Origin of the sequence: Sphingomonas sp., assembly GCF_045810705.1 — a bacterium.
Lineage (GTDB): Bacteria > Pseudomonadota > Alphaproteobacteria > Sphingomonadales > Sphingomonadaceae > Sphingomicrobium.
Genome location: NZ_JBJMVI010000007.1, coordinates 1 through 50492, shown reverse-complemented (window position 1 = coordinate 50492; position 50492 = coordinate 1). Strand labels below are relative to the sequence as shown.

Genomic DNA, 50492 nt, shown 5'->3' with positions numbered 1-50492 from the left:
GCGGCTGGCGCAAAAAGCGCGCGCGGCGGGAATCCACCTGATCATGGCGACGCAGCGCCCCTCGGTCGATGTGATCACCGGCGTCATCAAGGCGAACCTGCCGACGCGCATCAGCTTCCAGGTGACGAGCAAGATCGACAGCCGCACCATCCTCGGCGAGCAGGGCGCCGAGCAGCTGCTGGGCAAGGGCGACATGCTCTACATGCCCGGCGGCAAGCAGATCATCCGTGTCCACGGGCCGTTCGTTAGCGACGAGGAGGTGCGCGCCGTCGCCGAGCATTGGCGCAAACAGGGGTCGCCGGAATATAACCATGCGGTCACCGAGGAGCCGGAGGACGGCGGCTATCTGTTCGACGGACAGCCGACCGGCGAGGACGACGCCGAGACCCAGCTCTACCGGAAAGCAATCCAGATCGTCGCCGAGAGCCAGAAGGCCTCGACCTCCTACCTCCAGCGCCAGCTTCGCGTCGGCTACAACAGCGCCGCCCGGCTGATCGAGCGGATGGAGAAGGACGGACTTGTCGGGCAGCCGGATCATGTCGGCAGACGCGAGGTCCTGATCGACCCCGACGGTCACCCCCTCTGAGCCTGAACGGACCGGAACCGGAAGGTTCAGAGCGCATTCAACGGGCAAGCGCCAGTTGCGTGCGGTGAACCTCAGGAGTTTTCGAATGACCCCGATGACGACCTTTGCGCGCGCCATCTTGCCCGCCGCGATCTTGGCCTCGGCACCGGCGGCGGCGGCGGACTCGTCAGATCTCGCGCGCCTTAAGGGCCATCTCGCCGCGGTCCAGACGATGACCGCGAACTTCGCGCAGACTGATGCCAAAGGGCGCACGGACAGCGGCACGCTCCAGCTCAAGCGGCCGGGGCGCGTCCGCTTCGAATATTCGGGCGGCGATCTGCTCCTCGTCGCCGACGGCAAGAGGCTCAGCTTCCTCGACTATCAGGTCGGGCAGAAATCGAGCTGGCCGCTCGGCAAGACGCCGCTCGGGCCGCTGCTGTCGGGTTCGCCCGACTTCAACGGCAAGGCCGAGATCCTTCCGAGCACGGACAGCCGCGTGGTCGTCGCCCGCGCCAGGAATGCCGGCCAATATGGCCAGCTGACGCTCGCCTTCCTGCGCAACGCTTCCGCGCCCGGCGGCTTGCAGCTTTATGGGTGGACGGCGATCGACCCGCAGAACCACCGCACCACGGTCAAGCTGTCGGATGTCCGCTACAATGTCGCCGTGCCGGACGGCGCTTTCACTTATGCCGAACCGAAGAAAAAACATTAGGTGACAAAAGTTTCACTTCGATACCCGTTCATCGCAATGTCAGGCGCGCGCTCCTAAATAGACCACCGGTGTCGCATGCCCGGGGTTTCCCCCTGTTACCCAGGTCCGCGGCACCCCTTGCGTGACAACGCTCGGCGGCCCTCGCTCCATGCCCCCGGAGCGGGGGCCTTTTGCTTGACGGGGTGACGGGGCTAAGCGCCAGGCGTGACTCAGCGGCTCAAGATCGCTTCATGGAACATCAACTCGGTGCGCGCGCGCATCGGGCTGGTCGAGCGGCTGATCGCCGAGCAGCAGCCGGACATCCTGTGCCTGCAGGAGACCAAGGTGCTCGACAGCATCTTTCCCGCCGATTTGTTCCACCGCCACGGCTACGTCCACGCCGAACTGAACGGCCAGCAGATGCATCATGGAGTCGCGATCCTCAGCCGCGTACCGCTCAAGGACCCGGGCAAGCACGACTGGCAGGACAATGGCGAAGCGCGGCATGTCGGCGTTCGGCTGCCGTGCGGCATCCGGCTCGAGAACGTCTATGTTCCCGCCGGCGGCGATACCCCGGACCGGACCGTCAATCCCAAGTTCGGCCAGAAGCTCGACTTCATCGGACGCATGACCCGCTGGTCGGAGGGCCTTAACGAACCGACCGTCATCGTCGGCGACTTCAACGTCGCGCCGCTCGAATGCGACGTCTGGAGCCACAAGGCGCTGCTGAACGTCGTCAGTCACACCCCCGTGGAAGTCGAGGCGCTGACCCGCCTCCAGCAGGCGCACGGCTGGATCGACATCGGCCGCCGCTTCGTGCCCGCGCCCGGACGCTGCTTCACCTGGTGGAGCTATCGCTCGCCGGACTGGACGAAGAACGACCGCGGGCGCAGGCTCGATCACATGTGGGCATCCCCCGAGCTCGCCGGACACATCAAGGCGCATGCCGTGCTCGAGCCGTGCCGCAACTGGGAGCGTCCGTCGGACCATGTTCCGCTAATCTGCGAGATCGAGGTTTGAGCGGCAGCGGCGTCCGCACCGCAATCGCGCTGCTGCGCGGCGGAAGGCCGATCCGAATCGCCGGTCCGGTGACGATCGCAGTGTGCGCGGTCGAAACCGCCACTCAGGACCTGCTCGACCTGCTCGACCCGGCGCACCAGGCCCGGCTTCTGATCAGCGGGCAGCGCGCCGCCGCGCTGCACCTCTCGAATGAGCGCGATGCGGCCGATCCGGCGGCGCCGGTCCTCATCGGCCATGCGCCGTGGCTCGATGTGGCAACTGCGCGGGCGATTGCCGATCCGGGCCAGGACCTCGACCGGGCCCCCATCGGCCCGCTCCACCCGCTCAGTCCCGATTGCGTGGAAGCGAGCCGCGCTGCGCTCGACCTTGCGCGCTCCGCCGGCCTGCTTCCGGCTTTGTGGGTGCTGGAGCCGAGCGCCGCCGAGTTTTCCGTGTCGGTCGGCGATGTCGCACGCGAGCGCCAGCAGCCGTCGGTCGAGATCGTCGCCCGTGCGCGCCTGCCGCTCGAGGACATGCCACCGACCCAGATCGTCGCCTTCCGCGCGTCCGATGACGGACAGGAGCATGTGGCGCTGCTGATCGGCGCCTTCGGCGGCAAGCCACCGCTGGTGCGCCTGCACAGCGAGTGCCTGACCGGCGACGTGTTCGGCTCGCTGAAATGCGATTGCGGGCCGCAGCTCAACGAGGCGCTGCACATCATCGGCGCGGCGGGCGGCGGCGTGCTGCTCTATTTACGCCAGGAGGGGCGCGGCATCGGCCTCGTCAACAAGGTCCGCGCTTATTCGCTGCAGGATCGCGGGCTCGACACGGTCGACGCCAACCGCCGGCTGGGCTTCGCCGACGACGAGCGCGACTACGGCCATGCCGCGGCGATGCTGCGCGCGCTCGGCATCGATCGTGTGCGGCTGCTGACCAACAATCCCAACAAGGTCGGGGGGCTCGAAGCCGCCGGGATCAAGGTGATCGAGCGGGTCGCCCACCAGATGCCCGCCAATCCCCACAACGCCGATTATCTCGCGACCAAGCGCAAGCGCAGCGGTCACCTGCTCGGCTGAACCGCCTGGGGCTCGGCGGCCGGCGCATATTGCATGTCGTGCTGCGCGATGACCGCCCGGACGACGTCGTTCATCATCGCCATGCGCACGGGCAGCGGCACCGACGTCAGCTTGATCATCACCGCGACGGCATAACTTCTACCGTCAGGCCCGGTCAGGATCCCGATGTCGTTGTAGCCCGCCTGCTGAGGACCGAGGACCTGGCCCGTCCCGGTCTTGTGATTGAGCACCCAGCCGGGCTGGAGTCCGCCTTTCAGTCGGTTGGCCCCGGTCTTGGTGTGGCTCATGATGTCGAGCAGTAGCTGCGTCGACGTGGGCGAGAGGAGCTCGCCGCGCTTGAGGCGCGCGAGCGCATTGACGACTGCGCTCGGCGCCGCCCCATCGTAGGGATCGGCGACGTAGTGGTTGAACGCGGCCTCGCGCCGCGCCGGCGGAAGCGAATCGCGGGCGTCGAAGAAGGCATTGCCGATCGAATAGCTCGGGTTCCAGCTGAGCCCGGCGATCCGGCTCTGGAGCGCGCGCTCGCCACTGTAGAAACGGATCGCGCCGAGGTGCTTCGCCTTGATCATCGCGCGAACGGCGTCGGGGCCGCCAACCGAGCGCATCAGCTTGTCGTTGGCGGTGTTGTCGCTCTGCGTGATCTCGCGCACCATCAGATCGCCGAGGGTTGTTGTGTAACTGCCCGTCTTCAGCACCTCATCTGCGATCGGCTGGTGGAAGAGAGTCAGGTCGTCCGTGGTGAGCGTCACCGGGTCGTCGAGCGTAACCTTGCCTTTGTCGACAGCATCGAGCGCGGTGATCGAGACCCACAATTTGCTGACGCTTTGCTGAGGATAGAGCTGATCGGCGTTCCAGCCGGTCAACCAACCCTCGCCGATCGATTTGACGGCAATGCCGACGCGGCCGTCGAAGCTGCGGCCGAGGTCGTTGATGCGGTCGCGGAGATATTGGGGCGCTGGCGACACAGGGCGCACCGCCGGTGACGCCTTTTGTGGCGGTGATGGAGCGGTCTGCTGGTTGGTCGCGGACGCGCTGACCGAAGCTGCGGCGGCCATTGCGAAGCCCGTCCCGATCCGCTTCCCCAGTGACGTCATGGCCTCGCCGCTTCCCACGATCTTTTCTATCTTCGCAACGGCTTAGCCCGGGGCGCCTGAACCTGTGATGTGCGCTCAGCGGCCGCCGTTCGGCCCGGCCAGGAGCGCCGCCGATTCGATTTCGTCCAGCGCGCGATGGGCAGCAACGTATCGGCGGGCCTTGGCAACCCAGTCGCTCGCTCGGGCAGCGCCGGGCATTCGCATCGTCTCGGCCAGCGCCTGGTCAACGTCGCCCGACGACAGGCGGCGGAGCGCGCGGTTGTAGCGGGCTTCGGCATTGACCGCCGGGCGTTCGGCGCGGTGCACCTCGACCAGCGAGCCGAGCTCGCGCTGGAGGTTCGTCCACCAATTGTCCTGCGGGCCGCCGCGGCGAAGCTCGGGCCCGAGCGCCTCATATTCGCTGGTCAAATCCTCGAGCCGGACCGGCTGGTGCGAGGCGGTGATGACCGTCGCCACCGCGGCCTGGTGCTGCGCGCCAAAACGGTCAGTCAGGAGATTTTCGAGATAGCCGAGCGCCACTCCGCGATCGATCGCGCGGCGGGCGGCGAACGCCACGACCAGCGCGTCGGCCCGGCCGGCGAAGCCTTCGGCACGCTCGGTCGCGTTCTGCACTTGTGAGAGGCGCTGCTCGAGCGCAGCAATCCGCGCATTCTCCGTGTTGGCGGTTGGCGTTGGCGCCGGTTCGGGAGGCAGCGGTTCAGAAACTCTCGCGAGGTTCGGCGTTGCCAATGGCGGTTGCGCGGCAACGCCCAGAACGCGCGCTGCCCGGGGGTAATGTCCAAGGCTCCACACGGCCGCGCCCGCGCCGGCAATGATGAACACCAGCGCGACGAGCAGCCGCGCGCCCCAGCCCATGCCATTGCGGGTCCCGTTCATTCCGGGTCCGGCTTGTTGCACAGCCTCGCGGCAAGGGCCAGCAGCGCCGCGTCGGTCGGCTGGTCCGCCGTTTCGACGACGCGCCAGCCGCTACCCACGGCATCAGCCGCCGCGACGCTGATCGCCGCGACCGCGATCGCGCCGCGATCGCGCACCAGCTCCGCGAAACGTGCGCCTGCGCGCGGCGAGTGGACCAGCACGACGCAGCCGTCAGCGCTCGTCAGGTCGGGCGCTGGCAGCGGTATCGACCGGTACACGGTCACGGGCGTGATCGCGTGCCGCGCGTCGCTCGGCGCTGCGCGATCGGCCCCGCACAGATGGAGCAGCCTGAGCTCGGGCCCGATCGAGCCGAGCAGGCGATCCACGCCCGCATCGCCGGTCGCAGCGACGTCGAACCCGGCCTCGCGCGCCGCCTCACCGGTCGTCTCGCCCACGGCATAGACCTTGAGCGCGCGCAGTCGCTGCAGTCCATCGCCGCCGGCGCGCAAGGCATTGGCGCTGGTCAGCAGCAGGCCGTCGAATTCGTCCGCCTCGGGCGCCTGCCACTCGACCGGCTCGACTTCGAACAAGGGCACGGCGGCGGCCTCCAGCCCCATGGCGCGGGCCTTGCCGACCGTCGCGTCGGCGCCCGCCTGGGGGCGCAGGACCAGCACGCGCTTCATTCAGGCGCCGAACAGCCTCCGGATCGATTGCGGCGCGTCGGCGAGCAGCGAGCGGGCGAGCGCTTCCGCCGGGCCATTGTCGCCGCAATCGAGTAGCGCGCGGCCCTCGACCATGTCGGCGCCGTCCTCGCTGAACATTTGCGCGCGGAGGCGCAGGTCGCCGTCTTCGAACGCGCAGAAGGCGGCGACCGGCGAGTGACAGGTCCCGCCCAATGCCCGGGTGAAGGCGCGTTCGGCGGCGACGCAAGAGAAAGTGATGCCGTTGTTCACGGTGCTCAGCACGCTTTGCGTGCGCGTGTCGTTGGTGCGGCATTCCATCCCGATCACCGCCTGACCCGCCGCGGGGAGCATCACTTCGGTCGGGATCGCGGTTCCGGCGTCGATCTCGAGGCGCTTCAAGCCCGCCGAGGCGAGCAGGATCGCATCGACCTCGCCGCTTTCCACTTTCTGGAGCCGCGTTTCGACATTGCCGCGGATCGGCACGATCTGAAGATCCGGGCGCAGGCGGCGAAGCTGCGCGGTGCGCCGCGGCGAGGAGGTGCCGACGCGCGCGCCTTGCTTGAGCAGCTCGATCGACTCGGCGCCGACGATGCGGTCGCGCACGTCCCCGCGGGGACGGACGGCAGCAAGGTGGATTTCGGGCGGCCGCTCGCTCTCCACGTCCTTCACCGAGTGGACGCAAAAATCGACCTCGCCATCGAGCAGGGCGCGATCGAGCTCCTTGGTCCACAACCCCTTCCCGCCGATCTCGGCCAGCGGGCGGTCCTGGACCTTGTCGCCGGTGGTCTTGATCTCGACGATCTGGACCCAGCCGTCGGGCCAGCGCTGCGCGGTTTCGATCGCCGCGGCGACCTTGCGCGCCTGCGCCAGCGCCAGCGGCGATCCGCGAGTCCCGAGGCGTAGTCCCTGCATGTCCCTCCCCCTAGTGCATTGCCGCGCCTTCAGGCAAAGGGCCGGACGCGAAATGACCGTGATCCTTGGCCTTGAAAGCAGTTGCGATGATAGCGCGGTGGCGCTGGTCACCAGCGACCGGCGAGTCCTGGCGCAGGCGGTGGTCGGCCAGAACAGCGCGCACCAGCCCTATGGCGGCGTGGTGCCGGAGATCGCCGCGCGGGCCCATGTCGAAATCCTGCCCGGCCTCATTGCGAAAGTGCTGGATGACGCCAAAATGTCGATCCGTGAGGTCGATGCGGTGGCGGCCACGGCCGGGCCCGGCCTGATCGGCGGGGTGATGGTGGCGCTGCTTGCCGGCAAGGGACTGGCGCTGGCCGCCGGCAAGCCGTTGATTGCGGTCAATCATCTCGAAGGGCATGCGCTGTCGCCGCGTCTTGTCGATCCCGACCTCCATTTCCCTTACTTGCTGCTGCTCGTCTCGGGCGGGCATTGCCAGTTGCTCGAAGTGCGCGGGGTCGGCGACTACCGGCGGCTCGCGACGACCATCGACGATGCCGCCGGCGAAGCGTTCGACAAGGCCGCCAAGCTGCTCGGCCTCCCCTATCCGGGCGGGCCGGCGATCGAACAGCTCGCCCGGCACGGTGACGGCACGGCGGTCCCGCTGCCGCGCCCGCTGGTCGGCTCGGCCGAGCCGCACTTCTCCTTCGCCGGCCTCAAGAGCTCGGTGCAGCGCGCGGTCGCCTCGGGCAGTTACCGCGCGGAGGACATCGCCGCGAGTTTGCAGCAGGCGATCGTCGACTGCCTCGTCGACCGTACTCGTCTGGCGCTGGACAAGACGGACGCACCGACGCTGGTCGTCGCCGGCGGAGTCGCGGCCAACCAGGCGATCCGCGGCGCGCTTGCCGAACTGGCATCAGCCAACGGCCGCGCCTTCAGCGTCCCGCCGGCCTGGCTGTGCACCGACAATGGGGCGATGATCGCCTGGGCCGGCATGGAACGATTTACGGCCGGGACGAGCGACGCGCTCGATGTCCCGGCGCGCGCGCGCTGGCCGCTCGACGAGAGCGCCGAAAAGGTGCGCGGGGCAGGCGTCAAGGCATGAAGCTCGGGGTGATCGGGGGCGGTGCATGGGGCACAGCCCTGGCACAAGTCGCCTCGGCGGGGGAGCACGAGACCCTGCTCTGGGCGATCGAGCCGGACGTCGTCGAATCAATCAATGAGCGGCATGAGAACCCGCTGTTCCTCGCCGGCGTCCCCCTCAATCCCGCAATCCGCGCGACCTCCGATCTCGCCGATCTCGCGGGGTGCGACGCCTGGCTGGTCGTCACTCCGGCCCAGCACATGCGCGCGGTACTCGGTCAGGTGGCTGATTGCGACAAGCCGTTGATCCTCTGCTCCAAGGGGATCGAGGAGAAGAGCGGCGAGCTGCTCCACAAGGTTGCCAGGCAGACCTGTCCGCGCGCCGGGATCGCGGTGCTGTCGGGGCCGACTTTCGCCCACGAGGTCGCGAAGGGGTTTCCGACCGCCGTCACCCTCGCCGCCGAGGATGAAGCGCTCGCCGAGCGGCTGCGCGACCGGATCAAGCAGCCGACGTTCCGAATCTATATCTCGGATGACGTCGCCGGGGCGGAGATCGGCGGCGCGGTCAAGAACGTGCTCGCGGTCGCATGCGGGGTGGTCGAGGGCAAAGGGCTGGGCCAGAACGCGCGCGCGGCGCTGATCGGGCGAGGCTTTGCCGAGATGACCCGCTTCGGCCTCGCCTTCGGAGCGCGGCGCGAGACCCTCGCCGGCCTGTCGGGGCTCGGCGACCTCGTGCTGACCTGTTCGTCGGTCAGCTCGCGCAATTATTCGCTCGGCAAGGGCATCGGCGAAGGCCGCGCGGCCGCCGAGCTGTTGGCGGATCGGAAAACGGTGGCCGAGGGCGCATTCACCGCGCCCGTGCTCGCCCGGCTGGCGCGGGAAAAGGGCATCGACATGCCGATCGTCGATGCGGTCGATGCGTTGATCGCGGGCCGGGCCAATGTCGACGAGGTGCTCGACGCGTTGCTCACCCGTCCGTCGCGCGCCGAAGGCGTCTAAAAATCGATCGCGATGCCCTTCTTCTCCCAGTCGCCGTAGCGCGTGGGATCGAGCCGCTGCTCCTCACCGGCCGGCGGCTCGGGCCGCGCCGGCGGTTCGGGCTCGGGAATTGGCGGCGAAGGGCTCAAGTGGGCCGGCGCATCAAGGTGTTTCGGGCGTTTCACAAGCCCAAGATGATCGTTCGAGCCTCGCATGCCAAGCGTTGAAGGAGTCGAGGCGCGCCGGGCAGCGCTGCAGATGCTCGACGCAGTGCTGCGCCGCGGGCAGACGATCGAGGCTGTCGGAGCGTCGGCTCGAAACCTCTCCCCGTCCGATCACGCGCTGGCGGTCGCGATCGTCGGCGAAGCGGTGCGGCGGCTACCCGACCTCGACGAACTGATCGACAGCGCGACCCGCCAGCGTCTGCCGGATGACAGCAAGGCGCGGATGGTGTTGCGCCTCGCGCTCGCCCAGAAGGTCGGTCTCGGCACGCCCGATCATGCTTTGGTCGCCACCGCTCTGCCGCTGGTTGACGGCGGGCCCCGGCGGCTCGTCCACGGCGTCCTCGGCACGCTGTTGAGGCGTGGGGTCGCGGTGCCAGATGCGCCGCGGCTGCCGGCGGAGGTCGAGGGCCGTTGGGGCAAGGCTTGGGGCGATGAGGCCGTGCAGGCGGCGCGGCGCCAGATCGCGAAGCGGCCCGCGCTCGATCTTAGCTTTATCGATGATGTGGAGGCACAAGCCTATGCGGCTGCACATGGCGGGACCTCCCTGGCGCCGAACCACGTGCGGGTCGAAAGTTCGTCGGTTACCCAATTGCCCGGTTTCGGTGAAGGCCGCTGGTGGGTCCAGGACCTCGCCGCCTCTTTGCCGGCACGGCTGATCCCGCACGATGCTTCGGCGGTGCTCGACCTGTGCGCCGCGCCGGGCGGCAAGACGATGCAGCTCGCCGCCGCGGGTCACGTGGTGACGTCGGTCGATTCTTCGCAAAACCGTCTCGCCCGGCTGCGCGAGAACCTGGTGCGCACGCATTTGAAGGCCCAACTCGTGCCGGCCGACGCGACGACCTGGGTGCCGGGGCGCGACTTCGACGCGATCCTTCTCGATGCGCCCTGCTCCGCGACCGGCACCTTCCGCCGTCATCCGGAGGTGCTCTATCGGGCTCGCCCGCGGCTCATCGCCGAGAGCGCGGAGGCTCAGGCGAGGCTGCTCGACCGCGCCGCCCAATGGCTCAAGCCGGGCGGCACGCTTGTCTATTCGGTCTGCTCGCTCGAGCCGGAGGAGGGCGAGGAGGTGATCGGCGCGGTCGTCGAGCGCCATCCGAAGTTCGAGATCGGGCCGCTGAGCGCTCTCCCCGGCTTTGTTCCGGCAACCGGGGGAGGCTGGGCCCGAATCCTGCCCGGCCTGCTCGAAGCCGAAGGCGGGCTCGACGGCTTCTTCATGGCGCGCCTTGTCCGCGCCGCCTAAACCCGCTTTATCGAACCCATGCCGATCATCGCTCCATCCATTCTCTCCGCCGACTTCGCCAGGCTCGGGGAAGAAGTGCGCGCGATCGACGAAGCGGGCGCCGACTGGATCCACATCGACGTCATGGACGGCCATTTCGTGCCCAACCTCACCATCGGCCCGGTCGTGGTGAAGGCGCTTCGGCCGCACACGGCAAAGCCGTTCGACGTGCATCTGATGATCGCGCCGGTCGATCCCTTCCTCGACGGCTTCGCGGAGGCCGGCGCCGACATCATCACCGTGCACCCGGAGGCCGGGCCGCACCTCCATCGCACCGTCCAGCGCATCAAGGCGCTGGGCAAGAAGGCGGGCGTGTCGCTCAACCCGGCGACGCCGGCCAAGATGCTCGATTATGTGCTCGACGAACTCGACCTCGTGCTGGTGATGAGCGTCAATCCCGGCTTTGGCGGGCAGAAGTTCCTCACCGGCCAGCTCAAGAAGATCGAGGCGGTTGCAAACCGCGTCGCCAAGCAGAACCTCGACATCCAGATCGAGGTCGACGGCGGAATCGATGCCGACAGCGCTCGCCAGGCGACGGCTGCCGGCGCCACGGCGCTGGTCGCGGGCACCGCGGTGTTCCGCGGCGGCCCCGCTGCATACGCCGACAACATCAAGGCGCTCAGGGGATCGGCGTGACCGACGACGCCGCGGAGCGCGCGGTCGTCGGCAAGCTTGCTCGCGGTTCCTTCCTGTCGCGTCTGACCCGTTCCCGGCAACCGCTAAAGCTCGCCGCGGTCCCGCGCGATCATGTCCATGGCGAACGGACGCGGGGCGACGCCCTGCTCGCCGGACGCTTCACGGTGGGAGCCGAGACGCTTTCGCTCAAGGACCTCGACTTCGCGCGGCTCGGCGCGGCCGGCCAGCTGGCCAGGCACCTGCAGGGCTTTTCCTGGCTCCGCGACCTCGCGGCCGCGGCCTCGCGGGAGAAAGGCGCACGGCTCGCCGAAGCGCTCGTCGGCCGCTGGCTGCTCGCGCATGGGACCCGGATCGACGAGGCTTGGGCGCCGCATCTATGGGGCGAGCGGGTCCTCTTCTGGGCGGCTTACGCGCCTTACATCCTGTCCAGCACCGACAGCGGTTACCGCTCGGCGCTGCTCAACACCCTCGCCCGGGGCGCGCGCAATCTCGATTCGAACGCCGACAAGGCAACTGCGGGCCTCGACCGGATCACCGCCTGGTGCGGCGTGGTCGCGGCGGGCTTGCTGGTGCAGGGCGGAGTGCCCCGGGTTGCGCGCGGCGAAGCCGGACTCGCGCGGGCGCTGGCCTCGGCCCAGTTCGACGACGGCGGGTTGCTCAGCCGCTCACCCTTCGAGCAGATGCTGCTGGTCGACCGCTTCGGACTTCTTCGCGCCTGCTACATGGCGGCCAAGGAGACGATGCCCGAGGGGATCGAGGCGGCCGCGCAGGCGTCGCTCGCCGCATTGCACGGGATCATGATGGGCGATGGCGCGCTGTCGAGCTGGCAGGGATGCGGCCCCGGCGAGCCGGCCCGGCTTGCGGCACTGATCGACGGCTGCGGATTGCGCGCCCGTCCCCTGCGCCAGGCCCGCGGTTGGGGCTATCAGCGGATGTCGGCGCTCGGCACGATCCTTGTGATCGATGCCGCCCCGCCGCCGGCGCAGAGGATCGCCGCGCAGGGATCGGCCTCGACGCTGGCGTTCGAGCTGTCGGATGGCGGGCAACGGCTGGTCGTCAATTGCGGCGGGCCCGGACCGCTGCCGACCGATCTGTCGCAGGAGCTGGTCGAGGGCCTCCGCACGACCGCGGCCCACAGCACCCTCGTCCTCGCTGACACCAACTCCACCAACATCCTTGCCGATGGCTCGCTCGGCAAGGGCGTCGAGGACGTCGCCATCGACCGCAGCGAGGACAATGACGCCAGCCGCCTCGAGGCGAGCCACGACGGCTATGTCCGCGCCTTCGGCCTGGTGCACAAGCGGAGCCTGATGCTCGGCAACGACGGCAAGGAGCTGCGCGGCGCCGACCAATTGCTTGCCAAGGGCCGCAAGAAAATCCGCGAGGCCGCCCCTTATGCGGTGCGCTTCCATCTCGCGCCCGGAGTCGAAGCGACGATCACCGTCGATGGAATGGGCGCGATCCTGCGCTCCAAGGGCGCGCCGCCGTGGAACTTCCGCTGCCGCGGTGGCAACCTGGCGACTGAAGACAGCCTGTGGATCGACGGCCGCGGGCAGGCGCAGCGCACGAGCCAGCTTGTCATCGTCGGCGAAGTCTCGGCATTGGGCGGCGAAATCGGCTGGACTTTCCGCCGCGCCAGCTGACCGAAGGGTAGATATGACCGACCTCGTTCCCGTCCGCCGGGCATTGATCTCGATGTCCGATAAGAGTGGCCTCGACCAGCTCGCGGCAGGTCTTGCAGCGCATGATGTGGAGATCGTCTCGACCGGGGGCACGGCGGCGAAGCTGCGCGCGCTGGGCGCCACGGTGCGCGATGTTTCCGACCTCACCGGTTTCCCCGAGATGATGGACGGGCGCGTCAAGACGCTGCATCCGAAGGTCCACGGCGGCCTGCTGGCCAGGCGCGACGATCCCGAGCATGCCGCGGCGATGGCCGAGCACGGGATCGCCCCGATCGACCTTGTGGTCGTCAACCTCTACCCGTTTCTCAACACCGTGATGAGCGGCGCCGATCGTGACACGGTGATCGAGAATATCGACATCGGCGGCCCGTCGATGGTCCGCTCGGCGGCCAAGAACCACGCCCATGTCGCAATTGTCACCGATCCGGCCGACTATGCGAGCCTGCTGGCCGAGCTCGACGCCAATAACGGCTCGACGACGTTCGACCTTCGCCGCAAGCTCGCCGCCAAGGCTTTTGCGCTGACCGCGGAATATGATTCGACCATCGCCCAGTGGTTCGCCTTCGCCGATCAGGGCGAACGCTGGCCGGCGAACTGGACCTTCTCGTCCAGGCTCAAGATGCCGCTGCGCTACGGCGAGAACCCGCACCAGACCGCTGCGCTCTATCTCCCCGTCGGTCCCGCCGCCCATGGCGTCGCCCAGGCTGACCAGGTCCAGGGCAAGGAGCTCAGCTACAACAACCTCAACGACGCCAACGCCGCGCTCGAACTCGCCGCCGAGTTCCGTGACGCCGACCCGACAATAGTCATCGTCAAGCACGCGAACCCGTGCGGAGTCGCGACCCGCGAAAGTCTCATCGACGCCTGGCGCGAAGCGCTCGCGTGCGACAGCGTCTCGGCATTCGGCGGGATAGTGGCCAGCAACCGGTCGCTCGACGCAACAACCGCCGAGGCCATCACCAACATCTTCACCGAAGTCGTCGTCGCGCCCGATGCCGATGACGGCGCGAAGGCGATCTTCGCCCGCAAGAAGAACCTGCGCCTGCTGCTGACCGGCTCCCTGCCCGACCCGGCCCGCGGCGGCACGAGCATGGCGCTGATCGCCGGCGGAGTGCTCGTCCAGGACCGCGACAACGGTATCGTCACTCGCGAGCAGCTCACGTGCGTGACCAGACGCCAGCCGACCGAGCAGGAGGTGCGCGACTGCCTGTTCGCCTGGACTGTGGCCAAGCACGTCAAGTCGAACGCGATCGTCTATGCGAAGGACGGCGTCACCGCGGGCATCGGGGCAGGCCAGATGAACCGGCGCGACAGCGCGCGGATCGCGGCGGCCAAGGCTCGCGAGGCGGCAGAAACGCACGGCTGGGCGGAGCCGCGCACGGTCGGCTCAGCGGTGGCTTCGGACGCCTTCTTCCCCTTCGCCGACGGTCTGCTGGCCGCGGTTGAAGCCGGCGCAACCGCCGTCATCCAGCCCGGCGGCTCGATCCGCGACGATGAGGTCATCGCCGCGGCGGATGAGGCTGGCTTGGCGATGCTGTTCACCGGCATGCGCCACTTCCGCCACTAGATCACGTCGTCGCTCACCTGGTCGCGCGCGGTGGCCGCATCCTCAGCCTCGCGCAGCTCGCGCACTTCATCCTTGCGCATGGTGAAGAGCTCGCGGTCGTCGGCGGTGAATCCCTTGGTCCACAAGGTCGCGCCGAACGCTCCCATGATCGCCGGCACGCCGATCACCAGCTGGAGTGTTTCGGGCAGCAGCAAGCGGACGGCGGCGCCGACCACGACCCCGGCCGCCGTCGCCCAGGCGAGGTCCCAACGCCAGCCCGACACCGGCTGGCCCAGGGTCTTGGACAGCAGCCGCGACTTGGTGATCGAAGCAAAAGCCAGCGCGAGGCACAGCGCGATCGCCGGCCCCGTCGCCTGATAGGTCAGCGGCAGGCCTTCGTCGCGCATGATCAGGATCAGTGCGACCGCAAGCCCGCCCTCGAGCGCGAGCATGACCAGGCTGATGATCATGTTACGGGTGCGCGCGACGTAAATCAGCGCCGATTCGCTGACGACCGCGGTCGCGGCGATCACTTCCGCGGCAAGCAGGAAGCTGAGCATCGCGGCACCGCCGGTGAACGCCGAACCGACCAGTCCCATGACCGCGCGGCCCGGGATTCCGAGCGCGAGCGCAATGCCGAGCTGGGCGGCGATGATCCAATAGGTCACCTGCCGCAATTGGCTGGCGATCGAAGACCGGTCGCCGGCCGCAACCTTGCGCGCGATGGCGGGCCCGAGCACCGGCTCGAAGCTTGTCTTGAGCTTGGCGGGTAGGGTCGCGACCTGCTGCGCGGCATAATAAATGCCGACGAAGCTTGCCGGAAGGAAGGCGCCGAGCACCGCGAGGTCGATCCTGCGCGATGCCCATTCGACCGTGTCGGCCGCGGCGAGCGGGGCGTTGCGCCAGGCGGTCCACCAGGCGACCGGCAAATCGGGCTTCCACCCGTGCGGCAAGCCGTAGCAGCGCGCGAGCGGGATCAGCGCCGCGACTAGGGCCGCGACCATTGACAGCACGTAGGCAATGATCAGCCCGTCGCCGCGGCTGACCATGATCGGTACGAACGACAAGGCGAACGCGGCAATGCTTTTGGTCCACGGCTCGACGATCGACCGCGCGCGGACCGTGGCCCCGACGTCGTGGTGATAGGCCAGTGCCGCGAGCGAGATATCGGTCCAGGAGATTGCGAGGACGGTGATGGCAAGCAGGCGGTCAAGGCCGCCGACCGGCGTGGTCGGGTACATCGCCTTGGGAAAGGCGAAGAGGATCGCCATGCCGATCGCCGAACCGATTGCCGCGACGAGCAAGGCATCGGCGACGATGCAGGCTTGCGGCTTCTTCGCGTTGGCGAGCAATTGGGCGAGACCACGCCGCAGTCCGAGCGCGCCGATTTGGGCGGCGAACTCCACGACCAGCACGGCGTAGGCGAAGCGTCCGAGCTGCGCGGCGCCATAGATCCGCCCCGCGATCAACAGGAAAGGTATCTGCCCCGCGAGCCTGAGCCCGAAGCCGAAGATGTTCAGCCGGCCGCCGCGCGCGAGCGTCGCCATGTCAGCATCCGGCGCGGCGGCATCGAGCGCCTCGGCGTTTGACGCGGCAGGTTGTTCGCGGTCGCTCAATGCGCCGCGCCCCAATGCTCGCCCCAGCCGACCTCGACGTCGAGCGGGACGTCGAGCGTCATCGCCGGCTCGGCGGCATGTCCCATGACCTGTTTGATCACCGCCGCCGCCTCTTCCTCGCGCCCGCCGGGGACTTCGAACACCAGCTCGTCATGCACCTGCAGCAGCATCCTGACGCCATCGAGTCCGGCATCGGCAAGCGCCTGGTCCATCCGCGCCATCGCGCGTTTGATGAGGTCAGCGCTGGTCCCCTGGATCGGCGCGTTGATCGCCGCCCGCTCGGCGCCGCCGCGGATCGACGGATTGGGCGAACGGATGTTGGGCTCGAAATGAGTCTTGCGCCCGAACAGGGTCGTGGTGAACCCATGTTCGCGGGCGAACGCCAGCGTGCTGTGCGTGAACGCGCGGATGCCCGGGAAGCGCTCGTAATAGCGGTCGATGATCGCCTTGCCCTCGTCCTTGGGCACTCCGAGCCGCCCGGCAATGCCCCAGGCGGAGCTGCCGTATAAAATGGCAAAGTTGATCGTCTTGGCCTGGTTGCGCGTGTCGCGGTCGACGCGGCCGAACAGCTCCTCGGCGGTCAGGCTGTGGATGTCGACGCCCTGCCGGAACGCCTCCTTCAGCTGTGGCACGTCGGCCATGTGCGCGGCGAGCCTCAGCTCGATCTGGCTATAATCGGCGGAAAGCAATTTGTAGCCCGGCTCGGCGACGAACGCGTCCCGGATCTTGCGCCCGATCTCGGTGCGGATCGGGATGTTCTGCAAGTTCGGGTCGTTGGACGACAGCCGCCCGGTCTGCGCGCCGGTCAGCGAGAAGCTGGTATGGACCCGGCCCGTCTCGGGGTTGATCTGCGCCTGCAGCGCGTCTGTGTAGGTCGACTTGAGCTTGGTCAGTTGGCGCCATTCGAGCACCAAGGTCGCGCATTCCACGCCCTCGGCCGCGAGCCGCTCGAGCTCATTGACGTCGGTCGAATATTGCCCGCTCTTGCCCTTGCGCCCGCCTTGGAGGCCGAGCCGGCCGTAGAGCACTTCGCCCAGCTGCTGGGGGGAGCCGATCGTGAACGGCCCGCACGCCGCCTCGTAGATCCGCTCCTCGAGCCGCGCGGTCTCCTCGGCGAACTCGCGGCTCAACCGCGCAAGATAGTCGCGGTCGACCTTGATCCCGCGCCGCTCCATCCGCGCGAGAACCGGCACGAGCGGCCTGTCGATCCGGTCATAGACCCGGGTCACGTTCTCCTGCGCCAGCCGGGGTTTCAGCCGCAGCCACAGCCTGAGCGCGATGTCGGAATCTTCGCCGGCATATTCGGTCGCCGGGCCCAGCGGCACCTTGTCGAAGGTGATCTGCCTGGAGCCCGAGCCGCACAGCTGCTTGTAGGGGATGCACTCGTGGTCGAAGTGCAATTTGGCGAGCTCGTCGAGGCCGTGGCCGAAGCTCCGCCCGGCGTCGAGGTCGAAGCTCATGACCATCGTATCGTCGACCGGCGCGACGTTGATCCCCGCCTTATCGAACATCACCCAGTCATATTTGAAATTGTGCCCGATCTTGAGCACCGCCGGGTCTTCGAGCAGCGGCTTGAGCTTGGCCAACACCAGCGCCGTCGGCAGCTGATTAGGCGCATCCGAATAAAGGTCGGCGCCACTGTGCCCGACGGGGATGTAGCAGGCGCGGTTGGGCGCGGTCGCGAGGCTCACACCTGCGAGCCTGGCGATGATGCAGTCGATGCAGTCGGTCTCCGTGTCGATCGCGACCACGCCCAGCGCCGTCGCCTCGGCGATCCAACGGTCGAGCGCCGCCTCGTCTGTGACGGTTTCATATTTTGACCGGTCGACCTCGATCTGCTCGGCCGGTGGAGGACCCGCCGGCTTCTTGTCGAGCGACGCCATGACGCCATTGATGCCGCCGCCGCTGCTGCTCCGCCCCTGCGACGGCCCGCCGGCCTCGAGGCGGGCGAGCAAGGTCTTGAACCCCTGGTCTGCCAGAAACTCCGCCAGCGGCTCCTTGGGGATGCCTTTCAGGGCCAGGTCCTCGAGCGGCTCGGGCAGCGGCGCTTCGCACACCAGCCGCACCAGCTCGCGGCTCAGCCGCGCGTCGTCGGCAAAATCGATCAGCGACTGCTTCAACTTGGGCTTGGTGATCTGGTCGGTGCTGGCGAGCACGGTCTCGAGGTCGCCGAATGCCTGGATCAGCTGGGTCGCGGTCTTGGGTCCAATCCCCGGCACGCCCGGCACATTGTCGACACTGTCGCCCATCAGCGCGAGCACGTCGCCGACTTTCTCGGGGCCGACGCCGAACTTCTCGATCACCGCCGCCTCGTCGATCCGGCGGTCGTTCATCGTGTCGAGCATGTCGATCTGGCCATCCTCGATCAGCTGCATCAGATCCTTGTCGGAACTGACAATGGTCACCCGCCAGCCCGCCTTCTTCGCCGCCGTCACGTAGCAGGCGATGATATCGTCGGCCTCGAGCCCCGCTTCCTCGATGCACGGGATCGAAAAGGCGCGGGTGGCGACGCGGATCAGCGGGAATTGCGGGACCAGGTCCTCGGGCGGCGGTGGCCGGTGCGCCTTGTACTGGGCGTACATCTCGTTGCGGTGGGTGTGCTCCGACGCGTCGAGGATCACCGCCATGTGGGTCGGACCGTCGGCCTTCGTCAGGCCGTCCGCCAGCTTCCACAGCATGGTCGTATAGCCATAGACCGCGCCCGCCGGAGTCCCATGGCGGTTGGTCAGCGGCGGCAGCCGGTGATAGGCGCGGAAGATGTAGCTCGACCCGTCGACGAGGTAGAGGTGGGGCTGGGCTGGAGGCGTGGCGGCATCGGGCATGAACGATCTGGTTTAGCAGGGTGGCGCCGCGAAGGAAGCTGTCGCATTGGTCGATTAAGGCGTCCCGCTCGGTCGGGGATTGGGGCACCCGCCTGCCCCGCTTTGACCGGTGTCGACCTTGCCGGAACGGCTGTTTCCGCCGTAAAAACGGGCGATGGCGCTGCCTCAATATCTCGAACGGGAATTCGAACGGCGGAGGGCGCGAAATCCGTGCTACTCCCTTCGAGCCTTCGCGCGCGACCTTGGCTGTGACCATTCGACACTGTCGCAATGGATTCGCTCGAAGCGTCCGTTGACGAAGGAGGCGTCGGAACAGGTTTGCGCGGCGCTCGGCGCGCGCGGTCCGGATCGAGAAATCATCTGCGAGATCGATACCATCGACCTCTCCGTCGTCGCCGCCATCCGTGAAGCAGAGACGAATAGTTCAGAGTCGGTCGCGCGCCGGGCGAACGCGACGATCGACGAGGTCAATCAGTCGCTATTCAAATTGATGAGGCTCGGCGTCCTTCGGATGCAGGGAACCGACTGGCATTTGATGAAGAAGGAAATCCGATGACCAACAGCGTTCGCCATTGGCAATTTCTGACCTCGGACCCGGACCGGACAGCCGCGTTTTACGGCGATCTGTTCGACTGGCCGGTCTCCAATGCCAACGGCATGGGGTATCGGACCGTATCGTCGAGTGGTGGAGTTGGCATTGACGGAGGGATTTGGCCTACTCCGCCCGGCGGTCCGGAAGGGGTCCAGATTTACGTCGAAGTCGCCGACATCGACGCAACCCTGGCCCGGGTTCGCGAGCTCGGGGGAACGGTGGTGCTGGAAAAGCAGGTTCTGCCCGACGGCGACGCCATGGCCCTCGCGATGGATTCGCTTGGCCGCTCGTTCGGGCTGATGACCCCGGCAAGTGCCGAGAATCATTTCGTCGGGAGCGACGGCAAGTCCCATGACTAATCCAGCCCAGGCGCCCGGTCCGCGCAACGGAGACCACTGCTCGGTGATTGCCGGAACCCACGCCGGTAAGTCGGGCGTCGTCGAAGACCGCAAGACCAGCAAGACGGGTCACGTCACCATCACCGTGCGGCAAGGCAACGGCATCCGGTTCAAGACTCTCGCGAAGAATGTCGCCGTCGCAGAACAGGGCTGACGATCTGCCCACTCCGGGCATGAACGATCGAATTTAGGAGGGCGGCGGCGGGATTAAAGCCAATCGCTTGCCTCGGCGTGTTGGCGAAAACTCGGGCGCCCGACCGTCAAACTGTGATAGAGCCGACTCTCGTGGCCACAGTTGCGATACCTGTGAGGTTACGGGTCCGATGCCGCAGAGCGATGCGCTAGAGTCGATTGCCGCCGAGCCGCCGTATGACGCGGTCCTTGGGGCGATCCGCCACGGAACGCACCTTTGCGCCTTTTACGAAACCGAAGAAGACCTGCTCGACCTTGTCGGCCAATTCTGCGCGGCCGGTGCGCGGCGCGGGGACCTGTGCCTGTGGATGATGCCCCAGGGCGTCGATTCCGGCCCGCTCGCAAGCACCGGGGTCGAACTCCACTCGGCGTCCGACGTGTATCAGCAGGGGGCGTCGTTCGAATCCGGACCCATCGTCGCTTTTTGGCACGAGAAGCTCGGTCAAGCCCTGGCTCACGATCACGAAGGCCTAAGCGCCAGCGGCGACACGCGCTGGCTGCAACAGAGGGATTGGCAAGCCTTCATGGAGTACGAGAATTTCCTGAACCAGGTGATCGCCGGGAAGCCGATTTCATTGCTTTGCACTTACCCGCTTTCGGCATGCGAAGCGGGCGACATTCTTGATGTCGTTCGCGCCCACGAGGTTGCGCTTGCGAAGCAACAGAAGCGCTGGGCCGTGATCGAGAGTCATCTGACGGACGACAGTCCCGACGCGCTGGAAGCGGCTAGCCGGGTGGCATCCCTATCTCCGCGCGAACGGCAGGTCCTCTTGCTCGTCGCCGACGGGATCATGACCAAAGGCATTGCGTTCGAGCTTGGCCTTAGCGTCCGCACCATCGAGGTTCATCGGGAGCGCGCCGTCAGGCGCCTCGGCGTGCGCACAATGGCGGAAGCGATCAGGCTCCTGACGGTTGCTTCGCCCGCGGTGCCGTTGATGGACGTTCGGCGTACGGTGCCGGCCTGACAAAAGTGACGATTTAGCCGGAATATATCGACCAAACTGTCCATGCATGTTCGGGTCGACACCTCAGGTCACTCCGCCGCGGTTGTGGATTCCACTATAGGGCAAATCCCAAATTGCCTGGGTAGCGGGCAAAGTTGCAAAATCTCCCCGCGGCAGGAGATTCGACATGATCGATCGCCCTATCTTGGCGACAGTTCTCGCGCGCGGCGCCGACCAACCGGCCGGCTACGCGATGGCCGAGGATCGCCCGGGCCACATCGCACCTCAAGGCCGCGCCCGGGCTGCGGGCGGATCAGGCGGCCACGAGTCGGCGAATACCCAGTGCACAATGTGCGACAGACCTATCTCGGGCGCCCGCTTCCGCGGCGAGTGCTGGCGTTGCTCGATCGCGGCCATTTTCCCGCGCATCTACATATCGCTCATCGCCGTATTGGCGGTTGCGGCGGTAATGGCGCTGTGAGGCATTGGAGGTCGCTGCGCGGCATGCTTTCTGTCAACCGCAATAGGGCCAGGACGGCAAACGCGCCCATCGCGAAGATGGCGGCCAGCGCGCAGGTTCCGTAGAGCGCCGCAACGTTCCAGGTCACGCCGGCGGGATCGGTGACCTCGACGGTCCCGCCGGATGAAAGAGCGCGATCAAAACCGGTCGAAAGATTGACACGGCAAACATCGTCCATGCCGGCCGCCAGAAGCTTGCCTGGCCCTGTTTGGGCCGCGGCGCCTTTGCGACCTTCTTATCCGACCAGCAGCGGCCAGATCACTATCACCAGCCCGGCCATGCCGATTGCCCACACGATCGTCCGGACCACCGGCACGCCGGCGGCATAAAGCGGCAAATAGACCACTCGCGCGCCGAGCCAGATCCAGCCGCCGAGCGCGGTCGTCGCACTGGTCTTGTTCGCCAGCACCACCCCGAGCAGCGCGACGATCGCGATCGGGAACGTCTCCTGGAAATTGGCCTGCGCGCGCATCGTCCGGCCGGCCATGGGGTTGGGCGCGGGGAGCGCCTCGTCGCGGGCGCCCACGTTCCACGTGCGGCCATATTGCGCGGTCTTGAACCGCGTCGCGGTGAAAATGTGGACCAACAGCAGCAGCGCTCCGAGCGCGGCGATTTTGAGTTCAGTCGGCATCGATCGTCCCCCCTGCCAGCCATACTACAACACCCCAGTCCAATCCGCACGCGAGCGAGGGGCTTGCCGAAAAACGATAAGTAGATTATCGTTTATCGATATACACACCACTGGAGAGCAAACCTGATGACCCGACCTGCTTCCGTCGCGCTGCCGATCGCGTTCGTCGTGCTGCGCATCCTGATCGTCCTCAACTGGCTGTTCGGCGCCTGTATCCTGGCGTTGCTCGTCTATACATTCATCAATGAGCCGTGGACGATGCTGGCGCTCGGGGTGTCGCGCCTGCCCGACGCTCAGACGGTGATGATGGGCATGCGCGCCATAGCCGCGCTCGGCGTCATCGCCATCGGGCTAAGCTATGCCGTTTTGAAGCGATTGCTGGCCATGGTCGGGACCGTCCGCGCCGGCGACCCCTTCGTCGCCGCCAACGCCTATCGGCTCCAGATCGTCGCCTGGATCCTGCTCGCCTTGCAGCTCCTCAGCCTGGCGATCGCCGCCATTGGCAAGGCCATCTCGACGTCCCAGCATCCATTCCATCTCGACGCCGGCTTCTCGGTCAACGGCTGGCTCGCGGTTGTCCTGACCTTCGTCCTCGCCCGCGTCTTCGCCGAAGGCACACTGATGCGCGAAGACCTCGAAGGGACGGTCTGACATGGCGATCGCCGTCAAGCTCGACGACCTTCTCCACGATCGCCGGATGACGCTGACCGAGCTTGCCGAGCGCATCAACATCACGCTCGCCAATCTGTCGATCCTCAAGACCGGCAAGGCGCGCGCGATCCGCTTCTCGACGCTCGAGGCAATCTGCACCGCGCTCGCCTGCCAGCCGGGCGACCTGCTCGAGTTCAAACCCAATTCCGGCGCGACCGAGCGTTCGCGCGCGGCTTAAGGAGAATGGAAAATGGCTTCGACCGCTGCATCGGATTCACCGCCCGGCGACGGCGCCGCAGAAGGCGAGGTCTCGCTTTTTCGGCTTTACGTCCTTCGCGCCATGTATTTGCTGTTGGTGGTCGGTCTCGGCGCCATGAACGTGCCCGAGATACTTAGCCACCCGCTGATCAGCCGCGGAGTCATCGCGAGTCTGCTGGGCGCGGTGTGGGTGCTCGCCTTCCTCGGCCTGCGCTATCCGCTGGAGATGCTTCCGCTATTGATGTTCGAGCTCGCGTGGAAGCTGATCTGGATGATCGCCTACGGGTTGCCGCAATGGTCGACGGGCCGGCAGCCACCGACCTTTGCCGAGGATTTCTTCAACATCCCCTTTGGCGCAATCCTGCTGTTCGTCATCCCTTGGGGCTATGTTTGGCGGCACTATGGGAAACGGCCGAGCACCCGTTGGCGCTGACGGGAAAGATGGACATGGTCTCGACTACGGACCTGGCGTCGGCGGACTCGAACCGGCGCGACTGTGAGGTCTCGCTGGTGCGGCTGTACGTCCTGCGCGCGAATTACCTGGTCTGGGTCGCGGCCGGTAGCTTCATGGCCCTGCCGCCGCTGATCGACCATGGACCGACGGAACGCGGAATGATCGACAGCATGTTCGGCGGCTTGTGGGTGATGGGACTATTCGGGCTTCGCTACCCGCTGCAAATCCTTCCGATCTTTCTCTTCGAATTCGTGTGGAAATCGATCTGGCTGCTCGCCTTCGGGTTGCCGCAGTGGCTGGCCGGGACGGGGTCGCCGCGATTGACCGACGATCTCGTGGCGATTGGCAACGGCCCGATCCTATTCGGGCTCGTTATTCCTTGGGGCTATGTTTGGCGCCACTATATCAAGAAGCCCGGCGAGCGCTGGTGTTAGGGCACCAATACCGTATCTTTGGCCTCCGGGAGCAGGTCGGGATAATCGAGCGTGTAGTGAAGCCCGCGGCTTTCGTGCCGCGATAGGGCCGAGCGGATGATGAGGTCGGCGACCTCGACCAGGTTGCGAAGCTCGATCAGGTCCGGCGTTACCCGGAAGTGGGCGTAATATTCCTTCACCTCCTGCCGAAGCATGTCGATCCGGTGCTTGGCCCGCTCGAGCCTTTTGGTGGTTCGGACGATTCCCACATAATTCCACATGAAGCGACGGATCTCGCCCCAGGTCTGGGCGATGACCACTTCCTCGTCGCTGTCGGTGACGCGGCTCTCGTCCCACGCCTTGATCTCCGGCACGTCCGGCAGGTCGCCGAAACTGGCGGCGATGTGTTTGGCCGCCGCCTCGCCGAACACCAGGCATTCGAGCAGGCTGTTGGAGGCGAGCCGGTTGGCGCCGTGCAGCCCCGACTGGGTGACTTCGCCGGCCGCATAGAGTCCCGGCGCGTCGGTGCAGCCGTGGAGGTCCACCACCACGCCGCCGCAGGTATAGTGTTGCGCCGGCACGACCGGGATCGGCTCCCTGGTGATGTCGATCCCGAGCCCCAGCAGCTTCTCGTAGATGTTGGGGAAATGCGCGCGGACGAAGTCCTGATCGCGGTGCGAGATGTCGAGGTGGACATAGTCGAGGCCGAGCCGCTTGATCTCATGGTCGATGGCGCGGGCGACGATGTCGCGCGGGGCAAGCTCGCCGCGCTCGTCGAACCGCTGCATGAAGCGCGTTCCGCCGCCCTTCACGCCAGGCGGAAGCTTCAACTGGCCGCCTTCGCCGCGCACCGCCTCGGTGATCAGGAAATTCTTGACCGCCAAATTGTACAGGCAGGTCGGGTGGAACTGCATGAACTCCATGTTGGAGACGCGGCAGCCCGCCCGCCATGCCATCGCGATACCGTCCCCTGTCGCTCCGCGCGGCGCGGTTGAATAGAGATAGGCGCGGCCGGCGCCGCCGCTGGCGAGGATGGTCGCCTTGGCGGTCAGCGTTTCGACCCGCTTCTTCTTGCGATTGTAGGCGTACAGGCCGTGGACCGCGCCGCTGGTCGAGAAATGGGTCGCGTGCCGGCCGGTGACGAGGTCGATCGCCGCCATATCGGGCACGAGCGTGATGTTCGGGTGCTTGGCCGCCGCGGCTTCGAGCGCCTGCTGAACGGCGTAGCCGGTCGCATCGGCGACATGGACGATGCGGCGGTGGCTGTGCCCGCCTTCACGGGTCAGGTGCAGCGCATCGCCGTCCTGCGCGAACGGCACCCCGAGCTCGATCAAATGCCGGATTGCGCGCGGGGCGCCCTCGACCACATGCTCGACGACGCTGATGTCATTCAGGCCCGCGCCAGCGATCATCGTGTCGTTGACGTGAGCGTCGAAGCTATCGCCTTCCTCGAGCACCGCCGCGATGCCGCCTTGCGCCCAGCTCGTCGCACCTTCGCCGAGCGCGCCCTTGGCGATGACCGCGACCTTGTGGGTCTCGGCAAGGTTCAGCGCGGCCGTCAGTCCCGCCGCGCCGGAGCCGACGATGAGGACCTCGGCGGTCGGCTTCACGCCGCTTCCTGGTCGGCGCCGGTCAGGCTCAGGAACACGTCCTCGAGATCGGGATCGCGGGTCGACACGTCGACGATGGTCAACCCCTCCGCCGTCAGCGCGCCCAGCACTTCTCCGGCGTTGGTCGCGTCCTTGCGGTAGATGATCTCGAGAGTCCGCTCGTCGATCAGGCTGATGTCCTGGAAGCAGGCATTGCTCGGCACCTGGGCGATGTCGCGGTCGAACGTGACGACAACGGCCTTCTCCTGGGCTTTCGAGACCAGCTCGCGCGTCGGCTCATTGGCGATCACCCGGCCGTGGTGGATGATGGCGATGCGGTCGCAAAGCTCCTCGGCCTCCTCGAGATAATGCGTGGTGAGCACAATCGTGACGCCGCGGGCATTGAGCTGGCGGACATAGGCCCAAAGCTGTCGGCGAAGCTCGACATCGACTCCGGCGGTCGGCTCGTCGAGCACCAGGATCGGGGGCGAATGGACCATCGCCTTGGCCACCAGCAGCCGACGCTTCATGCCGCCCGACAAAGTGCGCGCGTACGCGTTCGCCTTGTCGGTGAGGTGCATGGCCGCGAGCAGCTCGTCGCTGTGCCGGGCCTTGGGCGCGATCCCGTAGAGCCCGGCCTGGATCTCCAACGTCTCGCGCGGCGTGAAGAAGGGATCGAAGATGATCTCCTGCGGAACGACGCCGATCGACCGCTTCGAATTGCGCGGATGCTTGTCGATGTCGAAGCCCCAGATCGTGACCTTGCCGCCGGTCTTCACGACGAGGCCCGCAAGGATGTTGATCAAAGTCGACTTGCCCGCGCCATTTGGGCCGAGCAATCCGAAGATCTGCCCGCGTGGGACGTCGAAGCTGATGTCATCGAGCGCGAGCTTTCCGCCGGCGTAGGTCTTCGACAAGGATTCGATGCGGATCGCGGGCTCGTCCATGACGGATCGGCGCATAAGAGCGGCACATCCACCCGACAAGCTTGTGAGGGAGCAGCTGCGTCCCTAATTGCGCTCTGATGGCATCCAGGATTCCGCCGCCCGAAGTGTTCCGGGTGAAGACCGTGCAGGTCGCGTGCGACGGCTCGGGCGAGATTTCGCCCGCGCTCGGCCATCCGCGCGTGTTCCTCCGCATCGACGAGGCGCTTGGGTTCGTCGAATGCGGCTATTGCGACAGGCGCTTCGTCCTTGAGGGCGGACCTGCGGACCACAAGCGGGCATGACCGTGTCCGACCCGCGCCGTTTCCTTTACCGTGGTCTCGATCCGGATGCGGCCAAGCGCCTCGCCGCCACGCACCTCCAGGCGCATGACGATGGCGAGCTCTACCTCCAGTATAGCGCGAGCGAGGCGTTCGGGTTCGACGACGGCCGGCTGAAGACCGCCGATTATCACACCAGCTCCGGCTTCGGCTTGCGCGGCGTTTCCGGCGAGACCACCGCCTTCGCCCACGCCAATGAGATCAGCGAGGCCGCGATCGAGCGCGCCGCCGCGACGCTCAAGCTGCTCGATCCCGCCAAAGGTCTTCCGGCGCCTCCGCCGCCCCGCACAAACCAGGCGATGTATGACGCCGACGATCCGCTGAGCCTGATCCCGTTTGCGGACAAGGTCGCGCTATGCCAGCGGATCGACGCCGCGGCGCGCGCCAGAGACCCGCGCGTCGCCCAGGTCAGCGTCAGCCTCGCCGCGAGCTGGAGCGTGATCGACATCGTCCGCGGCGACGGCTTTGTCGCTTCCGACGTGCGCCCGCTGGTGCGCCTCGGCGTGCAGATCGTCGCCGAGCAGAACGGCCGGCGCGAGACCGGCTATCACGGGCTCGGCGGCCGCTATCTGTACGACAATCTGTTTGACGAGGCGCAATGGGAGCGCGCGATCGACATGGCGCTCGCGCAGGCGCTGACCAATCTCGACTCGGTCGCGGCCCCGGCCGGCGAAATGCCGGTCGTGCTCGGCCCCGGCTGGCCCGGTGTGCTGCTCCACGAAGCGGTCGGCCACGGGCTCGAGGGCGACTTCAACCGCAAGGGCACCTCGGCTTTCTCGGGCCGGATCGGCGAACGCGTCGCGGCGCCCGGCGTCACGGTCGTCGACGATGGAGCGATGGACCAGCGGCGCGGCTCGCTCACCATCGACGACGAAGGGACGCCGACGCGGCGCACCTGCCTGATCGAGGACGGGATCCTCAAGGGCTATCTGCAGGACCGGCTTAACGCGCGCCTGATGGGCATGGAGCCGACCGGCAACGGCCGCCGCGAAAGCTTCGCCCATGCGCCGATGCCGCGCATGACCAACACCTTCATGCTTGGCGGCACCGACGATCCCGCCGAGCTCGTCAGCCGCGTCAAGGATGGCATCTACGCCAAGAGCTTCGGCGGCGGGCAGGTCGACATCACCAGCGGCAAATTCGTCTTCTCCTGCACCGAGGCCTATCGCGTCCGCGGCGGCAGGATCGCCGAGCCGGTCAAGGGCGCGACGCTGATCGGCGACGGGCCGACGGTGCTCACGCGGGTCAAGGGCATCGGCAACGACTTTGCGCTCGACGAGGGAATCGGCGTGTGCGGCAAGGGCGGTCAAAGCATTCCCGCCGGCGTGGGCCAGCCGACGCTGCTGATCGACGGCCTGACGGTCGGGGGCACTGCGGCCTGATCGGTCCGGAATTCGGACTGGCTGACCGAGGTAGCGACCGCTATCCGCAAGTCGGTGATCGCGACCGGTCAGTTTTGCGCCGTGGCTCGAGCGCTCGACCTGCTCGGCGGGCGTTGGACCTTGCTGATCGTTCGGGAGCTGTTGTGCGGCAGCGATCGGTTCAATGACATTCGGCGGGGCATCCCACGCATCTCGCGCACTGTTCTTTCCGAACGGCTGCGGGCACTGATCCATGCCGGGGCGGTTGCTCGGTCCGAAGGCTCGAGCGGACCGGAATATGCGCTCACGGCGGCGGGGATGGAGCTGCTCGGCGTGATCGGGGAACTTGGCCGTTGGGGACAACGCTGGCTTCCACGCCAGGCGCATGTCGAAGACCTCGACCTTGAGCCTCTTCTGATCGACATGCGCCGCCGGGTGAACTTCGACGCACTTCCGCGTGAGCCGCTGGTGATTCGGCTGGAGCCCTATGGCCACCGCCCGAGCTATCTCCTGCTCCGCGAAACGGAAGCGTCTCTATGCAATCATAATCCAGGCTATCCGGAGCCGCTCGGTGTCTACGGCCCACTCGCGGCCCTTGCCTCGTGGTGGCGCGGCGATTTGACTTTCCGGGACGCGCAGCGCTGCGGATTGCGGGTTGAGGGCGCGCGGCCTCTTGTTCGTGCCTTCCCCGACTGGTTCGACCGCTACCTGTTTGCTGACGTGACGCCTGCTAGTCAGGATTCCGTACCCCTGAAGCTGGCCGAGCCGGCGTAATCCCCCTCCATCAACCGGAGGAGATCAATCATGGCTGCGCACCTACTCATTCTTTACCCGCAACCGACCGACGCTGCGGCGTTCGCAAAGGCATACAGCGACGAACATCTGCCCTATGCCGGGCCGCGGCTGACCGGCGCGACCGCGGTTTCCAGCCGCAAGATTGTCGGGCCGGATCAAACGCCGCCCTTCCACTTTCTAAGCGACGTCAGCTTCCCCGACATGGAAACGCTGCAACGCTGCGCCCGATCGGCAGGTGGACAGGAGGCGCTTGCCCATGCCGCTTCGATCAGCTCGGGCGGAGCGCCGATGGTGCTCGGTGCGGTGGATGCAGATTAGCGCTCTTCACGCCGTGTTGCGCGAGATGCGCGGGGCCAGCATCTTTCCGTAGGTCGCAAGATAGCGCAGGCCGGAATCGACCAGCAAGGTTGCAACCGTCGCGTTCGGCCCAAGCTGCTGGCCAAGCCGGATGGCCGCAGCGACGTTGCCGCCGGACGTCGTTCCGGCGAACAAACCCTCCTCCTCGCTCAAGCGAAGCGCCATCGCTTCCGATTCTGCGGTTGAAATCGGGACAATTTCGTCGACCATCTCCGGATTCCACAGCGGCGGTATGTAGCCGATGCCGATGCCTTCCATCTTGTGCGCTCCCGGGGGTCCGCCCGACAGCACAGCCGATTCGGTGGGCTCCACCGCGACAATCCGCACTCCAGGCTTGCTGCGTCTCAGCACCATGGCGACGCCCTGAAGCGAGGCGCTGGTCCCGATCGAATGAACGAAGGCGTCAACATTGCCTTCGGCCTGATGCCAGATTTCCTCACCCAGCGGATAATAGCCAGGGATCGTGTCGCGATTATTGAGCTGGTCGGTCCAATAGGTGCCCGGCGCACGGCTTGCCTCGCGGGCGGCGGCGATCATCGCCAGGATTACTTGCTTGGTGATCAGCCCGTCCCCGCTCGGCGTAATCGTCAGCTCCGCTCCGAACGCGGCCATCTGCACCAACTTTTCTTCGCTGAACGCGTCCGATGAGAAGATGCGGACGGGATAGCCCTTTGCGGAGCAAACGAGCGCGAGCGATGCACCCGTGCTGCCGCCTGAATATTCAACAACCGTATTGCCAGGCTTCAGGCGTCCGTCGCGCTCTGCCGCCTCGATCACTGCTATTGCCATTCGGTCCTTCATGCTTCCCGTGGGGTTGGAGCCCTCGATCTTGACAAGAATGCGCGCGCAGCCGCCTGGAACGACCCGCCGCAATTCAACCAACGGCGTGTTGCCGATCGTGCCAAGGACGCTTGGGTGGAGGAGGCGCATGCCATCCCGATAGTGCGGACACGCACGCAAATGTGGTCCGTCTTTCGAACCGGAAGATAAGGAGTCGTTGGTGGGACGATGGATTCGCCATGTGCTCGAATTCTGGTTCGGGCTCGATCCGGCTCAATGGTGGAAGGCCGACCAGGCTCTCGATCATCGGATCCGCCAAGACTTCCTCAAGCTGTGGGCCGAGAAGCGTCAGCTTCCGGTGGAATCATTCCTGAGCGATCCGCTGACGGCGCTCGCTGCGGTGATCCTGTTCGACCAGTTCCCGCGCAACATTTTCCGCGGCCACGCCGATCAGTTCGCCACCGATCACCTTGCGCTGGCGATCGCCAAAGCGGCGGTCGACGACAAGCTCGACGACCAGCTCCAGCCGAACGAGCGGAACGTCCTCTACATGCCGTTCCAGCACAGCGAGGATCTGGACGACCAGAACCGCGCGGTGCTGCTGCAAAGCGCAACCGGCGACCCCAATTTCGCCGAGGCCGCGCGCAAGCATCGCGACGTCATCGCGCGCTTCGGCCGCTTCCCGCACCGCAACGGGATGCTCGGGCGGGCGCCGCGGGCGGACGAGCTCGCGGCCGGCAACGTCTTTCCGTGGTGATCAGAGCAGGTGGGCGATCGGGCCGGGGTCGAAGCCGGCTTCGTTGAGCTGCCGAACAACGTCTTCAGATGACGCACCTTCGTCGCGCTTGGCGAGCGCGATCGCCAGCGCCGAGCGCGTGCCGGAGCGGCAGAAGGCGAGCAGTTTTCCGTCCTCGGCCTCCCGAAGCGCTTTCTGCATTTCCTCGACGTCGGCTGGGCCGATGCCGCGGATGATCGGAACGAAGCGATAGGCGACGCCTGCGGCGGCCGCCGCCTCCTCGATATCGCCGGCGAGCGGCTGCCCGGGCTCTTCACCATCGGGGCGGTTGTTGACGAGGATCGTGACGCCCTGCTCCGCCAGCCCGGCGACCTCGTGCGGAGCGACTTGGCCGCTGACCATCACGTTGTCGCCGAGCTGTCGGATCATTGGGTCAGCTCCCCCGCTCGGTCTTGGCCGGCGCCGCGGATGGCAGGGGAGCCGGGGCGACCGTCACTGGTTGCGGCGCGCCATTGCCGGTCGGCAGGCCGTAGAAGCGCAGCATCGGCGTGACGTCCGGGTCGTGGCCCGTGAAGCCGCGGTACATCTGCCCATAATCGAGCGTGTTGCCGCGCGACAGGACCATGTCGCGGAAGCGCTGGCCGTTCGCGCGGGTCAGCCCGCCGTGGGTCTCGAACCAGTCGAAGGCATCCTCCGCGAGCATCCGCGTCCATGGATAGGCATAATAGCCGGCCGAATAGCCGCCACCCCAGATGTGCGCGAAATAGCTTGAGCGGTAGCGCGGCGGTACGTCCTGCGTGTCGAAGCCTCCGCTGGCCAACGCCTGAGCCTCGAACTTGTCGACGTCCTGCTTCGGCGAGCTCCCCGGCAGCGAGTGCCAGTCGAGATCGAGCCGCGCCGCCTCGAGGACTTCGCCTAGCTCATAGCCCTGGTTGAAGGTGCGCGACCGCTTGATCTTGTCGACCAGCTCCTGCGGGATCGTCTGCCCGGTCTGATATTGGACCGCATAGTGCGTCAGCACCTTGGGATCGAGCGCCCAATTCTCATTGAACTGCGACGGAAACTCGACGAAGTCGCGGGCCACGCTCGTGCCCGAGATCGTCGGGTAGGTCTGCGCCGCAAACATGCCGTGCAGCGCATGGCCGAATTCATGGAACATCGTCGTTACGTCATCGAAGCTGATCAGCGCCGGCTGGCCCGGCGCGGGCTTGGTGAAGTTCTCGACGTTGAACACTACCGGCTTGGTGCCGCGCAGCGTCGACTGGTTGACGAGGTTCGACATCCACGCGCCGCCGTTCTTGTTGTCGCGCTTCCAGGGATCGATCATGAAGATCGCCAGCGGCCTGCCGTCGGCATCGATGACGTCGAACACCCGCATGTCGGGGCTCCAGGTCGGGATGTCGTGACGCTCCTTGAACGTCAGGCCATAAAGCTGGTTTGCGGCGTAGAACACGCCATCGGTCAGCACCTTGTTGAACTCGAAATAGGGTTTCAGCTGGTCCTGGTTGAGCGCGTAGCGCTGCTTGCGGATTTGGTCGGCATAGAAGTTCCAGTCGGCTGCCGTCGGTTGGAAATTCGCACCCTGCGACTTGGCCAGGCCGACGATGTCCGACCATTCCTGATGCTCCTTCGCCGACACCGCGGGCGCGAGCCGATCGAGGAAGCCAATCGCCGTCGCGCGGTTCTGGGCCATCTGGTCGTAGAGCGTGTAGTCGGCCCAATTCGCCGCCCCGAACAAGGCGGCTTTCTGCGCGCGCAGCCGCGCGACTTCGCTGACGATCGCGCGCGTGTCGTTGGCGTCGCCATGTTCGGCGCGGTTAAGGCTGGCTTCGAACAGCTTCTGGCGCGTGTCGTGGTTGGACAGCGATGCGAGCAACGGCTGCTGCGTCGTGTTCTGGAGCGGCAGGACATAGCCCGCGAGCTTGCGGTCCTTGGCCGCCTGCTGCGCGGCGGCGAGCTGCTGCTCGGAAAGCCCGGCGAGCGCCGATGCGTCGTCGACATGCAGCGCCCCTGCCTTCGCCGCGGCCAGCAGCTTCTGACCGAACGCGGTGGTCAGCGTGCTGAGCCGCTTGTTGAGGACCTTGAGTTGCGCCTGCTTGGCGGGCGCAAGCTCCGCGCCGGCGTGAACGAACTGCTTATAATAGACGTCGAGCAGCTTGGCCTGCTCCGGGTTGAGGCTGAGGTCAGCCTGATGATCGTGGAGAGTCTTGAAGCGCTGAAACAGTTTCGCGTTCAAATAGATGAAGTCGTTGTGCGCGGCGAACAACGGCGCGGTTCTGGTATCGGTCGCCTGCAGCACATCGTTGGTGTTGGCGCCGTTCACGGCGTTGAACGCGAGGTTCGCGCGCTCGAGCAGCAGGCCGGAGCGCTCCATCGCCGCGACCGTATTGTCGAAGGTCGGCGCCGCCTTCCGGTTGGCGATCGCTGTCACCTCGCGCTTCTGCTCGGCCATTCCGGCGAGCAGCGCGGGCAGATAGTCCGTGTCCCTGATCTTCGAGAAATCGGGCGTTTCGAACGGCAGCGTGCTCGGCTTCGCGAACGGATTGGAGGCGGGCAGCGCGGCCGCGGCGACGGGTCTCGCTTTGGCGGGCGCCGCGAGAGCGGGCTGAACAGGGATTGCGGCCGCCAGCGAAACGGACGCGAGCATAAGATAGCGCATCATTTATCTTCCTAGAAATCTCAAAGGCTTAGCATATAGGCAAGCGTTCTTGCGCGAGCCTGAATGATCAATTGGCCGCCGCGACCGCAGCGAGCATTGCGCTCCCATAACGAGCCAGCTTAGCCTCGCCAACGCCATTGATCTTTGACAGTTCCTTCAGTGTCGCCGGCCGCGCCGCCGCGATCTCGCGCAGCGTCGAATCGTGGAACACCACATAGGGCGGAACGCCGGACTCGGCGGCGAGCTTGCGACGGGTTTCCCGTAGCGCGTCGAAGAGCGGGTCTGCAGGCCCGTCGAAGCGTTTGCGCGATGCCCGCTTTCGCTGCGGCGGGACGGCGATGTTCAAGTCTTGTTCGCCTTTCAGGATCGGCTTGGCGGCGGGGCCGAAGCTCAGCCCGCCATAAGCGTCGGCGCGCAGCGCATCGCGGGCGATCAGCGCGCGCGCCACCGGGCGGACCAGCGCAATCTCGTCGGCCGAAGCGATGCCGAACACGGACAGCCGATGGTGGCCAAAGCCGCGTACCTTTTCGCTGTCATTGCCGGCAAGCACGTCGGCGAGATGCCCGACGCCGAACCGCATCTCCGTCCGGAACGCGGCGGACAGCAGCTTGCGCGCGACCTCGGTCGCGTCGATGGTCGCCGGCGGCTCCAGGCAATTGTCGCAATTGCCGCAGCGCTCGGGTGGGTCGTCGCCGAAGTGCCGGAGCAGGATCGCGCGCCGGCAGGTCGGCGCTTCGACGAGGCCGGCGAGCGCGTTCAGCCGCTCGCGCTCGCCGGCGCGGCGGTCCGGCTCGACTTCGGTCTCGATGCGTCGCCGGGCGAGCGCAAAGTCCTCCGCCGCCCAGAACAGCCATGCCTCGGCCGGCTCGCCGTCACGCCCGGCGCGGCCGGTTTCCTGGTAATAAGCCTCGATCGACTTGGGAATTCCGGCGTGCGCGACGAAACGCACGTCCGGCTTGTCGATGCCCATCCCGAACGCAACCGTGGCGGCGATCACCATCTCTTCGGAATTGACGAAGGCGGCCTGGTTGCGCGCCCGGACCTGCGGCTCGAGACCCGCATGATAGGGCAGCGCGGGCCGCCCGCTGGCCGCCAGCTGCTCGGCGATCCGCTCCGCCTTGTCGCGGCTCGGCGCGTAGACGATTCCCGGCCCCGGCTGTTGTGCGGCCAAGGTCTTGAGCTGGCCCGATATGCCATCGCGCGGAAGCACGTGATAGCGGATGTTCGGGCGGTCGAAGCCGGCGATGACCAGCCCTTCCGCCGGGATGCCGAGCTGCGTCAGGATGTCGGCGCGGGTGCGCCTGTCGGCCGTCGCCGTGAGGGCGAGCCGCGGAACGTCCGCATTGTCATCGAGCAAGGGCCGCAGCTGGCGATAGTCTGGCCGGAAATCGTGACCCCATTCGCTGACGCAATGCGCTTCATCGATTGCGATCAGCGCCAGGTTGAGCCGGCTGATCAGGCGGCCAAAGGCCTCTCCCGTCGCGCGCTCGGGCGCGACATAGAGCAAGTCGAGCTCGCCAGCCTTCAGGCGGCTTACGGTCGCGTCGCGATCGGTGTCCGCCGACGTCAGCGACGCCGCGCGCAGGCCGATCGCGTTGGCGCTGCGGATCTGGTCGTGCATCAGGGCGATCAGTGGCGATATGACCAGCGCCGTCCCGTCACGGGCGACCGCGGGCAGCTGGTAGCAGAGCGACTTTCCCGCGCCCGTCGGCATCACCGCGAGCGTATGCTTCCCGGCCATGACCCGCTCGACGACCGTTTCCTGGACGCCGCGGAAATGGTCGAAGCCGAAGACGCGTTTGAGAAGCTCGTGCGGGTCGGTCATTTCACTCTTGCCGTGCGACCGAGCGCCGCGGGTGGACGCGCTCGCTTTGCCGTCACTCGGCGGCTTGCGCAATCTCCTCGGCAAGTTGCTCGGCCGCCTGGCGCTGCCACAGCTCGGCATAAAGCCCGTCCTCATCGAGCAGCTCGTCGTGGGTGCCGCGTTCGACGATCCGGCCCTGGTCGAGAACGACGATCTGGTCGGCATCGACGATCGTCGACAGACGGTGCGCGATCATGATTGTCGTCCGGCTCTCGGCCACTTTGTCGAGCGTTTCCTGGATCGCTTGTTCGGTGCGGCTGTCGAGCGCGCTGGTCGCCTCATCTAGCATGAGGATCGGCGGGTTCTTGAGCAATGTGCGCGCGATCGCAACGCGCTGCTTCTCGCCGCCCGAGAGCTTGAGCCCGCGTTCACCGACCATCGATTCGTATCGGTCCGGCAGAATCGCGATGAAGCCGTCGATCGCCGCGCCGTGCGCCGCCGCCTCGATCTCGGCCTGGCCGGCGCCTTCGCGGCCGTAGCCGATGTTGTAGCCGATCGTGTCGTTGAACAGCACCGTGTCCTGGGGGACGATTCCGATCGCGCCGCGCAGGCTCCGCTGACTGACGCCGGCGATGTCCTGCCCGTCGATCAGGATGCGCCCCGCGGACGGGTCGTAGAAACGGTAGAGCAGCCGGGCGATGGTCGACTTGCCCGCACCCGAAGGCCCGACGATCGCACAGCTCGTGCCCGCGGGGATTTCGAGGTCAAAGTCCTGCAAGATTTCGCGGCCCGGATCATAGCCGAAGCGAACATGATCGAAGCGGATACTGCCATCGCCGACCGCAAGACCGGGCGCATTCGGCTTGTCCGTCACCTCGGTCGGGGTGTCGAGCAGGTCCCACATCGCCTCCATGTCGATCAGCCCCTGGCGGATCGAGCGATAGACCCAGCCCAACATGTCGAGCGGCCGGAAGAGCTGCATCAGAAGGCCATTGATCCACACCACGTCGCCGGGCGTGAAGCGGCCGCGGCTCCAGCCCCAGACGGTGAAGATCATCGCCCCGGCCATCATCGCATTGGTGATCAGCGACTGGCCAATGTTGAGCCAGGCGAGCGACACTTCGTTGCGCACCGATGCGCGCGCAAAGGCGCCGACCGCCTCCTCGTAGCGAGAAGCCTCGCGGTCCTCGGCGCCGAAATATTTGACCGTCTCATAGTTGAGGAGCGAGTCGACCGCGCGGCCGATCGCCTTGTTGTCGACGTCGTTCATCTGGCGCTGGATGTGGGTCCGCCAGTCGCTCACCTTGCGCGTGAAGGCGATGTAGAAGACGACGATCGCCAGCGTCGCGGCGACGAGGCCGGCGCCGAACTTGACGAAAAAGATCACGCAGATGGCGCCGAGCTCGATGATCGTCGGTGCAATGTTGAACAGCAGGAAATAGAGCATCATGTCGATGCTCTTGGTCCCGCGTTCGACGATCTTGGTCAGCGATCCGGTGCGCCGCTCGAGATGGAAGCGCAGCGACAGATCATGGACATGCCGGAACACATTGGCGGCGAGGCGCCGGGCGGCATCCTGTCCGACCTTCTCGAAGATCGCGTTGCGCAAATTGTCGGCCAGTACGCCGCCGAAGCGGGCCCCGGCGTATGCCAGGACCAGTCCGGCGACCACGGCGAACGCGGCATGACTGCTCATCCGGTCGACCGCCAGCTTCAGCGCATAGGGGCCGATCAAAGTCACCGCCTTGCCGGCGAGGACGAGGAGCACCGCCGCCGCGACGCGCAGCTTCAACTCGGCTTCGTGCCTGGGCCACAGCATCGGCAGGAAGCGCCACAGCGCGCCGAACCCGGCGTTGGGCTTGTTCTGCCTGATCTCTCCAGCGGCCATCCGAGCTAAGGTAGGGGCGCGCCTCATTCGCCGCAAACCGCGCCGTCGTAACTTGGCGCGGAACCGCGTAGGGAAAAGGCCGGCGAGGACGAGGAGCACCGCCGCCGCGACGCGCAGCTTCAACTCGGCTTCGTGCCTGGGCCACAGCATCGGCAGGAAGCGCCACAGCGCGCCGAACCCGGCGTTGGGCTTGTTCTGCCTGATCTCTCCAGCGGCCATCCGAGCTAAGGTAGGGGCGCGCCTCATTCGCCGCAAACCGCGCCGTCGTAACTTGGCGCGGAACCGCGTAGGGAAAAGTCGGTTTTCATTCATTGGGGGAAGGAACGGTCAGTGGCCGGAAGAAGCCCGAAACCGAAGCCGCGGGGCAAGGAGACCAGGAAGCCGCCGCGGCCGGAGCAGAATCACGAAGCGACGGTCGAGGAATTCGAGCGGGAGGGGATGGGCGTAGCATCGAAGGAGTAGCCGACATGTCCGACGTCATGGAACCGATGATCCACGAGGACCGGCTTCCCGGACACGAAAGCGAGCTCGAACCCAAACCCGACTGGCGGCCGCGCTACCCAGGCTCCAGCCGCCTCAAAGGCAAGGCGGCGCTGATCACCGGGGCCGACAGCGGTATCGGCCGCGCCGTGGCGGCCTTGTTCGCGCGCGAAGGCGCCGACGTCGCCATCCTCTATTTGTGCGAGCATGACGACGCGGCGAAGACCAAGCAGATCGTCGAGAAGGAAGGCCGCCGCGCGATCACGATTCCCGGCGACATCGGCGACAAGAAATTCTGTGAGAACGCCGTCCGCCAAGCGGTCGACCGGCTCGGCCGGCTCGACATCCTCGTCAACAATGCCGGCGAGCAGCATTACGACGAGGACATCGAGAACATCACGGAAGAGCAGCTGAAGCGCACGTTCCAGACCAACATCTTCGGCATGTTCTTCCTGACCCAGGCGGCGCTGCCCCATCTCAAGAAGGGCTCGGCGATCATCAACTGCACGTCGGAAACGATGTATGCCGGTTCGCCAGGCCTGCTCGACTATAGCGCGACCAAGGGCGCGATCACCGCCTTCACGCGCTCGCTCGCGTTGAACCTGGTCAAGAAAGGCATCCGCGTTAATGGCGTCGCGCCCGGGCCGATTTGGACTCCGCTCAACCCGTCGGGCGGCCAGCCGCCGGAGAAAATTCCCGAGTTTGGCAAGGATACGCCGATGGGCCGGCCCGGCCAGCCGAACGAGGTCGCGCCGTCCTTCCTGTTCCTCGCCTGCGAGGATTCGAGCTACATGACGGCCCAGGTCCTGCACCCCGACGGCGGCGACACCACGTCGAGCTGATTGGGAAATCTTCCCAACATCCGGCGGCTGATGCGGGAAATCTTCGCCACGGATCTGGCTCTGCGACTGAAAAACAACGACATTTTCGGAATGGCACGCCCCGTGCATTGATTATGGCATGGGCCCGAAGGTCGGGTCCGCCAGACAATCAAAAGGGGATACCCAATGTTCGCTTCTTTCGCTTCTGCCCGTGAAACCGCCACCATTCTCGCTGGCACTTTCATTTCCGCGCTTCTGCTCGTTTCGGCCGCGACTTCGCTGCCGATCGCCTGAGCCGCTTATCCAAAGGACCCTACAAATGAACGGACGTTTCCTGATCAACCACGGCGACGCCAAGGTGATGGGCGTTGCCGCAGGGCTAGCCGATTACACGGGCGTCGATCCCAACATCGTTCGCCTCGGCTTCGTCGCCCTGACGCTGCTAACCGGGCCGGTGATGATCTTCTTCTACGTCGTGGCGGGGCTGCTCGCGCCGCACCGGTAAGCGGCAGCCGGACAGTCCCGCTCGCACTTTCCGACATGCGGCTGTAAGCGGTCGTCGCATCCTCAAGGAGACCGCCATGCGCAAGCTTCTGTTCCCACTGACCGCCGCAGTCCTCATCGCCGCGCCAGCAAGCGCGGCCCTCAAGGTTGGAACCGCCGCGCCCGACTTCACCACCACCGGCGCGGTCGGGGGCAAGGAGTTCAAGCTCCACCTCTCCGACCAGCTCAAGAAGGGCCCGGTGGTCCTCTATTTCTTCCCCAAGGCGTTCACCAGCGGCTGCACCGCCGAGGCGCATGCGTTCAGTGAGTCGATCGGCGACTTCAAGAAAGCCGGCGCGCAGGTGATCGGCATGTCCGCTGACAACCTGAAGACGCTCCATGATTTCTCGACCAAGGAATGCCGCAGCGCTTTCCCGGTCGCGACGGCGACGCCCGAGATCCAGAAGGCCTATGACGTTGCTTGGGCGGCCCATCCTGGAATCACGACTCGCACGTCCTACGTGATCGGCAAGAGCGGCAAGGTGGTCATGGTCCACGACGACCTCGACTTCAGCGAGCATGTCGCCCGCACGCTGGCGGCCGTGAAGGCGCTCAAATAGCGACTGCCAGTTAATGTTGCAGCAATGTCGCGGTCATGAGCGGCCGTTATTCCGTGCCCATTCGCCCGACGGGCCAATTAGGGGAAAGCGCATGAAGACCAGCAAAACCATGATCGTCGCCGCGGCCGTCGTCGCGCTCGCCGCGTGCAACAAGAAGAGCCCGGCGGACAACCAGGCATCCGCGGTCGAAGCCAATGCCAGCAACCAGGCCGAAAACGTCAGCGCGGCCGGCGAGAACGAAGCCGCCAACATCATGAACAGCGCCGAGAACAAGGCGTCGGCCGTCAAGAACGAAACGAAAAACGAAGCCGCCAGCATCAAGAACGAAGGCAAGAACGAAGCCGCGGCGATCAAGAACTCGGCCTCGAACACGACCCAGAACAAGACCAAGTAAGTTCACGCGAGAGCACGCGTTGAAGGCGAAGGGCGCTCGGCAACGGGCGCCCTTTTCGCTGCCGCGGTCCGTGTTCAGGAGCTGACGGGCTGACCGACGTAGACCCAGGCTGTCCGGCCCGATTCGAGCACTGCCTCAATGCGCGCATAGACGTCGACCTCATAGGCATCGGTCGCGTGAAGCTCCGCCTCGCTCAGTTCAAATAGCGTGCCCGGGACGGAATCCTCGGCGTTGCCGGTGGCACAGGCAATCGAGTGGAGGGCTTTGCCGCTGATCGCGACCACGCGCGGATCACTGATTTCAAGCGGCGCGAGTCGGTACCCGCGCAACAGGTCCGGCGTGCCCGAGAGGGTGCGGCCGTAGTTCGCCATCTGCACCTCGAGCTGTTGCAGCGTGCCGTAGGAGAAGAGCGAGACCGTCATCCGCCACCCAAGTTCTTTCCCGCAACCCAAACGGTGGTCGGCTCGTCGGGGTTATCGCCCTCCCGACCGATAATCATGCTGCTGCGCCCGACGCCCAGCGGTTGTCTCTCATTATGATGAAAACGACGCATTATGCACTCACCAGCGCCCTCCCCGCGATTGCCGCGGCCCTCGCGCTTTCTCCAACACAGGTCATTGCTCAGCAGGTCCAGCCGACCGAGCCCGCGCCGGTAACTACCCAGAGCCCGCCGCCGACCGTCGATGCCGCTCCGACGACGACGGACACGCCGCCGGTGACGACTGACACCAGCGCAACCGCACCGGTGTCCACGTCGACGACGACGCACAGGCGCACCGTGACCCGGACCACCCGAGTCGCTGTTGCAAAGCCGCCCGCACCTGTAACTCGGCCTGCAACTCGGACCGTGACCACACGGACTGTCGCGACGCGGACGGCCACGGCGGTCGCGGTGCCTCCGCCCGCAACGCCCGTCGCCACGACGCCGCCGGCCCAACGGTCTGAAGTCGTTCCCGTCGTCGACCTCAACGCCAAGACCTCGACACCGCCCGCAACGAGCGCCGCGAAGCCTGCGGGTTCGCCGAACAGGAATGAGCTGGTTTTCGGCGCCGGGGCGCTGGCGCTGCTCGCTCTCGTCGCCGCCGCTTTCGCTATGTCGCGCTGGCGGCGGCATGAGGAGGAGTGGGTCGATCAGCCGACCGCGGAGCTCGAGCCGGTGGACGCGGCCCCGGCGTCGGTCGAGCCCGCCGATGAGCCGGTCATTCATGATGAGCAACCCGCGATGGTTGCGCCTTCCGCCTTTGCCTGGGGCGGTCAGGAGCCGGTAGCGAAGGCCGCTGAAGCCGATTCGGACGACGACCGGCTGCCTGGCGAAAGCTGGGTCGAGCGCGCCTATCGCGGACCGAGCCCGGGCAATCCGTCCGTGTCGCTCAAGAATCGACTGCGCCGCGCCGCCTTTTTCGACAAGCGCGAACGCGAAGTCGCCGCGGGTGTCGCGGAACCGGTCGACATGGACGCCGGACTCCCGGACGCGATGGCTGACGAGCAGGAGCGCCAGCTCGCCTGAGGGTGATTTCGAAGCAAAGAATGGAGCCGCCGCTGTCCGAAGCCAGCGGCGGTTTCGTATTGCGGCAAGTTTCGTCTTAACCCTTTCTAAGCACCCGGCGCGCACAAGCATCCACGAATAGACAAGCGGAGTCGGACATGGGGGCGCCCTCTACGGGGATGCAGGCAGGGGACCAGGCGTCGGCCGAGGCGCTGCTCGGCGCGTTCAAGACGATCAAGGCCGCCGAACGGCGCAAGCATGCCAGCGTGCTCAACTATTGGCTGTCGATCCGCGGCGACAAGGAATTCCCGCCGCTCCACGACCTCGACCCGCTTGAACTGTCGGATGCGGGCCCGAACAGCGCGCTGCTCGAGCTGATCAGCGGCGGCCACGACGCCGAAATCCGTCACCTTGGCGAAGCCCTGCGTGGCGGCCAGGATTGGCCCGAGCGGATCATGGACGCACCCAGCGCCTCGATCCTGTCGTGCATCGGCAAGAAGCTGCCGATCGTCGCCATTTCGCGCGATTTTCTGGCGTTCGAGGACGATTTTGCGAATGATGAGGGCTCGACCCGTTGCTGGGTCACGCTGCTCCCGCTGAGTGCCGGCGGCGCCTGGGTCGATTACGTCTATGCGCTGGTGAGCCTGGAGACGGTGCCGGCCAAGGGAAGCAAGGCCGCGGAAAAGCCCGCCAAGGCGGAAGCTCCGGCCGAAGCGGCCGAGGAGCCGGAGGAAACCGTAGCCGAGACCGAGGAGATCGAAGCGCCGGCCGAAGAGATCGACGAGCCGGTAGAGGCCGTGGCGGACGAGCCGGAAGAACTGGCTGCGGAAGATCCCGCGCCCAAGCTGGAGAAAGCGGCCGCCAAGGCGGCGCCGGGCTTCTCAAAGCTGTTCGACAGCCTCGCCGGGCTAACCGGCTTCCATGCGCAGTCGGTCAAGGTCGAGCCGGTGTTCCCCGAGACGGACGCCGCCGACGAAAACTTGCCCGACGAGCAAGCGGCCGATCAGGAGCCTGTGGCCGACGAGCCGCCGGTTGAGACGCTCGAGACCGAACAGCCGGTCGCTCCCGAACTTCAAGCCGACGAGCCCGTCGTAGACGAGCCTCAAGCCGAGAAACCTCGGGTTGAGGAGCCGGTCGTGGCCGCTCACAGGCCGGCGGAACAAACGCAACAAGCCAGTCGCAAATCGGAGGGACCGTTGCAGAACAAGCTCACCGAAGTCAGGGCCATGGCCGACGAGGCGCGGATGGCCAAGCTGCGCGCCAACGCGGCGCTCTACGACGGCCTTAGCGCCGCTTATGATTTCGCGCTCGATGCCGAGGACAGCCCGGAGGAATATCTCCGGCTGGTCGAGGCGCAGGGCCTCAAGATCCAGTTGCGCTCGCCGATGAAGCCGGTCGTCAAGCTCGCGTTCGCCGATATGTGCGACGATGCGACGATCAAGCAGCTCGAGGCGGTGCTGGCCTGGGCGTTCGACAACGAGCTGCCGCGCGGCGCGCTCGCCGAACAGATCCAGACTGCTGGCGGGATCTCGGCAGTTCTCAACGGAAACGCGAAGGCCGCCTGACAAGGGCCGGCGGAAAAAGGGCCGCCCGACAAGGGCCGGCCCCGAAGCGGTTCAGCTTTTCTTCTTCGCCGGCGCGGACTTCTCGCCGCGGCGGAGGCCCTCGACCACCGCATCCACCGCGCAGCGGCGGCTCAGCTCGGCGAGGATGGCGATGTCCGAATCCTCGGCCTTGCGGGCGAGCCAGTGGGTACGGCTGGCAATGTCGCGCAAATCCCGGATCGCGGCTTCGGGGAGCTGCTGCTGGTCGGCGAGCAGGCGCTCGAACACCGCGTCGGACAGCGGCTTTTCAAACTCGAGCCCGACGAATTCCTGGCAATGCCAGACGACCCGGCAGAATTGCGTCTCGAGGCCGGCGATGCTGAGCCAGATCCAGCTGTCGACGGCGAGATTGGACGAGCATTCGATGCGGCAGCCGCGGATCGACATGTCGATCACGCGGACCTTGACCCGGCTGCGGGTACCGTCGCGCATGGTCGCCGTGAGCCGGAGCGCGATGCGCTCGACGCGGCGGCGTTCGTCCGGGCGCTTTTGCGGTTGTGCCATAGAGATTCCTTACCCAAGCCCGCTTGTGCGCCCGAGGGGTGAACAAAAGGTTGTTTTCCGCGCGCCGGCGAGCGTTACCGGCCGCACACGTCGGCGCTGTTGGTCGACGAGAGCCGCGTAAATCCCATCGAGTCCGGTGAAGTGCTGATGGTGACACCGTCGGTGCCGCAGCGGCGCAGCTGGAAGCGGACCTTGCGCGCGCGGAAATCGAGCGAAATGCGGCGGAATGTGTTGAGCAGGTCGGTGCCGAGCAGCAGGGCCGGCTCGTCGGCAAGCCCGAACAGCTTGAACGGCGGGACGTCGGCGAATGCGATCGGCACATCCTGAAGCGTCACGGGCCCGAGCTGGAGGCGGCTGATGACCGCCATCTGCAGCGGGACGGAAACGCCGGTGACGCCGGTCGCCAAAACGGTCCAGAAGCGGGTGCCGTGGCGGCCGAGCAACTTATTGCGAAGGGCGAGGTTGCCGATCGTGACCTCCGACCCGGTGTCGATCACCGCGTCGAGCGGAACATTGCCCGCCCGGACCTCGGTCAGGATCAGCTGGCCGCGCATGCGGCGCGCGGTGACGACGATTTCGCCGGGTACGGACCTGACCCGCGTGCGCGCGTCCTCGACCCGCACCTGATGCGCTTCAAAATCCATCATCAGCCGCTGCTCGGTCAGCGCGTCGATGCCGATCAGGCCGTCGCCGCCGACGTCGCTTTCGCGCAGGGCCGGGAGCTCGAGGTCCGGGATCGTGCTGGTGCCGATGCCGAGCGAGGCGACCTTCACCCGGTCGACCATGTTACGCGAGGTGGTGGCGTTGAGGATCGCCGGCGTACCCAACGGCAGTTGCAGGTCGTGCGCGATGCGCAAGCCCACGACCGAGGTGTCGGCGCCGCTGTCGACAACGAAGTGATAGGGCCCGCGGCCGTTCACCCGCACGTCGACGTTGAGCCGGGTGCTGACCTCGCGCGCCTTGATATCCTCGCCGCCGATCGCGAGCGTGCTGTCGAATTGCGCCGGCGGGAGCGGCCGCACATCCGGCGGAATCGCCGGAGCGGGCCGCGGCCTGGAAATGTCCGGCGCCTGCGCCTGGCTGGCGCCGCTGGCGAACACGGCCGGGCAGGCGAGCGCGAGCGCAAAGACCAGAATGCGGGACCGGGACAAGGCTTCATTCCCCAAATAATCAAGAGCTAGGCTATGCCTCGCCATGGGGGTTGCATAGCGAAATCAGCTGGATAACCGTTGTGTTCGACCGGCGACCGAAGCCGGGCGTCACTGCCCGGTGTCGAGGACGATGATCGGGCCGACGTCGACCGTTTGCTTTGCCGTGGCGAGCTGGATCGTCACCTTGAGCGTACCCGCCGGATAGTCCCGGTCGGCCTTGCCGGCGACCTGCTGCAGCTTCCATTCGGGGCCGATCTGGTTCGAGCCGCTGACGACGGTCGAGTAAGGCGCGGTGGCGAGCTGGATCGCATCGTAGGGCAGGGTCGCGGTGGCGGCGCCATTCTCGCCTTTCTCGAGCCGCGCCCAGAATGCGAGGATGAGCTTGTCGCCGGCCTTGACCGGCTTGGCGATCGGCCCGCCGACCGACGCGTCCCACGGGTTGGCGCCCTTGCCCTTGATTGTGATGCGCAGCGCCTTGCCGCCCTGCACCTTCGGATCGTCGCGCAGCGCGGCCTTCGCGCCCGCCACCTGCGGATTGCTCGGATCGTTGATGATCTGCCTGGCGAGATCGCTGGGATCCTGCGCCGCGGCGGGGGCTTCGGGCGCCAGCACGATCAACGCGGCCGCAATGCGCTTCCAACCGGGCATGCGCGATTCTCCCTTTGATTTGCCGGGCACGAGGAAATCACAACTTGTTAGCGCTATCAATGGCCCGGGTTTTCGCGAGCCGTTCCCTCGTGAATGTTCCCAATGTTCACGCTGACGCCATCAATCGGCGGCCCGAAACGCAGCAAACGCAGCAATGCCACACGCGTACGCGCGCGAGGGTCGCCGCTGCGCGAAGGTCACAAAGTGTACGTCCGATGGGGATCCAAATGGAGCTTGCCACTCCGCACCGCGCCGCGCGGATGTGACCTTCGCAAAATCGGGCTTCAGCGCGGGCCTTTCGGCGGGGCTCGGGGCAGACCGGGAATCGGGTTGGCGCATGGGCCAGTATGGATCACAAAGGGGATGCTGTAGGACAGCGATAAATTCGAGCAGGAGAGCAATGATGGCCAAGGGACAGCAGAGATCGAGCAAGGAAGCGCGCAAGCCCAAGAAGGCGAAGGTCAAGACCATCGCCGCCCAACCGTCGCAGAAGGGCGGGGTGCGCGGCCTCGAGAATCTCAAAAACAACTAGCGGGATCGTGCCGGCCTGGGCTTCGCTCATGGAACGGAGCGCGGCGCCGACCGTTCATAACGGAAGCGAAACCGTCAGGACGATCCATGCACAGCCCGAACATCATCGAACGCGCCTTCCAGCTCGCCCCGGCCTCGACCAGCGTCGACGACATTCGCAGGACGCTGCGCCAGGAAGGCTATTCGAACGTCGACGCCCATCTCGCCGGCGCCTCGATCAAGGCCGAGCTCAAGAAACGGTTCGTCCGGTAGGCTATTCTTCGCCCGGCCGCGCCGGATGATCCTGGTCGACGCGGGCGAAGCGCGCAGCCATGCTCGGGGCATGGCGAGCACTGGAGCAGCCCGGTGAGTATCCAAGTCCGGTGAGCATCCAAATTCTGGTGGATGCGGATGCGTGTCCAGTAAAGGACGAGGTCTATCGCGTCGCCTATCGGCGCGAAGTGCCGGTGAAGGTCGTCAGCAACAGCCATATGCGCGTGCCCGACCATCCGCTGATCGAGCGGGTGGTCGTCTCCGACAAGTTCGACGCCGCCGACGACTGGATCGCGGAACAGGCGGACACGCGGACGGTGGTGGTGACCGGCGACATATTGCTCGCCGACCGCTGCCTGAAGAAAGGCGCGACCGTCATCGGCCACAACGGCAAGCCGTTCACCGCGGCAAGCATCGGCGGCGCGATCGCGACGCGCGCGATCATGGCCGATTTGCGCAGCGGCGCCGGCGTGACCGGCGGCCCGGCGCCGTTCGCCAAGGCCGACCGGTCGCGGTTCCTGCAGGCGCTGGATGAGGCGTTGGTGCTGCGGGGGCGCGTCAACTGAGAAATTGCGGGCCACCGGTGGCGGTCGTTGCGGCGTGACGGCTAGGCCGCCCTTCTTACCTCAGAGGGCAACACACGTACGAAGATGTAAGCTCGTGGACGGTCCACGCTCCCGTTGAGTCGTTCAATGGTCGCATCGACTTTGCACGTACGTAGCCAATGCAAGAATGTGCCGGCCTGCAGACGATTGATGTTGCCAATCTTCTGGCCTTGAACAAGAATCTGAACCGCGTTGGGATCGAAGCTATTGTTTGGTTCGGGAAGTAATTCCACCCGCGTGCCGACTTTTATGTGATGATTAGACGGCGAATAATGTCTGTATCCGGCAACTTCCAACATAAGGTCGCAGCGAGACGTCGTCGGGTCCAGCGGATCGACTAATGAGAAGCCATCGCTAGGTAATTTAGCTTCAGTTCGGGCGAGTAAGGCGAAGTCACTGAGAGGTGTGCCGGGCTTCATCCGGAACTGCTTGATATATTCGGCAAAGTCAGATCGGTGCCTCGGCGGGAGTCTTCGCATCAATGCGGCTCGGACGCCCTCACGGTGGACCGACTGATGCGCGCTGAATGCCGGATAACCGACGTATCCAAGTGCCTGAAGCCGCTCGAAACCCTTGCCTGAATTGAGGCCTTCAAACTCTGGTCCAGGCTTTAAGTAGCGCAACTCGAAATCTTGTCCGTGAGGCCGAATAAGGCCTACCGCCCAACGCATACGATCGGCGGCGGCGTCGCTTGGCTGCCACGCCAAGAACAGTTCTCGCGGTTCGCATAGAACGTCGATCCAGTGTTGCACTCTGTTCAATCTCCGATGACATCCCGAATTCGAGCGTGTCGTCTCTCAATCATATTCATGACAAGATCGGCACGGCGAGGCGAAAAGGAAGGCTCGACCTCTAGTCGCCCGCACGCTTCAACAGCCGCCTCCAAGATGCTTAGATCAGCTTGAATCACATTTCGAATGACGGCACCAGCGTTTTCGAAGTCTTGGAACCGACTACATAATTCGAGCAGGGGCAGCGGCTCGTCGTGCTCCGCGTCCCATCCCAAGTGTCCAATTCCCCGGTCTATAAATCGATCAAGGACGCCATTCTCAAATAGTCGGTCAAGTTTGTCCTCGGTCTGCTGAAAGCCGAGGCTCGTCCCGTTGTCGAAGCGCGGCGCGAATTGTTCATTTCCTTCGAAGTCGATCAGCAATCCCCAATTCTCGGTGTGCCTATCGGTGTTTCCAATGAGAGCGTCAAAACAAACGGTCGCCGCCCACCACTCAACGGATGCCGCTAACCCTCGGTCGCTACACAATCCAACGTTCGTCAGTAGGTTGTGCGGACGATCTGCTCCTTTCGTAAAGCCACGCTCCTGAAGAAGATCGGCTCCCGGAATAAGTCTGCAGGGCGGCGCCTCGTCGGGGTAGCCATAGAAGAACTCAATGAGAGCTCCTACCTCACCTGTGGTGCGGTTTTCTGCGATGAAGCATTTGGGAACGTCGATGCCAATTGCACACCCAATTTGGTAGGCGAGTGCCTCGGACCAGACTTGCTGCCCCTTCCACCCCTCAGCTAGCTTAAACAGATAGGCGTGATTTTGGATGAGGCCCGGCCCACCAACGTCTGGCGGGCAGATCAATGTTCGTTTCGGTTTAGACCCGACAGGAAAGACGCCAAAGTCCTCAGAGGCCGGCCAATCAGAGACGTCAACAACGGCGGCCAACTCGCCGATGGGATCATTTGGTGCTGCCGCCATCCCGCCTCACTCGTCCGTGGTGCTCCGCTTTCGTTTCGGCAATTCTGGTCACATGCTCACTCAACCCCCTCTTTTGTCGCTCCATATACCCACGCAAAGGAGGAGAAGTGTCGGCAATGTAGTCCATGCACTTCTGATCTGAGGAGAAGCCTGGCTAATGGGTGAGGCAGCACAAGCAGTCGCTCCCTGATGCTCGCTCAGTCCGCCGCCGGCACCTAAAGCTCGCCGCCTTCGTGCGCGGGCGCTTCGCTCATCTCGGTCATGCCGCTTTCGCCTAGCACCTCAGACGTTGAACTCCACCAGGTCCCACAAATTGCCGTAGAGGTCCTCGAACACGGCGACGGTGCCGTAGGGCGCCGCCTTGGGCTCGCGAATGAAGCGCACGCCCTTGGCGCGGAGCTCCTCATAGTCGCGGCGGAAGTCGTCGGTTTGCAGGAACAGGAAGACGCGGCCGCCGGCCTGATTGCCGATGAACGCCTCCTGCCGCGCCGTCGAGGCGCGGGCGAGGAGGATGGACGCCGCTCCCTCGCGCGCGCCGGGCGGGGCGACGAGCACCCAGCGCTTGTCCTGATCGGGCTGATGTTCGTCGGCGACGAGGCGGAAGCCGAGCTTGCCGGTGAACCAGGCGATCGCCTCGTCATAATCGCGGACGATGAGCGCGACGTGGGCGAGCGATTGGTTGATGCGGCTCAGTCCGCATTCCCCATCACGAGCCGCGCTTCGGCGAGCGCCGTGTCCATATACTCGCGCAGCTCGACGATCTTGCCGTCGCGCATGCGCAGAACGAAGCAATAGCTGTTGTTGTAATCTTCGCCGCGGACGGTCTTCACTTCGCCGCGCGCAAGCACGACGACGCGGTCGCCCTCGGCGATGATGGCGTCGGCAGTGTTGCGATAGTCGGTCGCGAAATTTGCGAAGAGCGCGGGGGCGAGCTCGTTCTGGACCGCCGCCTTGCCTTCGTAGCGGCGCGAGAAGCGGCACTGGCCCTCGATAATCCAGACGATGTCGTCGGCCATTGCGTCGAAAAACGCGCGGCCGTCAGCGCGGGAGAGGCCGTCGAACACGTCGGCGACGATGCGCTTGTTGTCGGCGGCGGTCATTCGACGGCCGAGATGTAAATCTCGCCGCCCTCGTCGTGGAACCGCTTGCTCATCTCGGCCATCCCCGCGCCCCTACGGCTTCTTGGGCGGCGGCGCGGGCTGCGGGGCCGCCGGCTTCGTCGACAGGCTTTGCACCAGGTCCGACCGGCTCTGGAAGGTCTGGATGCATGACTTCATCATTGGGCCGGCGGTCGCGTCGGTGATGGTCTTGGCCTGCGTGTCGAGCAGCGCCTTCAGCTGCGGCGCGGTCGTGCGGTCGGCGACGCGGCCGAGGTAGAAATAGAAGGACGCCTCGGCGAGCTTCTTGACCTGCGGCTCCGCCGCTTTCTCCGCGAAGGCATTGCTGAGGACCAGGCATCCGGCGTCGGTCGCGGTCTGGGCGGAGGCGGGCGCTGCCGACAGCAGGAGCGCGGCGGCGAGGGCGATCCGGGCGGCTTTCATTCGGGCTTCTCCATCGGTCGGCAATTTCGGCTCATTCCGCCGGCACGTAAAGCTCGCCGCCCTCGTCGTGAAAGCGCTTGCTCATCTCGGCCATGCCGGCTTCCGCGTCGGTCGCAGCCGCTTGCTCTTCCTGCAATCGGGCAAAGTCCCTGACCTCCTGGCTGATCTTCATCGAGCAGAATTTGGGGCCGCACATCGAGCAGAAGTGCGCGGTCTTGGCGCCCTCGGCGGGGAGGGTCTGGTCGTGGAAGGCTTCGGCGGTGTCGGGATCGAGGCTGAGGTTGAACTGATCGCGCCAGCGGAACTCGAAGCGGGCGCGGCTGAGGGCGTCGTCGTGGAGGCGCGCGGCGGGGTGGCCCTTGGCGAGGTCGGCGGCGTGGGCTGCGAGCTTGTAGGTGACGACGCCGACCTTGACGTCGTCGCGGTCGGGCAGGCCGAGATGCTCCTTGGGCGTCACGTAGCAAAGCATCGCGGTGCCGAACCAGCCGATCATCGCGGCGCCGATGCCGCTGGTGATATGGTCGTAGCCGGGCGCGATGTCGGTCACGAGGGGCCCGAGCGTGTAGAACGGGGCCTCGCCGCAGCTTTCGAGCTGCTTGTCCATATTCTCCTTGATCTTGTGCATCGGCACGTGGCCGGGGCCCTCGATCATCACCTGGACGTCGTG

59 protein-coding genes are annotated in these 50492 nt (G+C 66.1%); 34 read left to right on the top strand and 25 right to left on the bottom strand.

Annotated elements, in window-relative coordinates; all coding sequences use genetic code 11:
* The 4 genes from ACJ8FR_RS03345 to ribA form a co-directional block, all read left to right on the top strand.
* The coding region (locus ACJ8FR_RS03345) for a DNA translocase FtsK (protein ID WP_407827194.1) at positions 1–586 on the top strand (586 nt) is incomplete at its 5' end.
* Between the two features lie 85 nt (positions 587–671).
* Positions 672–1277 carry a LolA family protein gene (locus tag ACJ8FR_RS03340; RefSeq protein ID WP_407827193.1) on the top strand — a complete coding sequence of 202 codons (606 nt, stop codon included), beginning with the start codon at positions 672–674 and terminating at the stop codon, positions 1275–1277.
* A 204-nt stretch (positions 1278–1481) separates the two neighbouring features.
* Positions 1482–2276, top strand: a complete 795-nt coding sequence (locus ACJ8FR_RS03335) for an exodeoxyribonuclease III (protein WP_407827192.1) — start codon at positions 1482–1484, stop codon at positions 2274–2276.
* On the top strand, positions 2273–3331 hold the full coding sequence (gene ribA / locus ACJ8FR_RS03330) for a GTP cyclohydrolase II (protein WP_407827191.1): 1059 nt from the start codon (positions 2273–2275) through the stop codon (positions 3329–3331). The genes ACJ8FR_RS03335 and ribA overlap by 4 nt, the downstream gene beginning before the upstream one ends.
* Here the strand turns inward: ribA and ACJ8FR_RS03325 are convergent.
* The 4 genes from ACJ8FR_RS03325 to hemC all read right to left on the bottom strand — a co-directional run bounded on the left by ACJ8FR_RS03325 (position 3316) and on the right by hemC (position 6875).
* The gene (locus ACJ8FR_RS03325; protein ID WP_407827190.1) at positions 3316–4425 is read right to left on the bottom strand and encodes a serine hydrolase; all 1110 of its coding nucleotides are present in this window, start codon (positions 4423–4425) and stop codon (positions 3316–3318) included. The genes ribA and ACJ8FR_RS03325 overlap by 16 nt on opposite strands.
* Positions 4426–4500: 75 nt before the next feature.
* Positions 4501–5301 carry a hypothetical protein gene (locus ACJ8FR_RS03320; RefSeq protein WP_407827189.1) on the bottom strand — a complete coding sequence of 267 codons (801 nt, stop codon included), beginning with the start codon at positions 5299–5301 and terminating at the stop codon, positions 4501–4503.
* Positions 5298–5963: a uroporphyrinogen-III synthase gene (locus tag ACJ8FR_RS03315; RefSeq protein ID WP_407827188.1), complete on the bottom strand. Its 666-nt coding sequence runs from the start codon at positions 5961–5963 to the stop codon at positions 5298–5300. The genes ACJ8FR_RS03320 and ACJ8FR_RS03315 overlap by 4 nt, the downstream gene beginning before the upstream one ends.
* Positions 5964–6875, bottom strand: a complete 912-nt coding sequence (gene hemC, locus ACJ8FR_RS03310; protein ID WP_407827187.1) for a hydroxymethylbilane synthase — start codon at positions 6873–6875, stop codon at positions 5964–5966.
* 52 nt (positions 6876–6927) lie between these two features.
* On the opposite strand from hemC, the gene tsaD reads away from it, so the two are divergent.
* On the top strand, positions 6928–7959 hold the full coding sequence (gene tsaD, locus ACJ8FR_RS03305) for a tRNA (adenosine(37)-N6)-threonylcarbamoyltransferase complex transferase subunit TsaD (RefSeq protein ID WP_407827186.1): 1032 nt from the start codon (positions 6928–6930) through the stop codon (positions 7957–7959).
* On the top strand, positions 7956–8936 hold the full coding sequence (locus tag ACJ8FR_RS03300) for an NAD(P)H-dependent glycerol-3-phosphate dehydrogenase (protein ID WP_407827185.1): 981 nt from the start codon (positions 7956–7958) through the stop codon (positions 8934–8936). Before tsaD ends, ACJ8FR_RS03300 begins: the two co-directional genes overlap by 4 nt.
* On the opposite strand, the gene ACJ8FR_RS03295 is transcribed toward ACJ8FR_RS03300, so the two are convergent.
* Positions 8933–9130 (bottom strand): DUF1674 domain-containing protein, encoded by a 198-nt coding sequence (locus ACJ8FR_RS03295; protein ID WP_407827184.1) that lies wholly within the window; start codon positions 9128–9130, stop codon positions 8933–8935. The two genes, ACJ8FR_RS03300 and ACJ8FR_RS03295, sit on opposite strands and share 4 nt — an antisense overlap.
* Between ACJ8FR_RS03295 and ACJ8FR_RS03290 the strand changes: the two genes are divergently transcribed.
* From ACJ8FR_RS03290 to purH, 4 genes are read left to right on the top strand one after another with little or no spacing between them, the layout of a single operon-like run.
* Positions 9129–10379 (top strand): RsmB/NOP family class I SAM-dependent RNA methyltransferase, encoded by a 1251-nt coding sequence (locus ACJ8FR_RS03290; RefSeq protein WP_407827183.1) that lies wholly within the window; start codon positions 9129–9131, stop codon positions 10377–10379. The two genes, ACJ8FR_RS03295 and ACJ8FR_RS03290, sit on opposite strands and share 2 nt — an antisense overlap.
* An 18-nt stretch (positions 10380–10397) precedes the next feature.
* Positions 10398–11054, top strand: a complete 657-nt coding sequence (gene rpe / locus ACJ8FR_RS03285) for a ribulose-phosphate 3-epimerase (RefSeq protein ID WP_407827182.1) — start codon at positions 10398–10400, stop codon at positions 11052–11054.
* The gene (locus tag ACJ8FR_RS03280; protein WP_407827181.1) at positions 11051–12697 is read left to right on the top strand and encodes a heparinase II/III family protein; all 1647 of its coding nucleotides are present in this window, start codon (positions 11051–11053) and stop codon (positions 12695–12697) included. Before rpe ends, ACJ8FR_RS03280 begins: the two co-directional genes overlap by 4 nt.
* A 13-nt stretch (positions 12698–12710) precedes the next feature.
* The gene (purH, locus tag ACJ8FR_RS03275; protein WP_407827180.1) at positions 12711–14303 is read left to right on the top strand and encodes a bifunctional phosphoribosylaminoimidazolecarboxamide formyltransferase/IMP cyclohydrolase; all 1593 of its coding nucleotides are present in this window, start codon (positions 12711–12713) and stop codon (positions 14301–14303) included.
* Here purH and ACJ8FR_RS03270 read toward each other — a convergent pair.
* Both ACJ8FR_RS03270 and polA read right to left on the bottom strand, forming a co-directional pair.
* Positions 14300–15898: a lipopolysaccharide biosynthesis protein gene (locus ACJ8FR_RS03270; protein ID WP_407827179.1), complete on the bottom strand. Its 1599-nt coding sequence runs from the start codon at positions 15896–15898 to the stop codon at positions 14300–14302. The genes purH and ACJ8FR_RS03270 overlap by 4 nt on opposite strands.
* The gene (gene polA / locus ACJ8FR_RS03265; protein WP_407827178.1) at positions 15895–18720 is read right to left on the bottom strand and encodes a DNA polymerase I; all 2826 of its coding nucleotides are present in this window, start codon (positions 18718–18720) and stop codon (positions 15895–15897) included. Before polA ends, ACJ8FR_RS03270 begins: the two co-directional genes overlap by 4 nt.
* Before the next feature lie 154 nt (positions 18721–18874).
* On the opposite strand from polA, the gene ACJ8FR_RS03260 reads away from it, so the two are divergent.
* From ACJ8FR_RS03260 to ACJ8FR_RS03240, 5 genes are all read left to right on the top strand, one after another.
* Positions 18875–19276, top strand: coding sequence for a helix-turn-helix domain-containing protein (locus tag ACJ8FR_RS03260; protein WP_407827177.1), 402 nt, complete (start codon positions 18875–18877; stop codon positions 19274–19276).
* A complete protein-coding gene (locus ACJ8FR_RS03255) occupies positions 19273–19671 on the top strand; it encodes a VOC family protein (protein WP_407827176.1) in 399 nt (132 codons plus the stop codon). The genes ACJ8FR_RS03260 and ACJ8FR_RS03255 overlap by 4 nt, the downstream gene beginning before the upstream one ends.
* Positions 19664–19864 carry a KOW motif-containing protein gene (locus tag ACJ8FR_RS03250; protein WP_407827175.1) on the top strand — a complete coding sequence of 67 codons (201 nt, stop codon included), beginning with the start codon at positions 19664–19666 and terminating at the stop codon, positions 19862–19864. The genes ACJ8FR_RS03255 and ACJ8FR_RS03250 overlap by 8 nt, the downstream gene beginning before the upstream one ends.
* A gap of 169 nt (positions 19865–20033) precedes the next feature.
* Positions 20034–20867 carry an MEDS domain-containing protein gene (locus tag ACJ8FR_RS03245; protein WP_407827174.1) on the top strand — a complete coding sequence of 278 codons (834 nt, stop codon included), beginning with the start codon at positions 20034–20036 and terminating at the stop codon, positions 20865–20867.
* A gap of 166 nt (positions 20868–21033) precedes the next feature.
* A complete protein-coding gene (locus ACJ8FR_RS03240; protein WP_407827173.1) occupies positions 21034–21327 on the top strand; it encodes a hypothetical protein in 294 nt (97 codons plus the stop codon).
* Positions 21328–21601: 274 nt separating this feature from the next.
* On the opposite strand, the gene ACJ8FR_RS03235 is transcribed toward ACJ8FR_RS03240, so the two are convergent.
* Positions 21602–21997 carry an MAPEG family protein gene (locus ACJ8FR_RS03235; RefSeq protein ID WP_407827172.1) on the bottom strand — a complete coding sequence of 132 codons (396 nt, stop codon included), beginning with the start codon at positions 21995–21997 and terminating at the stop codon, positions 21602–21604.
* 126 nt (positions 21998–22123) lie between these two features.
* Between ACJ8FR_RS03235 and ACJ8FR_RS03230 the strand changes: the two genes are divergently transcribed.
* From ACJ8FR_RS03230 to ACJ8FR_RS03215, 4 genes are read left to right on the top strand one after another with little or no spacing between them, the layout of a single operon-like run.
* A complete protein-coding gene (locus ACJ8FR_RS03230; RefSeq protein ID WP_407827171.1) occupies positions 22124–22648 on the top strand; it encodes a DUF2975 domain-containing protein in 525 nt (174 codons plus the stop codon).
* A 1-nt stretch (position 22649) separates the two neighbouring features.
* Complete coding sequence (locus ACJ8FR_RS03225) at positions 22650–22886, top strand: helix-turn-helix domain-containing protein (protein WP_407827170.1); 237 nt, start codon at positions 22650–22652, stop codon at positions 22884–22886.
* Between the two features lie 12 nt (positions 22887–22898).
* Entirely contained in the window at positions 22899–23339 is a 441-nt protein-coding gene (locus ACJ8FR_RS03220; RefSeq protein ID WP_407827169.1) for a hypothetical protein, read from the top strand.
* A 14-nt stretch (positions 23340–23353) separates the two neighbouring features.
* A complete protein-coding gene (locus tag ACJ8FR_RS03215) occupies positions 23354–23794 on the top strand; it encodes a hypothetical protein (RefSeq protein ID WP_407827168.1) in 441 nt (146 codons plus the stop codon).
* On the opposite strand, the gene nadB is transcribed toward ACJ8FR_RS03215, so the two are convergent.
* Positions 23791–25383: an L-aspartate oxidase gene (nadB, locus tag ACJ8FR_RS03210; RefSeq protein WP_407827167.1), complete on the bottom strand. Its 1593-nt coding sequence runs from the start codon at positions 25381–25383 to the stop codon at positions 23791–23793. The genes ACJ8FR_RS03215 and nadB overlap by 4 nt on opposite strands.
* Positions 25380–26309, bottom strand: a complete 930-nt coding sequence (locus ACJ8FR_RS03205; RefSeq protein WP_407827166.1) for an ABC transporter ATP-binding protein — start codon at positions 26307–26309, stop codon at positions 25380–25382. Before ACJ8FR_RS03205 ends, nadB begins: the two co-directional genes overlap by 4 nt.
* Positions 26310–26386: 77 nt before the next feature.
* Between ACJ8FR_RS03205 and ACJ8FR_RS03200 the strand changes: the two genes are divergently transcribed.
* From ACJ8FR_RS03200 to ACJ8FR_RS03185, 4 genes are read left to right on the top strand one after another with little or no spacing between them, the layout of a single operon-like run.
* Positions 26387–26590, top strand: a complete 204-nt coding sequence (locus tag ACJ8FR_RS03200) for a zinc-finger domain-containing protein (protein ID WP_407827165.1) — start codon at positions 26387–26389, stop codon at positions 26588–26590.
* On the top strand, positions 26587–28008 hold the full coding sequence (tldD, locus tag ACJ8FR_RS03195; protein ID WP_407827164.1) for a metalloprotease TldD: 1422 nt from the start codon (positions 26587–26589) through the stop codon (positions 28006–28008). The genes ACJ8FR_RS03200 and tldD overlap by 4 nt, the downstream gene beginning before the upstream one ends.
* Positions 28009–28062: 54 nt before the next feature.
* Positions 28063–28761 (top strand): winged helix-turn-helix transcriptional regulator, encoded by a 699-nt coding sequence (locus ACJ8FR_RS03190; protein ID WP_407827163.1) that lies wholly within the window; start codon positions 28063–28065, stop codon positions 28759–28761.
* A 30-nt stretch (positions 28762–28791) separates the two neighbouring features.
* Positions 28792–29100, top strand: coding sequence for an EthD family reductase (locus ACJ8FR_RS03185; protein ID WP_407827162.1), 309 nt, complete (start codon positions 28792–28794; stop codon positions 29098–29100).
* 6 nt (positions 29101–29106) lie between these two features.
* On the opposite strand, the gene ACJ8FR_RS03180 is transcribed toward ACJ8FR_RS03185, so the two are convergent.
* A complete protein-coding gene (locus ACJ8FR_RS03180) occupies positions 29107–30069 on the bottom strand; it encodes a PLP-dependent cysteine synthase family protein (protein ID WP_407827161.1) in 963 nt (320 codons plus the stop codon).
* A 70-nt stretch (positions 30070–30139) separates the two neighbouring features.
* Between ACJ8FR_RS03180 and ACJ8FR_RS03175 the strand changes: the two genes are divergently transcribed.
* On the top strand, positions 30140–30676 hold the full coding sequence (locus ACJ8FR_RS03175) for a DUF924 family protein (RefSeq protein ID WP_407827160.1): 537 nt from the start codon (positions 30140–30142) through the stop codon (positions 30674–30676).
* Here the strand turns inward: ACJ8FR_RS03175 and ACJ8FR_RS03170 are convergent, their stop codons facing one another.
* The 4 genes from ACJ8FR_RS03170 to ACJ8FR_RS03155 all read right to left on the bottom strand — a co-directional run bounded on the left by ACJ8FR_RS03170 (position 30677) and on the right by ACJ8FR_RS03155 (position 37006).
* Positions 30677–31084 (bottom strand): TIGR01244 family sulfur transferase, encoded by a 408-nt coding sequence (locus ACJ8FR_RS03170; protein ID WP_407827159.1) that lies wholly within the window; start codon positions 31082–31084, stop codon positions 30677–30679.
* A 4-nt stretch (positions 31085–31088) separates the two neighbouring features.
* Positions 31089–33317 carry a M3 family metallopeptidase gene (locus ACJ8FR_RS03165; protein WP_407827158.1) on the bottom strand — a complete coding sequence of 743 codons (2229 nt, stop codon included), beginning with the start codon at positions 33315–33317 and terminating at the stop codon, positions 31089–31091.
* Positions 33318–33381: 64 nt separating this feature from the next.
* Positions 33382–35139 (bottom strand): DNA helicase RecQ, encoded by a 1758-nt coding sequence (gene recQ, locus ACJ8FR_RS03160; RefSeq protein WP_407827197.1) that lies wholly within the window; start codon positions 35137–35139, stop codon positions 33382–33384.
* A gap of 52 nt (positions 35140–35191) precedes the next feature.
* On the bottom strand, positions 35192–37006 hold the full coding sequence (locus ACJ8FR_RS03155; RefSeq protein WP_407827196.1) for an ABCB family ABC transporter ATP-binding protein/permease: 1815 nt from the start codon (positions 37004–37006) through the stop codon (positions 35192–35194).
* A 330-nt stretch (positions 37007–37336) separates the two neighbouring features.
* On the opposite strand from ACJ8FR_RS03155, the gene ACJ8FR_RS03150 reads away from it, so the two are divergent.
* From ACJ8FR_RS03150 to ACJ8FR_RS03130, 5 genes are all read left to right on the top strand, one after another.
* A complete protein-coding gene (locus ACJ8FR_RS03150; protein WP_407827157.1) occupies positions 37337–37468 on the top strand; it encodes a hypothetical protein in 132 nt (43 codons plus the stop codon).
* 5 nt (positions 37469–37473) lie between these two features.
* Positions 37474–38328: an SDR family oxidoreductase gene (locus tag ACJ8FR_RS03145; RefSeq protein WP_407827156.1), complete on the top strand. Its 855-nt coding sequence runs from the start codon at positions 37474–37476 to the stop codon at positions 38326–38328.
* Positions 38329–38626: 298 nt separating this feature from the next.
* On the top strand, positions 38627–38812 hold the full coding sequence (locus ACJ8FR_RS03140; RefSeq protein WP_407827155.1) for a PspC domain-containing protein: 186 nt from the start codon (positions 38627–38629) through the stop codon (positions 38810–38812).
* Between the two features lie 76 nt (positions 38813–38888).
* Positions 38889–39410, top strand: a complete 522-nt coding sequence (locus tag ACJ8FR_RS03135) for a peroxiredoxin (protein WP_407827154.1) — start codon at positions 38889–38891, stop codon at positions 39408–39410.
* Between the two features lie 91 nt (positions 39411–39501).
* Positions 39502–39804: a hypothetical protein gene (locus ACJ8FR_RS03130; protein WP_407827153.1), complete on the top strand. Its 303-nt coding sequence runs from the start codon at positions 39502–39504 to the stop codon at positions 39802–39804.
* Positions 39805–39878: 74 nt separating this feature from the next.
* Here the strand turns inward: ACJ8FR_RS03130 and ACJ8FR_RS03125 are convergent, their stop codons facing one another.
* Positions 39879–40226, bottom strand: coding sequence for a gamma-glutamylcyclotransferase family protein (locus tag ACJ8FR_RS03125; protein WP_407827152.1), 348 nt, complete (start codon positions 40224–40226; stop codon positions 39879–39881).
* A 116-nt stretch (positions 40227–40342) separates the two neighbouring features.
* On the opposite strand from ACJ8FR_RS03125, the gene ACJ8FR_RS03120 reads away from it, so the two are divergent.
* Together ACJ8FR_RS03120 and ACJ8FR_RS03115 are read left to right on the top strand one after the other, a co-directional pair.
* Positions 40343–41311 carry a hypothetical protein gene (locus ACJ8FR_RS03120; protein WP_407827151.1) on the top strand — a complete coding sequence of 323 codons (969 nt, stop codon included), beginning with the start codon at positions 40343–40345 and terminating at the stop codon, positions 41309–41311.
* 137 nt (positions 41312–41448) lie between these two features.
* Entirely contained in the window at positions 41449–42855 is a 1407-nt protein-coding gene (locus ACJ8FR_RS03115) for a hypothetical protein (RefSeq protein ID WP_407827150.1), read from the top strand.
* A gap of 51 nt (positions 42856–42906) precedes the next feature.
* Here the strand turns inward: ACJ8FR_RS03115 and ACJ8FR_RS03110 are convergent, their stop codons facing one another.
* The 3 genes from ACJ8FR_RS03110 to ACJ8FR_RS03100 form a co-directional block, all read right to left on the bottom strand.
* Complete coding sequence (locus ACJ8FR_RS03110; RefSeq protein ID WP_407827149.1) at positions 42907–43398, bottom strand: PilZ domain-containing protein; 492 nt, start codon at positions 43396–43398, stop codon at positions 42907–42909.
* Between the two features lie 74 nt (positions 43399–43472).
* Entirely contained in the window at positions 43473–44549 is a 1077-nt protein-coding gene (locus ACJ8FR_RS03105; RefSeq protein WP_407827148.1) for an aspartyl protease family protein, read from the bottom strand.
* A 108-nt stretch (positions 44550–44657) separates the two neighbouring features.
* On the bottom strand, positions 44658–45197 hold the full coding sequence (locus ACJ8FR_RS03100) for a hypothetical protein (protein WP_407827147.1): 540 nt from the start codon (positions 45195–45197) through the stop codon (positions 44658–44660).
* A 403-nt stretch (positions 45198–45600) separates the two neighbouring features.
* Here ACJ8FR_RS03100 and ACJ8FR_RS03095 point away from each other — a divergent pair, with 403 nt between their 5' ends.
* The 3 genes from ACJ8FR_RS03095 (at position 45601) to ACJ8FR_RS03085 (ending at position 46546) form a co-directional block, all read left to right on the top strand.
* Positions 45601–45729 carry a hypothetical protein gene (locus tag ACJ8FR_RS03095; protein WP_407827146.1) on the top strand — a complete coding sequence of 43 codons (129 nt, stop codon included), beginning with the start codon at positions 45601–45603 and terminating at the stop codon, positions 45727–45729.
* Positions 45730–45815: 86 nt separating this feature from the next.
* Positions 45816–45980 carry a hypothetical protein gene (locus tag ACJ8FR_RS03090; RefSeq protein WP_407827145.1) on the top strand — a complete coding sequence of 55 codons (165 nt, stop codon included), beginning with the start codon at positions 45816–45818 and terminating at the stop codon, positions 45978–45980.
* Between the two features lie 59 nt (positions 45981–46039).
* Positions 46040–46546, top strand: coding sequence for a YaiI/YqxD family protein (locus ACJ8FR_RS03085; RefSeq protein ID WP_407827144.1), 507 nt, complete (start codon positions 46040–46042; stop codon positions 46544–46546).
* Positions 46547–46587: 41 nt separating this feature from the next.
* On the opposite strand, the gene ACJ8FR_RS03080 is transcribed toward ACJ8FR_RS03085, so the two are convergent.
* The 6 genes from ACJ8FR_RS03080 to ACJ8FR_RS03055 form a co-directional block, all read right to left on the bottom strand.
* Positions 46588–47337, bottom strand: coding sequence for an HIRAN domain-containing protein (locus ACJ8FR_RS03080; protein WP_407827143.1), 750 nt, complete (start codon positions 47335–47337; stop codon positions 46588–46590).
* A gap of 5 nt (positions 47338–47342) precedes the next feature.
* Positions 47343–48284 (bottom strand): HipA domain-containing protein, encoded by a 942-nt coding sequence (locus ACJ8FR_RS03075; protein WP_407827142.1) that lies wholly within the window; start codon positions 48282–48284, stop codon positions 47343–47345.
* A gap of 282 nt (positions 48285–48566) precedes the next feature.
* Complete coding sequence (locus ACJ8FR_RS03070; RefSeq protein ID WP_407827195.1) at positions 48567–48968, bottom strand: VOC family protein; 402 nt, start codon at positions 48966–48968, stop codon at positions 48567–48569.
* Between the two features lie 5 nt (positions 48969–48973).
* Positions 48974–49384, bottom strand: coding sequence for a nuclear transport factor 2 family protein (locus tag ACJ8FR_RS03065; protein ID WP_407827141.1), 411 nt, complete (start codon positions 49382–49384; stop codon positions 48974–48976).
* A 72-nt stretch (positions 49385–49456) separates the two neighbouring features.
* On the bottom strand, positions 49457–49825 hold the full coding sequence (locus ACJ8FR_RS03060; RefSeq protein WP_407827140.1) for a hypothetical protein: 369 nt from the start codon (positions 49823–49825) through the stop codon (positions 49457–49459).
* 31 nt (positions 49826–49856) lie between these two features.
* Positions 49857–50492, bottom strand: a 636-nt coding sequence (locus tag ACJ8FR_RS03055) for a phosphomethylpyrimidine synthase ThiC (protein WP_407827139.1), incomplete at its 5' end; no start/stop codon positions are given.

Excerpts from the sequence above, each read along its gene's own strand:
- ACJ8FR_RS03340 (WP_407827193.1), top strand. The coding sequence starts at position 672 with ATGACCCCGATGACGACCTTTGCGCGCGCCATCTTGCCCGCCGCGATC.
- ACJ8FR_RS03325 (WP_407827190.1), bottom strand. The coding sequence starts at position 4,425 with ATGACGTCACTGGGGAAGCGGATCGGGACGGGCTTCGCAATGGCCGCC.
- ACJ8FR_RS03320 (WP_407827189.1), bottom strand. The coding sequence starts at position 5,301 with ATGAACGGGACCCGCAATGGCATGGGCTGGGGCGCGCGGCTGCTCGTC.
- ACJ8FR_RS03315 (WP_407827188.1), bottom strand. The coding sequence starts at position 5,963 with ATGAAGCGCGTGCTGGTCCTGCGCCCCCAGGCGGGCGCCGACGCGACG.
- hemC (WP_407827187.1), bottom strand. The coding sequence starts at position 6,875 with ATGCAGGGACTACGCCTCGGGACTCGCGGATCGCCGCTGGCGCTGGCG.
- tsaD (WP_407827186.1), top strand. The coding sequence starts at position 6,928 with ATGACCGTGATCCTTGGCCTTGAAAGCAGTTGCGATGATAGCGCGGTG.
- ACJ8FR_RS03300 (WP_407827185.1), top strand. The coding sequence starts at position 7,956 with ATGAAGCTCGGGGTGATCGGGGGCGGTGCATGGGGCACAGCCCTGGCA.
- ACJ8FR_RS03290 (WP_407827183.1), top strand. The coding sequence starts at position 9,129 with ATGCCAAGCGTTGAAGGAGTCGAGGCGCGCCGGGCAGCGCTGCAGATG.
- ACJ8FR_RS03295 (WP_407827184.1), bottom strand. The coding sequence starts at position 9,130 with ATGCGAGGCTCGAACGATCATCTTGGGCTTGTGAAACGCCCGAAACAC.
- rpe (WP_407827182.1), top strand. The coding sequence starts at position 10,398 with ATGCCGATCATCGCTCCATCCATTCTCTCCGCCGACTTCGCCAGGCTC.
- purH (WP_407827180.1), top strand. The coding sequence starts at position 12,711 with ATGACCGACCTCGTTCCCGTCCGCCGGGCATTGATCTCGATGTCCGAT.
- polA (WP_407827178.1), bottom strand. The coding sequence starts at position 18,720 with ATGCCCGATGCCGCCACGCCTCCAGCCCAGCCCCACCTCTACCTCGTC.
- ACJ8FR_RS03260 (WP_407827177.1), top strand. The coding sequence starts at position 18,875 with ATGGCGCTGCCTCAATATCTCGAACGGGAATTCGAACGGCGGAGGGCG.
- ACJ8FR_RS03255 (WP_407827176.1), top strand. The coding sequence starts at position 19,273 with ATGACCAACAGCGTTCGCCATTGGCAATTTCTGACCTCGGACCCGGAC.
- ACJ8FR_RS03250 (WP_407827175.1), top strand. The coding sequence starts at position 19,664 with ATGACTAATCCAGCCCAGGCGCCCGGTCCGCGCAACGGAGACCACTGC.
- ACJ8FR_RS03245 (WP_407827174.1), top strand. The coding sequence starts at position 20,034 with ATGCCGCAGAGCGATGCGCTAGAGTCGATTGCCGCCGAGCCGCCGTAT.
- ACJ8FR_RS03240 (WP_407827173.1), top strand. The coding sequence starts at position 21,034 with ATGATCGATCGCCCTATCTTGGCGACAGTTCTCGCGCGCGGCGCCGAC.
- ACJ8FR_RS03235 (WP_407827172.1), bottom strand. The coding sequence starts at position 21,997 with ATGCCGACTGAACTCAAAATCGCCGCGCTCGGAGCGCTGCTGCTGTTG.
- ACJ8FR_RS03230 (WP_407827171.1), top strand. The coding sequence starts at position 22,124 with ATGACCCGACCTGCTTCCGTCGCGCTGCCGATCGCGTTCGTCGTGCTG.
- ACJ8FR_RS03225 (WP_407827170.1), top strand. The coding sequence starts at position 22,650 with ATGGCGATCGCCGTCAAGCTCGACGACCTTCTCCACGATCGCCGGATG.
- ACJ8FR_RS03220 (WP_407827169.1), top strand. The coding sequence starts at position 22,899 with ATGGCTTCGACCGCTGCATCGGATTCACCGCCCGGCGACGGCGCCGCA.
- ACJ8FR_RS03215 (WP_407827168.1), top strand. The coding sequence starts at position 23,354 with ATGGTCTCGACTACGGACCTGGCGTCGGCGGACTCGAACCGGCGCGAC.
- ACJ8FR_RS03205 (WP_407827166.1), bottom strand. The coding sequence starts at position 26,309 with ATGGACGAGCCCGCGATCCGCATCGAATCCTTGTCGAAGACCTACGCC.
- ACJ8FR_RS03200 (WP_407827165.1), top strand. The coding sequence starts at position 26,387 with ATGGCATCCAGGATTCCGCCGCCCGAAGTGTTCCGGGTGAAGACCGTG.
- tldD (WP_407827164.1), top strand. The coding sequence starts at position 26,587 with ATGACCGTGTCCGACCCGCGCCGTTTCCTTTACCGTGGTCTCGATCCG.
- ACJ8FR_RS03185 (WP_407827162.1), top strand. The coding sequence starts at position 28,792 with ATGGCTGCGCACCTACTCATTCTTTACCCGCAACCGACCGACGCTGCG.
- ACJ8FR_RS03180 (WP_407827161.1), bottom strand. The coding sequence starts at position 30,069 with ATGCGCCTCCTCCACCCAAGCGTCCTTGGCACGATCGGCAACACGCCG.
- ACJ8FR_RS03170 (WP_407827159.1), bottom strand. The coding sequence starts at position 31,084 with ATGATCCGACAGCTCGGCGACAACGTGATGGTCAGCGGCCAAGTCGCT.
- ACJ8FR_RS03165 (WP_407827158.1), bottom strand. The coding sequence starts at position 33,317 with ATGATGCGCTATCTTATGCTCGCGTCCGTTTCGCTGGCGGCCGCAATC.
- recQ (WP_407827197.1), bottom strand. The coding sequence starts at position 35,139 with ATGACCGACCCGCACGAGCTTCTCAAACGCGTCTTCGGCTTCGACCAT.
- ACJ8FR_RS03155 (WP_407827196.1), bottom strand. The coding sequence starts at position 37,006 with ATGGCCGCTGGAGAGATCAGGCAGAACAAGCCCAACGCCGGGTTCGGC.
- ACJ8FR_RS03145 (WP_407827156.1), top strand. The coding sequence starts at position 37,474 with ATGTCCGACGTCATGGAACCGATGATCCACGAGGACCGGCTTCCCGGA.
- ACJ8FR_RS03140 (WP_407827155.1), top strand. The coding sequence starts at position 38,627 with ATGAACGGACGTTTCCTGATCAACCACGGCGACGCCAAGGTGATGGGC.
- ACJ8FR_RS03135 (WP_407827154.1), top strand. The coding sequence starts at position 38,889 with ATGCGCAAGCTTCTGTTCCCACTGACCGCCGCAGTCCTCATCGCCGCG.
- ACJ8FR_RS03130 (WP_407827153.1), top strand. The coding sequence starts at position 39,502 with ATGAAGACCAGCAAAACCATGATCGTCGCCGCGGCCGTCGTCGCGCTC.
- ACJ8FR_RS03125 (WP_407827152.1), bottom strand. The coding sequence starts at position 40,226 with ATGACGGTCTCGCTCTTCTCCTACGGCACGCTGCAACAGCTCGAGGTG.
- ACJ8FR_RS03120 (WP_407827151.1), top strand. The coding sequence starts at position 40,343 with ATGAAAACGACGCATTATGCACTCACCAGCGCCCTCCCCGCGATTGCC.
- ACJ8FR_RS03115 (WP_407827150.1), top strand. The coding sequence starts at position 41,449 with ATGGGGGCGCCCTCTACGGGGATGCAGGCAGGGGACCAGGCGTCGGCC.
- ACJ8FR_RS03110 (WP_407827149.1), bottom strand. The coding sequence starts at position 43,398 with ATGGCACAACCGCAAAAGCGCCCGGACGAACGCCGCCGCGTCGAGCGC.
- ACJ8FR_RS03100 (WP_407827147.1), bottom strand. The coding sequence starts at position 45,197 with ATGCCCGGTTGGAAGCGCATTGCGGCCGCGTTGATCGTGCTGGCGCCC.
- ACJ8FR_RS03095 (WP_407827146.1), top strand. The coding sequence starts at position 45,601 with ATGGCCAAGGGACAGCAGAGATCGAGCAAGGAAGCGCGCAAGCCCAAG.
- ACJ8FR_RS03090 (WP_407827145.1), top strand. The coding sequence starts at position 45,816 with ATGCACAGCCCGAACATCATCGAACGCGCCTTCCAGCTCGCCCCGGCC.
- ACJ8FR_RS03085 (WP_407827144.1), top strand. The coding sequence starts at position 46,040 with ATGCTCGGGGCATGGCGAGCACTGGAGCAGCCCGGTGAGTATCCAAGT.
- ACJ8FR_RS03075 (WP_407827142.1), bottom strand. The coding sequence starts at position 48,284 with ATGGCGGCAGCACCAAATGATCCCATCGGCGAGTTGGCCGCCGTTGTT.
- ACJ8FR_RS03065 (WP_407827141.1), bottom strand. The coding sequence starts at position 49,384 with ATGACCGCCGCCGACAACAAGCGCATCGTCGCCGACGTGTTCGACGGC.
- ACJ8FR_RS03060 (WP_407827140.1), bottom strand. The coding sequence starts at position 49,825 with ATGAAAGCCGCCCGGATCGCCCTCGCCGCCGCGCTCCTGCTGTCGGCA.